Below are 57,671 nucleotides of genomic sequence, written 5' to 3'. Positions count from 1 at the left end.
CTATCGCAAAATCATACGGCAAGCATGTCGTTATTCATGAACTTCTTAATGCGTAGCCTTTCGAAGTGGGTTTGCTTAAAACCCTTAATGTTCATGCTTCCAAGTAGGTTTGCTTCACAAACCTTTGAGAAGGAGGGAATAACTATGTTGAAACTGAATCTTCAGCTTTTCGCTTCGAAGAAAGGTGTTGGTTCCACAAAGAACGGACGTGACTCGCAGTCGAAGCGCCTTGGCGCTAAACGTGCTGACGGTCAAACCGTATCCGCTGGAAGCATTTTGTTTCGCCAACGCGGAACAAAAATTCACCCAGGTACTAACGTAGGCATCGGGAAAGACGATACGCTTTATGCAAAAGTAGAAGGCGTAGTGAAGTTCGAACGTTGGGGACGCGATCGCAAAAAAGTGAGCGTATATCCAGCTGTTCAAGCTCCGGTAGCTGCAGCAGTAGAAGCTTAATACAACCTTATATATGCACCAAGACCCGGCCTGCATCGCTTGGCCGGGTCTTTTTTATGTCAAAGCTGGTGACCGTAGGACGGTGCGTGCTATACTGGATAAGCTAGGAAATACGAAGAAAGTAGGTTTAATCGATGGGACGCTTAACAATGGCGAAATATTACGCGGCGGCAACGATTTTATTGCCGAGTGCCGCAGTACTTATTTGGCCCGCTAAAGTGTGGTTAACTGCTGTCTTTCTCGTTTGGCTTATAGCTGTTGCGACTTACTTTGTACGAACGGAACGGAAAGAGCATGCGGAGCGGACTGCGCGAACGATTCAATCGCTGCAAAATTCTGCTATACGGACACTCAATCATCACCGTCATGACTGGATGAACGATTTGCAAGTCGTGTTTGGCTACATTCGGCTAAAAAAGCTGGATAAAGCGGCTGAGTATGTGGAGAAAATAAGTGAGCGGATGGTTATGGAGAGCAGCATATCCAAGCTGGGCGTACCATCCTTGATTAGTTATATTCAATCGTTTCGTACGATATCCAACTCACTGGAGCTGCAAATCGTTATTAAAGACGATATTCACTTAAACGAAATTACGGCGGATGCCGATCAAATAGCCGAAACGCTCATTCATACGATAAACGCATATCGGTTTGCGGCGAAGCCTGGCTATGGTCATGCAGCCGTTCTTACGCTGGAGCTGTCAAGGGATGAGGAAGCGCTCTATGCAGCCTTTTATTATGATGGCGAGCTAATGAACGAGCAGCAATGGAAGCAAAAAATACAACAGCAGTTGGAAGGCGCGCCATTGCAGCCGATCAACTTCGAGCAGCCTTATGCAAAGGTGCTGCTGAGGGCGGAAATGCGCGCATGAACGGGGGCACAACATGTTTGTCGACAAAGCGAAAATATTTGTAAAAGGCGGCGACGGAGGCGATGGTATCGTTTCGTTTCGCCGTGAGAAATACGTAGAGCAGGGCGGTCCAGCAGGCGGCGACGGCGGACGCGGCGGCGACTTGATTTTCCAAGTGGACGAAGGGCTCCGCACATTGATGGATTTCCGCTATCAGAAGCATTTCAAGGCTAATCGCGGAGAGCGCGGAAAAGTAAAGAGCATGCACGGAGCGGGTGCGGAGGATACGATCGTACGCATTCCGCCGGGCACGGTAATCGTTGATGATGATACACAGGAAATCATTGCAGATATGACGCGCCACGGACAGCAGATTGTCATCGCAAAAGGCGGCAGAGGCGGCAGAGGCAACATCCGCTTCGCAACGCAGAACAACCCTGCTCCGTACATTTCGGAGAACGGCGAGGAAGGGCAAGAGCGCTGGGTTGTGCTTGAGCTTAAAGTTATGGCGGATATTGGGCTAGTAGGCTTTCCTAGCGTAGGTAAGTCGACCTTGCTTTCTGTCGTTTCAGGAGCTAAGCCCAAAATTGGCGCATATCACTTCACGACGATTACGCCAAATCTCGGCGTTGTAGACGTTGGGGATGGCCGAAGCTTCGTAATGGCCGATTTGCCGGGCTTGATTGAAGGCGCGCATGAGGGTGTTGGGCTTGGGCATGAGTTTCTTCGCCACGTTGAACGGACACGGGTTATTATCCATGTTATCGATATGTCCGCTTCCGAAGGACGCGATCCTTTTGAAGACTGGGTGAAGATCAACGAAGAGCTGGTACTCTACAATGAGAAGCTTGCCGATCGTCCACAAATCATTGCTGCAAACAAAATGGACATGCCGGATTCCGAGGAGCAGCTTGAGCTGTTCAAGCAGCAGCTTGCAGAAGTGAGCGGCGACCGCAATTACGAAATTTTACCTATTTCCTCGCTCACGAAGCAGGGAATACAGGAGCTTCTGTACAAGGCGGCCGATGTGCTTGATACGGTATCCGAGCAGGTTGAGATCGAAGACGTGAAGGACGTAGCTGAGCGTAAGGTTTACACTTATGAGAAACGGGAAGAGACGACCTTCACCATCCATAAGGAAGATGAAGTTTACGTGATCGTCAGCGAAGGAATCGATAAATATATGAAGCGGATGAATTTGACCTCCTACGATGCGGTTATGCGCTTTGCACGTACGATGCGCAAAATGGGAGTCGATGCCGAGCTTCGTAAAATGGGCGCAAAAGATGGCGATATGGTACAAATCGGCGACTTCGCGTTTGAATTCTTCGAGGGCAGCGATTACAATCCAAACGGCTAGATCACAAATGCAGGAATGAAGACGGCGAAAGCCGTCTTTTCTTATTTTGCCTATTGCCCCAAACGGTATATTTCGTTATAATGTCCACTATAGGTGAACAATTGTCTTTTTGAGGAGGACGAATAGTGAGTAAACGCTATTATGTCGTTCGGGAGGACATTTTACCGGAAGCGATAATGAAGACGATACAAGTAAAAGAGATGCTTAACCGAGGCGAAGCGGCGACCGTTCATGAAGCGGTTGAGCGCGCTGGGCTTAGTCGAAGCGCTTTTTATAAGTATAAAGATGGCGTCTATGCACTCAATGAGCTGGAGCGTGAACGCATAGCGACGATCGCCATGGATTTGGAGCATCGCTCGGGCGTGCTCTCGAACGTGCTCAGCACGGTGGCAGGCTTGGAAGGCAATGTTCTGACCATGAATCAGACCATTCCGCTTCAAGGGTTGGCTAACGTCGTCATCTCAGTCGATATTTCGCAGCTTTCCGGGGAACTGTCATCGCTGGTCGAAATACTTCGCAGCCTGCCTGGCGTGCGCAAAGCGTCGGTCATCGGACAAGGATAACAGAATAGATAATGGAGGGTATATATGAAGCCGATTAGAGTTGGATTATTAGGTCTTGGAACAGTAGGTACAGGTGTCGTTCGCATCGTTGAAGGGCATCAGGAGGATTTGGCAAGCCAAGTTGGATCTCCAATCGTCATTGAAAAGGTGCTCGTTCAGAACAAGAGCAAAGTACGCAATATTTCAATCGATCCAGATAAGCTTACAGAGGATGCCTGGGATATTATCCGTCATCCCAACATTGACGTGATCGTTGAGGTTATGGGCGGAATCGGGTTAACGAAGGAATATATTTTGGAGGCGCTATCCCTTGGCAAGCATGTCGTAACGGCCAATAAGGATTTGATGGCGCTGCATGGTCCTGAAATATTGGCGAAAGCGCAAGAGAACCGCTGCGATGTGATGTATGAAGCAAGCGTTGCAGGCGGTATCCCGATTATCCGTACGCTCGTTGAAGGCTTCTCCTCAGACCGTATCAATAAAATTATGGGTATCGTGAACGGAACAACAAACTTTATTTTGACAAAAATGAGCCAAGAGGGCGCTTCTTACCTAGATGTGCTGAAGGAAGCTCAGGAGCTTGGCTATGCGGAATCCGATCCGACATCGGATGTCGAGGGTCTTGATGCGGCTCGCAAAATGACGATTCTTGCTACAATCGGCTTCCGCGCCAACGTAGCGCTTGAGGATGTTACGGTTCAAGGCATCTCTTCGATAACCAAAGAGGATATATTATATGCGAAGCGTCTTGGCTATGTAGTGAAGCTGCTTGGCATCGCAGAGCGTCAGGATGATCTTATCAGCATTAGCGTACAGCCAACGATGGTAAAACATACGCATCCGATTGCGTCGGTTAACGGCGTATTTAACGCGGTATATGTTTACGGCGAAGCGGTTGGCGAAACAATGTTTTATGGTGCAGGCGCAGGCGAGCTTCCGACAGCGACCTCTATCGTCTCCGATTTAGTTGCCGTAGTGAAGAACCTGAAGCTTGGCGTTAACGGCATGCAGGGAAGCCTTGCTTACAAAGAGAAGAAGCTGAAGACTGACGAACAAATCTCTTCTAAATATTTCTTGCTGCTTAAAGTAGCGGATCGCGCCGGCGTACTTGCGCGCATTACGCAAGTTTTCGCAGACTTTGAAGTGAGCTTGGAGTCTGTGCTGCAGCAGCCGACTCCGTCGAAGCCGGAAGTTGAAATTATTATCATTACACATGATGCGAATAAAGCAGCTATGCAGAGAGTACTTGAAACATTCGAGACGCTGGATGTCGTTCACGAAGTGAAGAGCGTCTACCGCGTAGAAGGGTAATCTAAGATGAATAATCGTAGAGTCATAGTCAAAATACCGGCAAGTACGGCCAATTTAGGACCAGGCTTCGATACGCTCGGAATGGCGCTCTCCCTGTATGCATGGGTTGAGATGAGTATCTCGAATCAAACGGAATTTCAATTTTACGGCGATCAGATGAAGGGTTTGCCGAAAGATAAATCAAATTTGGTTTATAAGGTTGCTCAGCTAGTATTCAAGGAGGCGGGCGTCCAAGTACCGGAGCTCTCGATCTCGATGTACAGCAATATTCCGCTTACGCGCGGACTCGGCAGCAGCGCGTCGGCTATTGTAGGCGCGCTGGTTGCCGCTAATGCTTTGATCGGCAGTCCGCTCACAAACGACAAGCTGTTCCAAATGGCTACGGCATTGGAGGGGCATCCTGACAATGTGGGCGCATCATTGTTCGGAGGCATCATCGCTTCCGCTTGGGATGGCGAGCGGGCTGATTACATACGCATTGAGCCGCATGAGAGCCTCTCTACGCTCGTTGCGATACCGGCCTTTCAGCTTTCGACGGAGAAAGCGCGTCATGCGCTGCCTTCGCAGGTCAGCATGGCTGACGCTGTGTTCAACGTCGGCCGCAGCTCACTGCTCGTCGCGGCGCTTGCCAGCGGGGAGCTTGGCATGATCCGTCATGCCATGAAGGATCGGCTGCACCAGCCTTACCGTGCAGCGCTCATTCCCGGCATGACGACGATTTTGGAGCGCGCAGTTGAACATGGCGCGCTTGGCGTTGCGCTGAGCGGGGCAGGACCGACGCTCATTGCCTTTGTTGACGAGAAGGCGAATAGCGAGCCGCTCGAGCAATTTTTGCTTGAAACGTTAAAGCAGGAGGGCATTGAGGCGAAGACGCTTAGGCTGCCGCCATGCGTGCAAGGTCCGCAAGTTACGGTTGAGGATATTTCGAAGCAGCCTGCTATCCCTCTTCCTGATAGAATCAAAGGAGAAATGTAGCTATGAAGACGATAGCCGTTTTACCTGCCGGCTCCGTATCGGATGAGGCAGCTAGACATTTTTTTCATGAGGAAGAAATTAATTGGAAGCATCACCGGCTTATTTCCGATGTGTTCTTATCTACGGTTAATGGCATAAGCGATTACAGCATCATTCCGATCGAGAATACCATTGAAGGCTCCGTGAGCTTGCATATGGATTGGCTCGTGCATGAGGTAGATATTCCGATTCAAGCGGAGTGGGTATACCCCTCTATTCAAAATTTGATCGGACGAGAGTCGGAGCTGCTGGGCGATAACGGAGAAATAGATTACTCGCGTATTACGAAGGTTATCAGCCACCCCGTTGCGATTGCGCAGTGTTTGCAGTTTTTGCGCACGCATTTGCCGCATGCCGTTACAGAGCATGTAAGCAGTACAGCTGAAGGCGTAAGAATCGTGCAAAATAACCCGAATGCCGGATGGGCGGCTATCGGCACCAAGACAGCGGCTGCAAATGAGAAGCTGGATGTGCTCGCGAGCGAGATTACCGACCACGATAACAATTACACTCGTTTTTTGCTGGTTGGAACGGAGCCATACACGGCTCGCCAATCCGATCAGATCAAAACGAGCATTTTAATTACGCTGCCTGAAGACTATCCGGGTGCGCTCCACCAGGTGCTTTCCGCTTTTGCATGGCGCAAAATCAACTTATCCCGCATCGAGTCGCGTCCGACGAAGAAAAAGCTCGGCAATTACTATTTCTTTATTGATATCGAAATGGCGCTTGATACGGTGCTGCTGCCTTCAGCCATTCAAGAAATCCAGGCTATCGGCTGTCAGGTACGTGTTCTGGGAAGCTATCCTAGCTTTTCGGAATTTAAGAAATGATCAGCGAAGCATAATACAGTACCTTAAAAGGGAACCATTAAGGCGCATTTGCCTCTGAGTTATAGAAAAAGCGTCTCTGTTGTCGGCATAAAAGTGCTCGATTAATCGATGGCGTTCAAGCAAGCCGAATTCACTCTTAGGGTGGGCTCGGCTTTTTTACTATTTTTTTTGTGAAAGAGGAGACACCTGCCCATGTTCTGCATAGGATGTAAGGATTGATAATAGGCATTAGTGTGCCATGTTATTCAGAACGTGACAGGAGGTTAACAGCGAGTGAAAATCCATATTGTGAAAAAGGGCGAATCCTTATACTTTATCGGCCAAAAGTATAACGTATCGCTGGAAGAGATTTTGAAGCTTAATCCGGGCATTTCGAATCCGGACGCCATTGATGTAGGCATGAAGCTGAAAATTCCGTCAAGCCATGCAGGAGGACCAGGAGGCGGAATGGACATTATGCACCAGCATATCGTAAAGCAAGGAGATACGCTTTGGAAGCTGTCAAAAGCTTGGGGAGTGCCGCTTGCAGACATGATTAAAGCGAATCCACAGCTTAAAAATCCGAATGTGCTGCTCACTGGTGAAATTGTAAACATACCTAAGGTAGGCCATTCGACGCAGGAAGTCCCTGGTCATAGCGGAGGACACGTAGCAGCGCAAAATACCGGCGGCATGAATGCTCTTCATCCAACCTCTATCATGCAGGGCGTTCAAGGCTGGGTAGGTAAGCTATCGACGGCACCTATTTTAGGGAAAACGCCTACAGGTCCAATCACGGGCAAGACGCCGACCGCTCCTATTGCACCGGTTGCTCCAGTCGCGCCGGCACCAGCAGCACCAGCGCCAGTGGCACCTGTTCAAGAGAAAAAGCCTACGGCACCTATCGTGAAGCCGGTAGCGCCAGCGCCTCTTCCTGCTCCTAAAGCGGCAGCAGTTGAACCGGCGAAAAAGGCACTCCCGATCGAGAAGCCTGTAGAGAAAAAGCTGAAACCGATCCACTCCGAATATAAGCCTAATGTTGACTTGTTCAAGCAATATGGCATTCCGGCAACTGAAGCATTGTCCTTGTATGATCTGCCTAAAGCGCCTGAGATGGTATCCCCTGCTGCGCAGCAGCCTCAATTTGGCGGTTACGGCTATAGCCAGCCCATGGTTAATTCGGCGCAAATGGGGCATGGCTACGGTCACCCAATGGTTAGTCCTGCACAGATGGGTCACGGTTACGGTCAACCAATGGTGATGGGAGAACAAACCGGACACGGCCATGGCTACGGCAACTGGCAGCAGCCTGTCCCATTTGAAAATACGGTAAGTCCGCTAAGTGAAGGCAACGATGCGCCATTTGATTGTCCACCAGGAACCGTATTTGTCGGAAGCTATCCATCGCCTTCAACGCTGCCGATGAGCGGAGGACCAGGATGGGGTTACGGTCAACCGATGGTAAGCCCTCTTCAAGAGGGTAAACATGAAAATAGCCAGATGCTCGCAGGAACTTCAGCGTCTCCAAACCAAGGCTTTGTAGCTCCGATGGCGGTTCAGCCGAACCAAGGGATAATGCCATTATCGGCACATCCGAACCAAGGAGTATCGCCTTTATCGGCACAGCCGAATCAAGGAATAATGCCTATATCGGCACAGCCAAACCAAGGGATAATGCCGTTGTCGGCACAGCCGAATCAAGGCTTAATGCCGTTTTCGGCACAGCCGAATCAAGGGATTATGCCGTTTTCGGCACAGCCGAACCAAGGGATTATGCCGTTGTCGGCACAGCCGAACCAAGGAATAATGCCGTTTTCGGCACAGCCGAACCAAGGGATAATGCCGTTGTCGGCACAGCCGAACCAAGGGATAATGCCGTTGTCGGCGCAGCCGAACCAAGGTTGGGTTTCGCCGTTAGCCTCTCAACCAAATCAAGGCTGGGTATCTCCAGCCAGCATGCAGCCGGAGTATGGCTACGGTTATGGTCATGGCGCAGTGTCGCCAGCGAATATGCAGCCTGACTACGGATATGGCTATGGAAATGCTGCGCCATATATGCAATACCCAAATTGGCCGCAAACAGCCGGTGTTGGCAATGTGAATCAAGGTGACTGCGGCTGCAAGGGAGATCGGTCAGATCAACATGCAGCAAAGCAAGCGGATACTGAAGCACCAAAAGCAGTAAAAGCGGTTGTGCCGCGGAAAAACAGCAAAAAGGCGGTAATCCGGTCAGTAGCGTCTCGCCCAAACAAAAATAAACGTGGCAATCAGCCATGGATCAATCGTTAAGATTTAGAAATGAAATTAAGCGCACCAGAAGCCGTTTAGGCTTTGGTGCGCTTTTTGCTTTTTTTGACTCAGGAGTTGGGATAGAAGGATACTTTGAATATTTAAGTAACATTGGCGCATACTATCAAAAAATATAATGAAGGGGTCTTCCCCATGATAGAATTCAGCCTTTGGAAAAACTTGAAGAAGCGTCTTCGCAACAAGCGCCGTCCGATGTGGTCGCTAGGCGCAATCCTGTTTAGTTTATTTGCAGGTTCACTTGCCTTAGATACCGAAAACGCATTAGCAGCGCCAAAACTAGCTGAGCATCAAAGCAGCATCGTTAATACACTTAAGAGTCAAGATGGGCCGATTTCTGTCAAGCTGCACCAGATTTATGTGTGCGGTGAGGAGTCGAAGCCGCTTGGCCGGATGATGAGCAAGCAAATCATAGAGCTCTTGCAGGCTCATCCGGAATGGAAAGCTGTGCTCGATAAGGAGCAAAGCACGGTTTATTTTGAACAAACTATCGAGGACATGTCTGAGTATTGCAAGGCCAACGCTTATATGGGAGTAGATAAGAAGGGCAATCTTACGCTCTTTGACGGTGTTCCCAAAAAGGAAAAAGTCGTTCGTACCTTCTTTCAGCTGGATGTTCGCTATATGGAAAGCAGTCTGCCGCAGGATAAGCTGGATCAGCTTGCGAAGGGGATTCGGATCAGCGACATGGATGAATACAACAGCGTTTTGTCCACCTACAGCGACTTTGCAATTGAGCAAAATCAAAAAGTTATGAAGCCTGCTTATTAGCAGGTTGGCCGTAAAAAGAGATCGCACGCTATTGTGCGATCTCTTTTCGATTTAAGCCTATCAGTTGAAATATCAAACGCGCGTTCTCATTCAGGCCAACTTTTGCTATAATGGATGAAGCAACTTTCAGAGAGTATGCTGATAGCAAGTTTTGCCTGCAAAACTTTTAGCTTATGCTTACGATGCAAGTTTTACTTCACAAAACTTTAAGCTTAACTTACGATGCAAGTTTTACTTCACAAAACTTTTTAGGAGATGGCCGTTTGCGCGTTCTTGGAATTGACCCTGGTTATGCAATCGTTGGATTTGGCTTCATAGATAAGATCGGACACAAGCTTACGCCCGTGCAATACGGAGCAATTCAGACGGAAGCCCATACGCCCCCCGAGCAGCGATTGCTGCAGGTTTACGAGTCCGCGGGTGCATTGATGGATAAATATAAACCAGATACCGTTGGCGTTGAGAAGTTGTTTTTTAACCGGAACGTAACGACGGCTTTTGATGTGGCGCAGGCTAGAGGCGCTATTATTTTGGCGGCTGCGCAACGGGGATTGCCAATTGGCGAATATACACCGCTTCAGGTGAAGCAGGCTGTCGTCGGGTACGGGAAAGCGGAGAAGAAGCAGGTGCAGGAAATGGTCAAAATGTTTCTGAAGCTCTCGGCGGTGCCCAAGCCGGATGACGTCGCCGATGCGCTTGCAGTAGCCATCTGCCATGCTCATTCCGTCGTACTGACCCAGAAAATTAATGAGGTGAATCGTTCGTGATCGATTTTTTAAGAGGCATTGTCGTCCATTTGGACTCCGAGTATATCGTTCTGGACGTAAGAGATACAGGCTACCGCGTATTCACACCTAATCCTTATGCATTTGCCAAAAAGGAAGAGCCAGTCACCGTTTATATTCACCATAACGTCCGCGAGGACGCTATTTTGTTGTTCGGCTTCGAGACGAGGGAGGAGCAGACCTTGTTCCGCAAGCTGCTCGAAGTATCGGGGATAGGCCCGCGCGTCGCTTTAGGCATTTTGTCGGGCGGCAGGCCGGATGCGGTCATTGCCGCGATACAGCAGGAAAATATAGCGTTCCTTATCAAGCTTCCCGGCATTGGGAAGAAAACCGCGCAGCGGATGATTCTTGATTTGAAGGACAAGCTGATCGGCGCCGGACTCGACGGCGGTTTATTGACGGCAGCAGGCGTAGCGCTGGATCTTACGTCGAGCAGACATTCGGGACAAGGTGCAGGCACCGCTTGGCAGGAGGCGCGTGAAGGCCTTGCCGCGCTCGGCTACACGGCTGCGGAGCTGGATATAGCATGGAATGGGCTTCAAAACAGCGTAACGGCGGAGGAAACGGTCGATTCCTTGATGAAGCGGGCTTTGCAGCAGTTGTTTAAAGGCTAACGGAGGGAGATGAACACAAATGGATGATAGAATCATTTCCGCCAACCTAATGATGGAAGATCAAGCGGTGGAGCTTAGTTTGCGTCCCCGCTATTTGGCCGAGTATATCGGGCAATCGAAAGCCAAGGAAAACTTGAAAATTTATATTGAAGCGGCAAAATTGCGCAAGGAATCACTTGACCACGTTCTTCTGTATGGACCGCCTGGGCTTGGCAAGACGACGCTTTCGAATATTATCGCCAACGAGCTGGGAGTCAGTCTTCGCACGACATCCGGGCCGGCAATTGAACGGCCGGGGGATTTGGCTGCGCTGCTGACGAACCTGCAGGAGGGCGACGTTCTTTTTATTGATGAGATTCATCGTCTGCATCGCACGGTAGAGGAAGTATTGTATCCGGCGATGGAAGACTTTGCGCTTGATATAATGATCGGCAAAGGTCCAAGCGCACGTTCGGTAAGACTGGATTTGCCGCCGTTCACTTTAATAGGCGCAACGACTAGAGCAGGCTTATTGTCTGCGCCGCTTCGCGATCGCTTCGGCGTTGTCAGCCGATTAGAGTTTTACACGGTGGATGAGCTTGCTTTTATCGTCGCTAGAACAGCGGAGATTTTGAATGTCAGCATCGTAGGGGAAGCTGCTTCGGAGATTGCGATGCGTTCACGCGGAACTCCGCGTATTGCCAACCGGCTGCTCAAGCGGGTGCGTGATTTTGCTCAGGTTCGCGGTGATGGTGTCATTACGTTTGACATCGCACAATCTGCTCTTGAGCTGCTGCAGGTCGATCCGATGGGCCTCGACAATATCGATTTCAAAATGCTGCAAGCCATGATGACCACTTTTGCCGGCAGGCCAGTCGGACTTGATACCATTGCAGCGACAATCGGTGAAGAAAGCCAAACGATAGAAGACGTGTACGAGCCTTATCTCATGCAAATCGGCTTTTTGCAGCGCACGCCGCGCGGACGGATTGCTACCGATAATGCTTATCGGCATTTAGGGCTTCCAATCCCCGGGAGGTAGATGTCTATGAGCCTCACCGAAAATGGCGCGCCAGAGAGGCTATATGTTATCTATGACGGACAGTGCAACCTTTGCCTTGCTTCCGTTTCGAAGCTGAAGGAGCTGAATGCCAGGGCTGATCTGCATTATGTGCAGATTCAGCAATTGGAAGCAGAAGGACAGGCGCAGCAGCTTGTCCCTCATATTGGTCCGCTCAAGTACGCGGAGCTGTACGAAAAAATACATGTTGCCGATGAGCAAGGCGAGCTGTTCGCTGGTGCGGACGGAGTCGTCCGTATTTTAAGAACGGTTAAAGGCTTGCGCTGGCTGTCTGCATTTTATCGAATACCTGGTATGAAACGAGCAGCTGATCGAATTTATCGATTTATTGCAATTAGAAGATATGAATGGTTTGGCAAAGCAGAGCAAAGCTGTACGATTAATGGGTGCGAGTTGCCGCAAAGCAGAGGGGAGAATAACAAGCATGACGATTAAACCATCCTTCAAGCGTTACATCATTATGGCTGTTGCGGTTCTTTTGCTCGCTTCAGCTTGGACGGGTTCACCTTCACAGGCGGCGGTGCCGAAGCTGGATAATATCCGCGTAGCCTTTTTTATGCAATTGCCTGGGAAATATGTCGATACGACTGCAGCAGCAACTTTTTCGTCAGTTGGCGGTATGAGAATTGGTGTAAGACAGCCGGATGGCATTCATGATTGGTTTAATGTCGATGGAGCTGCTTCGGCTCGGTTTACAGCTGACAGCTTTAAAGTAAAAGTATTTGAATCACCAAATTTCGGCTCAGCGCTAGCCGTGCACAAAAGGCTGCAAGCTTTGAAAGGAGCAGCTTTCCTGACATCGCTATCCAAAAACGGAGCTATCGTCTATCAAGTAATCGAAGGTACATATAAGACTGTGTCAGAGGCAACAACGGCTCAAACGAAATGGAATGGCGACGGTGAGCTTTCTAAGCTGACTGGTGGCTTTAAGTCACTTCTGCAAGGTCCGCTTCACCTGGAAACCGGTCCGCTAGCCAGCAAGGAGGCTGCACAGGCTGCTGCAAGCGGATTTGGGGCAGTAGGCTTGGATGCATTCGTAGCCGTTCGCTCGGCGCAGGCTGGCGCGACAAGCTACTCGGTTATGGTAGGAGCTGCCTTGAGCGATGCGGAACTGCAAATCGTGAAGGCTGCTGCTGCAAAGGCAGCAGGCGGAGGAGCATTGAAGCAAGCAGATTCACAGGTTGCATATTTGCTGGTAAGAAATGACCATTCCGTCAGCGCTCAAGCGCAGATCAGCTCAGAGCTCTATACGTTTGCAGGAAGCGATGTGAAAATATCGGTATCTCCAGCTGGCTCTGACCCGATCAAGCTGACGGAGAGAAGCAATCGCAGCTATCGAGGCGTGTTTGAGCTCAGCATCCTTAATGGAAGCATGGCTGTTATAAACGAGCTGCCCTTCGAGCAATATTTATATTCGGTTGTTGGCGTTGAAATGTACCCTACTTGGCCAGCCGAAGCTTTAAAGGCGCAAGCTGTGGCAGCACGCTCATTTGCATTAAATAAAGGCTTTGGCTTTCAAATCGCACATGTCGTAGATACGACCTTAAGCCAAGCTTACTATGGCGTAGGCTCAGAGCGTCCAACAACTATAGCAGCCGTTGATGAGACGGCAGGCGAAGTCGCGTTGTACAATGGGAAGGTCATCGAAGCGTTGTTCTCAGCGAATGGCGGAGGAATGACGGCAGATGCCAAAGAAATATGGAACAATGCGGTCCCTTACCTGCAAGCAGCGAAGAGCCCGGATACTTCGTCAGAAGCTGGCTTATATAACTGGTATAGAGTTGTGCTCCCAAGCGGAACAATTGGCTATATTCGTGAGGATTTGCTTGATGAGACCGGACAATCGACTGCTGCCGGCAGCCTCATCATGCAAGTAAATACGAATGGAACAAAGGTGCGCAAGCATCCGCTCATTCAAGACAGCATACCTGTCATTGCACAGGCTGACAGCGGAACACAGGTTGTCGTTCTGGACAAAAGCGTAGAATCCAATTCAATGACATGGGTACGCGGTCCTTACACCGCTCAAGAAATGCTGACGGTTATTAATGCGAAGGCGAAAGCCGCTGTTTCCGGTCCGCTAAAAACGTTGGAAGTGAGCCAGCGCGGCGCTTCAGGACGTGCAACGGAAGTTTTGGCAAATGGACAAAAGGTCGCTGTAACCTATCCCATTGATTTCCGGGGCGCGTTAGGCGTGCAAGGCTCGCTGCCAAGCACGCTATTCCAAATCGAGGAAACGGCTAAAGTAACTTTGCTCGGAGCAAGCTCGGCAACGCGCAATAAACCTGCGGATACTGCGCCAATCTATGCAATCAGCGCCGGCGGGAAGATGTCAGAAGCGGCAGATGCCAATTTGTTTATTCTTGATGGAAGCGGGCATATGCGGGCAGCAACGAAGGAGCCTTCCTTCCGGTTTGTAGGGTCTGGCAACGGTCATGGCGTCGGTTTATCGCAGTACGGCGCTTTAAGCCTAGCGCAGCAAGGGTATGACTATCAATATATTTTGAAATACTATTACAAAGATGTAACCATCGCTAAGGAATGATTGAATCGATATGAACGTAGAATGGTTTGATTTTGAATTGCCGGAGCGCTTAATTGCGCAGACGCCTCTATTGGACAGAACGGCCTCGAGACTGCTTGCCCTTAATAAGCAGACAGGGGAGATCACGCACAACAAATTTACCGATTTGGAAAATTATGTACAAGCGGGAGATGTGCTCGTATTAAATGATACTCGAGTTATTCCGGCACGCTTGACAGGCATAAAGAGTGACACGGGAGCTAAGATTGAGCTGCTGCTGCTGAAGCAGCTCGAAGGCGATAGCTGGGAGGCTCTTGGCAAGCCGGCTAAACGCTTAAAGTTAGGTACTGCGCTTTCCTTCGGAGACGATGGAGAAGGCAATCCGCTGCTGCGTGCTGTTATCGAGCAGGAAGGCGAGATGGGCGGAAGAACGATACGGTTCGAGTACGAAGGCATCTTCCAAGAGCTGCTGGACCGTCTGGGCGAAATGCCCTTGCCGCCTTATATTAAGGAACGGCTTGAGGAAAGAGAACGATATCAGACCGTTTACTCGAAGCATGCCGGCTCTGCTGCTGCGCCGACTGCTGGTTTGCATTTTACGGATGAATTTCTTGAGAAGCTTCAAGCTAAGGGAGTTAAGTTAGCGTATGTTACACTTCACGTAGGACTGGGCACTTTCCGTCCGATGTCTGTAGAGCTTGTTGAGGATCACGAGATGCATGCGGAGTATTATGAGCTTAATGAGCAAAATGCCGCAATAATTAATGAAGCCAAACAGCGCGGAGCACGTATTATTGCGGTAGGAACAACCTCTTCGAGAACACTCGAGACGGTAGCGGCTCGTTTTGAGGGACATCCTATTGAAGCTTGCAGCGGTTGGACGTCGATTTTTATTTTTCCGGGCTATGAGTTTAAGCTCGTTAATGCACTTCTCACCAATTTTCATTTGCCGAAGTCAACGCTTGTTATGCTCGTAAGCGCACTGGCTGGACGTGATGCTGTTATGAAAGCCTATGAGGAAGCGATAGCGCATGATTATCGTTTTTTCAGCTTTGGCGATGCTATGTTTATTTACTAATTAGGAATAGGAAGCGTGAATTGTGGCTGTAAAATATGAATTAATCAAACAATGCAAGCAATCAGGCGCTCGGCTTGGGCGGGTCCATACTCCCCATGGCATCATCGAGACGCCAACCTTTATGCCGGTAGGCACGCAAGCTACCGTCAAAACAATGAGCCCGGAAGAGCTTAAAGTGATGGATGCTCATATTATTTTGAGCAATACGTATCATTTGTTCCTGAGACCAGGTCATGAGATCGTTCGGAATGCCGGCGGACTGCATAAATTTATGAACTGGGATCGTCCAATTCTAACCGATAGCGGTGGCTTTCAGGTGTTCAGCCTAAGCGAAATGCGCAAAATTACGGAAGAGGGCGTTCATTTCCGCTCCCATCTGAACGGCGACAAGAAGTTTCTCTCGCCTGAGGTGGCAATGGAGATTCAAAACGCGCTCGGATCGGATATTATGATGGCATTTGATGAATGCCCGCCTTTCCCAGCTGAGCATGAATATGTGAAGAAGTCGCTTGAGCGGACGACAAGATGGGCAGAGCGCTGCCTCAAAGCGCATGCAAGACCTCATGATCAAGGGCTGTTCGCAATCGTTCAAGGGGGGATGTACAAAGATTTGCGCATTCAAAGCGCTAACGATTTGACTTCCATGGATTTCCCGGGGTATGCTATTGGTGGACTGAGTGTAGGCGAGCCTAAGCATCTTATGTATGATGTACTCGATTATACGGTTCCCATTTTGCCAGCGAATAAACCGCGTTATCTAATGGGAGTCGGCTCACCGGACGCACTAATTGAAGGCGCTATCCGCGGCATCGATATGTTCGATTGCGTTCTGCCTACTCGAATTGCCCGGAATGGGACAACGATGACGAGCCGAGGCAGACTTGTCATTCGAAATGCGAAATACGCCGAAGATTTTGGTCCATTAGATCCCGAGTGCTCCTGCTATACATGCACGAACTACTCGCGGGCTTATATCCGGCATTTAATTAAAGCCGATGAGACCTTCGGCATGAGGCTGACCACGTATCACAATTTGCATTTCTTGCTACAACTCATGCGGGACGTTCGGCAAGCGATTATGGAAGACCGGCTGCTTGATTTCCGGGATTCCTTCTTCACGAGCTATGGCCTGTTCGATAATGAGAAAGGGTTTTGAAAGGGGGGATTTCGATGGTAGCAGCAGATGCAGCAGGTTCAAGTAATATTCTAGGAATGATTTGGCCGTTTGTGCTTATGTTTGCGGTGTTTTATTTCTTACTTATCCGTCCGCAGCAGAAGAAACAGAAGCAACGTACTTCCATGCTTAACCAATTGAAAAAAGGCGATAAAATTTCAACAATTGGTGGTTTGCACGGTACGGTTGTGGAGCTCAGCGATGATACGGTTGTACTTCGTGTAAACGATACAACAAAAATGACGTTTGAGCGCAGCGCAATCAACACGATCATTAACTCAGCACCAGCAGTAACGGAGTAATATACTTCACCAAAGAACGGCTGACATGCATGCATGTCAGCCGTTCTTTGTATTATTTTCGTAAACAAGCGCTGTTCCCTATTTCTTCATATTAACTCCGATCATACCGCCAAAAGCGCCTGCTAGGAGAGTTGCCCCTAAGAGAAGTGCGCTATGGAGCGACAACGAAGCATTTGAGGCAAGAAAACTAACAATGATGACGATAGCGCCGTACAATAAGCCAAGCAATGCGCCGTTGTACCAGCCCTTGCTCTCAGATCGCCGGCCAGAGGTAAAGCCGCCCGCAAGCGATGCAAAGCCATGAACAATTAATGCATTTGTAGGCAAGCTGCTTTCTTTCAAACCGGTAAAATGCAAAAGCAGCGAGAGCAGCAAAGCGCCAACTGCTAACCAAATAATGGAGAAAAGCACTCCGGCAAGTAAAGGTGAAGCAATTAATGGCGGTTTAGGAGCTTGTTTAACCGAACTCATCAAAATCCCCCCAACAAAAGGTACGTATTACTTAACCATATGGTCAAGCTTAGTGGAATAGTACAACTAATACGCGGACTTATAACTATTTATTGGGAATGGGCTAGCCATTGCCATATATTCGTGTAAGCTGACTCAGTATGATGTCTATAGGCGTAGGTCAGAATAGCTGTACGGACAAACGCAGCTGACATCAGCTCGTATGACAAAATCGAGGAGGCGGTTTCCGGTGGAATTTTGGAGCCTGTTGATCCGGACGGTGATCATCTATTTCGTCGTGTTTTTGATCATGCGGTTTATGGGAAAACGAGAAATCGGAAAGCTATCGGTATTCGATCTGGTTATTTCAGTTATGATCGCGGAAATTGCCGTCATCGTAATCGAGGATATGGAACGTTCGATGTGGAGTGGCATTATGCCAATGGTTGTCTTGCTGCTCATTCAAGTGATCAGTGCATTCATGACGATGAAAAGCAGGAAGCTTAGGCTGTTGTTTGATGGCAAGCCAAGCGTCATTATTGACAAGGGCAAATTAAATAGCGACGTTATGCGAAAGCAGCGCTACAATCTGGATGATCTAATGCTTCAACTGAGGGAGAACAAAATCAGTGCTGTATCGGATGTCGAATTCGCCATCTTGGAAACAAGCGGCAAGCTGTCTGTCATTCCGAGAGAAAATTCCGATGTTTCTGAAGACAATAATAATGACGATCATGATGAAGATAAATTGGATCAAAAGCTGGTAAGTTTCAATCAAAAGAGCATCATTCCACCGAAATATCGATTCGAAATTTTGCCCGTGCCGCTAATTATGGATGGCAAAGTACAAGACGGAAATTTAGAAAAGCTGGAGAAAACAAGATTTTGGCTGAAAAATGTGCTGCAGGAGAAAGGCGTTACCGATTTCAAGGACGTATTCTTTTGCACGATTGACCATAAGGGGAAGTTGTTTGTCGATAGGTATGATCAAAAAAAGCGCTAAAGAGAGGGCTGCCCTTTCTTTAACGCTTTTTTCAGCATAACCTTGCTTATTTAAACCAATCTCCGAATAAAGGAATACGCTTCATGTCATGGCGATCAATGATTTTCATCAATACCATAAGCAGCAAATACACAATTACGCTTGCTGCGCATGCAAGAATCAGATTGATCCACTCTGCTGGCAGCGGCTGCCAATTCATCGTAAACCGTGCTGCTGCCCCCATGATGACCATCGCAGCGCCTACCTTTACAAAATCTATAATTTTCATGTGAAAGCCGATAAATCGGAGAACGCTAATGCCATGCAAAACCGTGACGAGCACGATGTTCACATTTATGGCGATTAATGCTCCGTATATGCCGAAGTCGGGATCTGATGCGAGCTGCACGATAAGAACCAGCTTGACGACGGCACCGATCAACGTGTTGATTAAGGCAGTACCTGGTTTGTTGAGCGCTTGAAGCGCGGCTTGGAGGGGCGCTTGTAAATAAATAAATATGCCGACTGGAGCTATGAGCTGAAGCATCGGCGCAATTTCCGTGTGATTATAAAGAATGCGGCAGATCGGCTCAGCGAATAATGTCATGATGACAACGAAGGGAGCGCCCGAAACAAGGGCAAGCCTCAACGATTGGTGAAGCCTCTTATGAATCAGGGCGTTATCGCCATTTGCTGCAGCCTCCGAAAGAGAAGGGACCAGCGATACGGCAAGGGAGTAAGTTAAAGCAGTCGGCAAAAGCAGGAGCGGTACGATCATCCCCTGTAGAGCGCCGTATTGCGCGGTGGCGATGCCTGTAGCGATACCGGCAGCTGCCAAGCTTCGCGCGGTAAGAATAGATTCAAGCAAATAGGAGAAGGAGCCAACCATACGGCTTCCCGTTACCGGAATCGACAAGCCAAGCAGCCTGCGCAGTACGGGCTCTTTTTTGGCTGTGGATGGATTAAGGTGGTTTGAAGCTTCATTCATTCGTGATTTGTCGCGGTAATATTTCCAGAGAAGCACGGCTAAGCCGCCGATCTCTCCGACAACAGCGCCCAGCATAGCGCCCGCAGCCGCCCATTCGAGTCCAAGAGGAAGCAGCATATAAGCAAAAGAGAGCGATGCGATGATGCGAAGGATCGTTTCAACCGTTTGGGATACCGCGGTAGGTATCATGTTTTGTTTGCCTTGAAAGTATCCACGGTAAACCGAGGAAATGCCTATAATAAGCAGAAGAGGAGTCATAACCATATATGTACGGTATACGCGGGCATCCGGCAGTACATGCTTCATGATCCACGGGGCGCATAGCAGCATTACGGCTGTCATCAAAATACCAAGCGTGGTAACAAGTGCCATCGCCGTTCGGAAAATGTATTTTACGCGTGCGGAGTCGCCCTGTGATTCGGCTTCCGCAATCCATTTCGCAACGGCTAGCGGTATGCCGCCCGTAATGATTGTGAGCATAACGGTCAGAAACGGATAGCTGAGCTGGTATAAGCCGACGCCTTCTGCTCCAATTATGCGTGGAAGCGCGATGCGCGGCACGAAGCCAAGCAGGCGGTTAATAATGCCAGCGGCAAGCAAAATCATGGCTCCCTTAATAAAGGTTTGTTTGGTTTGCTTCGTCATAATAAGATTACCCTCTTCTCTATCGTGGAATAGCTGGTTAGCTTCTGCCTCGGCTTAAGACGAAGCTATGAGACAGGCCGGTACTATCATCTTTATGCGCGGCATGTCCGATTCGATGTCATTCATTTTGCCAATTACGATATATTCGGGCAGGAATATGGCAAAGACGCAGCGAATAAATGGGTTAGACAAGCTTTTAGGAGGCGCAGCATGGCAGACGAAGAGTTAAGCCGTATGATCGAGGAGCTATGCAACAGCAAGGCGGAGGAATTTCAATTGATTGGCTATGAGCATGTGACAGGCCAAGAGGTTTGGGAATGCGTTAGCGAGAAATACAATAAAACGGGACAACCCGAGCTTCACGAATTAGTGAATGATATTTTATCTCTTAAGGTTATGAAATTCATGAATTTCATGACGATAAGCGCATACAAAGGGACCCAATTTTAAAACATAGGTTTCTTTTTTTTTTGACTCGATTTTGCCGCGTCTGTATAATAGGCATATTGAGATCATAAGGGGGATTTAGACGTATGTTCGGGAAGAGAATTATTGCCTTCCTTGCGATCGTAGTCATTATGTTTGGCGTTATCGCTTGGACAAGCCCATCGCTAGTAAAAGACGTAAGGCTAGGCCTTGATTTAAAAGGTGGATTTGAGGTTTTGTACGAAGCTTCGCCACTTGAAGGCGGACAGGCGGTTACGCCTGAGTCACTGAAAGAAACAGCAAGAAGTCTGGAAAAAAGGATTGACGAGCTTGGTATTGTCGAGCCTGAAATTACGACTGAAGGCACCAACCGCATTCGTCTGAGACTAGCAGGAGTTGAGAATGAAAGCGAAGTAAGAGATATTCTTGCTAAGCCTATCAACCTGACGTTCCGTGGTCCTGACAACAAAATCGAGCTTGATGGCAGTGATTTTAAGCCAAACGGCGCGGGGATCGGTTACGATAACTTAAGCAAGCCGTTCGTTACGATCGAGCTTAAGGATGCCCAAAAATTCGAAGAAATTACGACTCGCTTGTCGGGCCAATATTTAGCTATTTACCTCGATGACAAAGAGCTGTCCAGACCGAACGTTAATTTTCCGATTTCCGGCGGATCTGCTCAGATCTCTGGTGATTACACGATAGATAAAGCAAATGAGCTTGCTGATATGATCAACCTGGGCTCATTGCCGCTCAAGCTAACTGAAAAATATACCCAATCCGTAGGCGCCAAGCTTGGCCTTGCGTCCTTGAAGGATACAGTTGTAGCGGGCATTATCGGTACGGTCATTATTTTGGTATTCCTAATCATCCTGTTCCGTATTCCAGGCGTTGTTGCCGGCATTACGGTCATTACGTATACGTGGCTCTTGATCGTTGTATTCAATCTAATGAATGCTACCTTGACCTTGCCTGGTATAGCGGCCTTTGTACTTGGTATCGGTATGGCGGTCGATGCGAATATCATTATGTACGAGCGGATAAAAGAAGAGATTCGCAGCGGCAAAAGCTTGCTGTCCTCGCTTAAGTCAGGCTCGAAAAGCTCGTTCCGTACGATTATGGATGCCAACATTACGAATATTATCGCGAGTGCTGTCCTTTACTTCATCGGCAATGGCGCGATTCGCGGCTTTGCTCTGACGATGATCTTCAGTATTCTAGTAAGTATGCTCACGAATATTTTCTTGTCGAGATTGTTGATTATGCTGCTCATTAAGAGCAATCTGTTTACAAAACCAAGCTATTACGGCGTGAAGGAGGCAGAAATCCGTGAACTTTAATACAAAAATACGTTATGACTTTATTGGGAACCGCAACAAGTTCTTTCTGTTCTCAATCACGTTAACGGTGCTAGGCATTTTGTCATTGCTTTTCTTTAGTCTCAATTTCGGCGTTGATTTCAAGGCTGGAACGAATATGGATATATTGGTAGGCAAGGAAATTACGCAACAGGATGCCAAAGAAATTATTGTGAAAGCAGGAATCGAGGGCATTACGCCTACGGTTGGCGGTACAGGAAACGAACGTGTTTCCGCTCGTTTTGACGAGGTGCTTACACAAGCCAAAATCGTTGAAATTCAAGAAGGCTTTAAAGCGAAATACGGCGACCAAGTATCAGCAGAGGTTAACGTCGTATCGCCAGATATGGCACAGGAGCTTGGAATCAAAACGATTTGGGCGATTCTTATCGCAAGCGTAGCGATCATGATCTATGTCATGTTCCGCTTTGAATGGCGGTTTGCCCTGGCTGCGAACATCGCGATTTTGTATGATGCGTTTGTCGTAGTCGCACTATTTTCGATTTTCCGACTGGAAGTGGATCTTCCGTTTATCGCGGCGGTGCTGACGACGATCGGTTACTCCATCAATGATAAAATCGTTATTTTTGACCGGATTCGCGAAAATCTTCGCTTCGGTCAGTTCAAAAACCGCGATCAGCTTGCAGAGATGGTTAACGCAAGTATTTGGCAAACGATGGCGCGTAATATTTATACGGTATTAGCGGTGCTGGTCGTAGCGGTTTGCTTGTTCATTTTCGGAAGCGAATCAATCAAGCTGTTCGCGCTTGCGAAAATTATCGGTCTTACAAGCGGAGCATACTCATCGATTTGTATCGCGAGCCCGCTGTGGCTTCTTCTTAAAGGGAAGCAAAAGCCGAAGGTCGCTGTTAAACCGACAGTGTAATAGGAGAGCATTCCATGCTTACGAAGTAGGTTTGCATTCGCAAACCTAAGCACACGCTTACGAAGTGGTTTTGCTAACGCAAAACCTTTAGGAGGTACAAATGTCAACCACACAGCGATATGCAAAAGCAGAGTCCGCAAGCTGGGCCAGCTTATGGGGAAACATGCTGCTGGCACTATTTAAAGGCGTAATAGGTTGGTTGTCAGGAAGCAAGGCACTGCTTGCGGATGCATTTCGAACGGCAGCCGAGGTTGCCGCGGGTGTTATTGCAATATCAGGTTTACGAGCAAGCCGGCAGCGCAAAATGGAAAAGCCAAATGCGCCATCGGAAGCTGAGGATACGAGGGGAGAAGCCGCGACTACGATTTTGCTGTCAGTCGTGCTGCTCATCATTGGGCTCGAAATCGGTATATCCGCAATCCGGGATATTTCCAATGGCGTGACAAGCGCGCCTCACTGGGGCGCGGTCGCGGCGATTGCTCTGTCTTTAATTGTTCAGCAGCTGTTTTTCCCTCCAAAGGAGCGCTTGACCGGCCTTTATTGCTCGGCGGCTGCTTTGGTAGGAACAAGCGGTGCCATCATCGGCAAAATGCTGTCGATTCCGGTTCTATACTATTTTGATCCAGCTGCTGCGATCGTCATTGCTGTCATCGTCTTAATCAACGGTTATAGAATGGCTACCGTCTTCATTCGCAAGGACGGCAATGGCAGCGTCTCGGATGAAAATCCTGATGAGCTGATGCAGCTGGTCCAGCGCGTTGAAGGAGTCGTCACCGTTCAATCGATGCGAGCGAGAGAACATGGACATTATGTCATAGCAGAAATGGTCATAAGCGTTAATCCGCGTATTTCTGTTCTTGAGGGTCATGAGATTGCGAAACGGGTAAAGCAGCTCGTTATGAAACGTTTTATACATGTAACGGATGTTTCGATTTATGTTGAGCCTTATGATCCTGGTTATCCGTACAAGTCCAATCATGATCCGAATCAGGAGCAGATGCCGACACTGCTGCAATAAGAACTGCCAACAGCAGGAGAGGGGAAGCAACATGATTCAAAGGAAAACAAGATGGGCTGTAGCGCCATGGTCTTTAACCGATGAGGATAAAGCGAAAAGTTTAGCTTCTAGTCTTCGCGTGCCGCCGCTTGTTGCAAGGCTGCTCGTGCAGCGCGGCTACGAAGACGTCGAAGCAGCGGAACGTTTTTTGCGAGGCGGGCTGGAGCACTTCCATGATCCTTATTTATTGCTAGGAATGAAGGCTGCTGTCGAACGGATTAAAAGGGCAGCTGTGAGCAATGAGAAAATTCGGATTTATGGCGATTATGATGCGGACGGCGTCTCAAGCACTTCATTACTGGTACATTTATTTCGCTCTCTGCAATATAATTTTGACTACTATATTCCTCATCGTGCGTTGGAAGGTTATGGACTGAACAAAAAAGCGATCGAGCTTGCGGCTGAGGAAGGAATCGGTTTAATCGTTACGGTCGATACAGGCATAAGCGCTGTTCAAGAAATTGAATATGCGAAGCAGCTTGGCATCGACGTCGTCGTAACCGATCACCATGAGCCTCCAGAGGAAATCCCGCAAGCGAGCGCAGTCGTTAATCCGAAGCAGGAGGGATGCGGTTACCCGTTTAAAGGGCTTGCAGGCGTTGGCGTCGCATTCAAATTGGCGCATGCCTTGCTTGAGCGGCCGCCGCTGGAGTGGGCTGACATCGTCTGCCTCGGAACGATTGCCGATTTAATGCCGCTTAAGGACGAGAATCGAATTCTAGTGAGGTATGGTCTTGAGAGGCTGCGCAGCCATACAAGAGTAGGCTTCCGGGCTTTAGCGGAGGCAGGCGGCATCGAGCTGGAAGGTCTAACCGCAACAAGCGTAGCTTTCGGAATGGCGCCTCGCGTCAATGCCGCCGGCAGGCTGGATCATGCGAAGCGGGCAGTTGAGCTGCTCACGACCGAGGATTACGACAATGCGATTTTGGCTGCAATCGGGCTGGACAGCTTAAATAAGGAACGACAGCGCGTTGTAGAGAGTATCGTGAAGGAAGCGGAGCAGCAGTGGCAGACAAAGGTTGCGGAGGCTGAAGCGGCTGGGACTGATTCGCCGTCCGTTATCGTGCTGGCAGGCGAAGGCTGGAATGTGGGCGTCATCGGTATCGTAGCTTCGAAACTGCTTGAACGAAATTATAAGCCGGTTATTATTCTTGGCATAGATGAGCAGACAGGGATGTGTAAAGGCTCTGCGCGTTCTATAGAGGGCTATGACCTTCATGCGGCGCTTACAGCCTGCGATGAGCTGCTCGATCATTACGGCGGTCATCAGGCTGCTGCGGGCATGAGCCTCCATCGCGATCGATTGGCTGCGCTCGAAGAACGGCTTGGCGCACTCGCTTCCGAATGGCTAAGCGCTGATGATTGGATTCCAAAAACATCGGTTGATCTCGTATGCTCGGTAAACGAAGCAACGCTTGAGACGATTACTGAGCTTTCGCAGCTGGAGCCTTTCGGGATGGGCAATCCTTCCCCTAGGCTGTTATTCCATCGGACTGAGCTTGCAGATCGGCGTACAATTGGCAAGGAATCGAAGCACTTGAAGCTGTCGCTAGGCAGCGGACGCCGCGCATTGGATGGTATTGGCTTCAGCATGGGCATGCTGGCGGATCAATTAAAGCCGGGCAGCAAAATCGATGTGGTCGGCGAGCTGTCCGTCAACGTTTGGAATGGACAGCGCAAGCCGCAGCTTCAACTGCATGATGTCCACTTTGATCCGGCAGCGGCGGATTTCCCGGAGCGCGAGCATTTCGGGAAAGTCTATCAGCTGCTAAAGAAGCTTGGGCAGGCGCCGCTGGAAGGATTAAACGCTCGCTTATCGGAGCAATGCGGTTTATCCTTAGAGACGGTGGAGCTCATGCTGGGTGTGTTCGAGGAGCTGCAGTTCATTGAACGCGAGAATGGACAAATGATTGCAGCCGCGTCGCCGCAAAAACGAGATTTATCAGCTTCAGCCAGGTATAGAGAGGCTAAACAGCAATTTGAAGCTTCACAACTATCTGTATAGCGTATAAAATTTAAAACAAATTAGTTGAAATGGAAAGGGTTGACCTCTTGTGTCCAACACGCAATATAACTTCAAAGATTACATCCGGGTAATTCCAGATTTCCCGCTTCCAGGAATCCGATTCAAAGATATTACAACGCTTCTGAAAGACGGCGGAGCTTACCGCGCTGCCATCGAAGAAATGCGCGTCGCTGTTCAGGACATGAAAATCGACATCATTGCTGGACCTGAAGCGCGCGGCTTTGTAGTTGGCGCTCCGCTGGCATTAGCTCTTGGCGTAGGCTTTGCTCCAATCCGCAAGAGCGGCAAGCTTCCAGGCGAGACGATTACGGCTGCTTACGATTTGGAATATGGCAAGGATCAGCTCGCAATGCATAAGGATGCTATAACGCCAGGCCAACGCGTATTGATTGCTGATGATTTGCTGGCAACTGGCGGTACGATTGCTACTTCGATTAATTTGATTCGCCAGCTTGGCGGCGAAGTGGTTGGTGCGGCATTCCTAATCGAGCTTTCGTATCTTACGGGTCGCGAGAAGCTAGAGGGAATCGACGTATTCTCGCTAATGACTTACTAAGAAAATGAAGCGGTAAAAACCATCTCTAAATACGCCGCCTGTTCCCTCAATCGCGAGGGCAGGCGGTTTTATTTTATTACAGAAACTCTCCAGTAGTTGACGTGGTGCTGCTATAACAGGCATAATATTATAAAAACTCGGAAAACGCATGAATGGGATCCGCCAGGAGTGTAAACAGAAAGGGACGTTTCATGGGCATTGAGCATTTACTCGAGAAGGCATCCGCCTATATGAAAGAGCAGGACCTTATACGCATCCAGGAAGCCTATGACTTTGCGGAACAAGCCCATCACGGACAAGTGAGGAAATCGGGAGAGCCTTATATCCTGCACCCCGTAGCGGTTGCAGATATACTTGTTGATATGCAAATGGACGTGCTGTCGATTATTGCGGCATTGCTTCATGATGTCGTTGAGGATACGACAGTGGATTTGCAGACGGTGCGCGCGAAATTTGGCGAAACCTGTGCGATGCTGGTAGACGGTCTAACAAAGCTCGAAAAAATTCAATTTCGTTCCAAAGAAGAGCAGCAAAACGAAAATTACCGTAAAATGTTTGTCGCGATGGCTCAGGACATTCGCGTTATTCTCATTAAATTAGCGGATCGCCTGCATAATATGCGCACGCTCAAGTTTCAATCGGAGGAAGCGCAGCGGCGTATCGCATACGAGACATTGGAAATATTTTGCCCCATTGCGCATCGTCTTGGTATATCGGCGATCAAGTGGGAAATGGAAGATATAGCGCTTCGTTTTTTGAATCCTCAGCAATATTATCGCATTGCCAATCTGATGAAGAAGAAGCGCGCGGAACGCGAGCAATTTATTGATGATGTCATCTCCCGTATAACGGAGAAGCTTGATGAAATGGGCATCGAAGGAGATATTTCCGGACGCCCTAAGCATTTGTACAGCATTTACAAAAAAATGACCGACCGGAACAAGCAATTTACGGAAATTTATGATCTGCTTGCGATTCGTATTATCGTCGACAACATCAAAGATTGCTATGCGACGCTGGGCATTATTCATACGCTATGGAAACCGATGCCAGGTCGTTTTAAAGACTATATCGCGATGCCGAAGGCGAACATGTATCAATCGCTGCATACGACCGTTATAGGGCCGAATGGAGAGCCTACCGAGGTGCAGATTCGAACTTGGGAAATGCACCGGACGTCGGAATACGGAATCGCGGCTCATTGGGCCTACAAAGAAGGGTCTCTTGTACCTGGAGGCAACTTTGAGGACAAAATGTCATGGTTCCGCGAAATATTGGAGCTTCAGCATGAAGCGCGCGACGCATCTGAATTTATGGAATCGCTCAAAATGGACTTTTTTGCCGATCTCGTATTTGTATTTACGCCTAGCGGTGAAGTGATTGAGCTGCCTGCAGGCTCCGTGCCGCTTGATTTCGCATATCGCATTCACACGGAGGTCGGAAACCGGACGATTGGCGCAAAGCTGAACGGGCGGATCGTTCCGCTTGATCATAAGCTGAAAACCGGAGACATCGTCGAGATTTTAACGTCGAAGCATTCGTATGGACCAAGTCAGGATTGGGTGAAAATCGCACAGTCCTCGCATGCCCGCAGCAAGATCAGGCAATGGTTCAAGAAGGAGCGGCGCGAGGAAAATGTAGCGAAGGGCAAGGATCTGCTTGAGCGCGAGCTGAAGCGGCTTGGTCTTGAGCCGTCTGCTTGGCTGCAGGACGATAAGCTGCAGGAGGCTGCGGCGAAGTTTGCTTTTAACGACATTGAAGATATGATGTCGGCCATCGGCTTTGGCGGCATTACAGCAGCGCAAATTTGCACGAAGCTTACCGAGAAGATGCGCAAGGAGGCCGAGCTGGCAAGCCAGCTGGAGCTGACGAGCGAAGTGAAGGAGATTAAGTCTCCGGGCAATCGGAAGTCTAGGCCTAACCAAGGCGTGACGGTAAGAGGGATCGACAATTTGCTTGTCAGGTTCGCTCGCTGCTGCAACCCTGTTCCAGGCGATTCGATTATTGGCTACATTACGCGCGGCCGCGGAGTCTCCGTCCACAGGATGGATTGTCAGAACATTCCGTTCGGTGATCAAGGCGAAGAGGGAGATCGCGTCATAGAGGTCGAGTGGGAAGAATCCATTGAGGCCAATTACAGCGTTGATATCGAGATTACCGGCAGCGATCGCAGAGGGCTTCTGAATGAAGTGCTTCAGGCGGTGTCGGAGAGCAAAACGAACATTTCAGCCGTAACCGGTCGGACGGTTAAAAATAAAATGGCGCTTATTCATATAACGGTGCTTATCAGCAACATTGAGCATCTCAATGCCGTCGTGGAGAAAATAAAACGCGTTCAGGAGATCTATTCTGTTCAGCGTATTATGCAATAATCGTTTGGCCCATGCTGTGAATGGGCAGAGCAAATATCGGAGGTTTAAGCGGTGAAGGTTGTTTTACAGCGCAGCAAGCAGGCAAAGGTCGTCATTGAGGGCGAAGCAGTCGGCGCAATTGATTTTGGGCTCGTTCTGCTGGTCGGCTTGACGCATGAGGATACGGAGGCAGACGTCAAGTGGATGGCGGACAAGGTTGCTAATCTTCGTATTTTCGAGGACGAGTCAGGCAAAATGAACCATTCGGTTACGGATATCGGCGGACAGGTGCTGTCGGTTTCGCAGTTTACGCTTTATGGCGATTGCCGCAAAGGCAGGCGGCCGAACTTTATGGCGGCAGCAAGGCCTGAGCAAGCGGAACAGCTGTACGATGCGTTCAACGAAAACCTGCGTTCTTTGGGCCTCGTCGTTGCGACAGGCCGCTTCGGTGCGATGATGGACGTGGAGCTTGTCAACTCAGGCCCTGTTACGATTATTTTGGAGAGCGGCGCTTAAGAATTCAATCGTGGGAAACAATAGACATGAGGCTTTGCGGAAGGAGCAATTCAACCCATCGCGAGCAGAATGCCCTATTGGAGGAATCCCACTTATGCATCAATCACGCAAGGAGCAAGGCATCGAGAGAATCTCCCGGAGGCTCCTGCATCCGGACCGAAGAGAAGCCAAGGTGTTTGCCGAGCTAGAGGATGATATTGAAGCGGCAGAAGAATGGGCTGGCTTCCCGCAGCAGCCGCGCCGCGATCATTCGGGCCTTTTATAGATGGATTAGATAGCCGTCCGAGCTAACTGCTAGGGCGGTTTTCTATGCTGACCGTAAAAACGCTTTCGAAATTGTAATATTTCTGTAATCAATCTCTAACTTCTTTTTAACATCATTAACCTATACTAGAACTCGACCCCCTTTTTAAAAATATATTTTACTTTTGGACCTACAAACACGTTTTGTAGGTTTTTTTCTGCCCATTTGTATTTGGGCTGCGTTCGATAGAGATCGATCTTGACTTTAATCGCTCTCAGAGGTAATATTAATTTTTAGTATGACTAGCATGAACGGCTGAATCCATCCGAACAGGATGTGCACGTTTAGCGGTTGAACATAACGATTCAAGGATGGGACAAAGTAATTCTACGCGCTATACCCAGAGAGGGATGTCACTTGGCTGCAAGCATCCTTATAACGGCAGAATGAACAGACTTCCCGGAGAACAGACGGTGAACGGCAGATAGGAGCAGGCAATGGCCTGTGACAGAAGCAAAGTAGCTGGCCTGCGGATGACGGACGTTAACCGTCTTGGAGCGAGCCGAACGCATGTGATGCAGGCTCGAAATGTGGGTGGTACCACGGGAGATTCACTCTCGTCCCTTTTGGCGCAAGCTATGAGGAACGGGAGTTTTTTTGTGTTTTCCGAACTTTAAACGGATGTATAAGCGGGCAGGAGGGGTTATTCAATGGCATTTCAGAAAATGCCGGGCACGCAGGATATTTTGCCTGGCGCAGTAGAGAGATGGCAGTATGTCGAGCAGAAAGCTCGCGATATTTGCCAGCGTTACAACTTTCGCGAAATTCGTACGCCGATCTTTGAATCGACGGAGCTGTTTCAGCGCGGTGTAGGTGAAACGACCGATATCGTGGAGAAAGAGATGTACACCTTCACAGACCGCGGCAACCGCAGCCTAACGCTGCGCCCGGAAGGGACCGCAGGCGTTGTGAGGTCGTATGTGGAAAACAAGCTGTACGGCGAGCCAGATGTGTCTAAGCTGTATTACATCGGTCCGATGTTCCGGTATGAGCGTCCGCAGGCAGGTCGCTACCGCCAGCTGCACCAATTTGGCGTAGAGGCAATCGGCTCGGTTGATCCTGCTATCGACGCAGAGGTTATCGCGCTTGGTTATACGTTCTACACGGAGGTAGGCCTGAAGGGCGTACGCGTTGAGATCAATTCGGTTGGTACGCCAGCTGTCCGCGCGGTATTCCGCGAGCGGCTGCTTGGTTTTCTTGAGCCAAAGCGCGAGCTGCTATGCAAGGATTGCCAGTCGCGCATGGACCGCAATCCGCTGCGCGTGCTCGACTGCAAGGTTGATCAGGAGCATTTTACTGACGCGCCGTCGATTTTGGACAGCTTGGATGAGGAATGCCAGATTCATTTTGACAAAGTTAAAATGTATTTAAGCGATATGGGCATCCCATATGAGCTCAATCACAGGCTCGTTCGCGGACTCGACTACTATACCCATACGGCCTTCGAATACAAGGCTGAGGGCATCGGTACGATCGATACCGTCGGCGGCGGCGGCAGGTATAACGGTCTTGTATCGGATATCGGCGGACCGGATCAGCCGGGAGTCGGTCTTGGCCTTGGCCTTGAGAGAACGATCCTGCTGCTTCAGCACCAGGAAACGGAGCTTCCGGCTTTCAATCAGGTCGATGTTTATGTCGTTGCGCTTGGCGAAGCGGCAGAGCGTGAGGTGACGAAGCTTGTTTACCAGCTTAGACAGCGCGGCATTCGTGCAGAACGCGATTATCTAGGCCGCAAGATGAAGGCGCAGATGAAGTCGGCAGATCGCCTTCAGGCGCGTTACACAGCTATTCTCGGCGATGATGAGCTTGAGCGCAGAGAAATTTCACTTAAAGATATGGCCAAAGGCGAGCAGCGAGTCGTAGCATTAGATAAGCTAGCTGATGAAATTAGCGGTTAAGCTTCACCAAATAACAATCTAACTAAATGAGGAGCATGATTATTATGTTGTTAAAAACACATCACTGCGGCCGTTTAACGAAAGCGGACGTTGGTCAAACTGTCATTCTGAACGGCTGGGTACAGCGTCGTCGCGACCTTGGCGGCGTACTATTTATCGATTTGCGCGACCGTTCGGGCATCGTTCAAACGGTTTTCAATCCGGATTTCTCTGGCGATGCATTGGCGATTGCTGACCGTGCCCGCAACGAATTCGTTCTTGCGATTCAAGGTACAGTCGTTGAGCGCGATGCAGAAACGTACAACGCGAACCTTGCAACTGGTGAAATTGAAGTGCGCGTTACCAAAATCGAAGTGATGAACGCTGCAAAAACGCCTCCATTCCCAATTGAAGACGGCGTAGAAGTAGATGAGTCGCTTCGTTTGAAATATCGTTACCTGGATCTGCGTCGTCCAGAAATGCAAAAAACATTGTTCCTGCGCTCGAAAGCGGCTAAAGTTTTCCGCGACTTCCTAGACGGAGAAGGCTTCATCGATGTAGAAACGCCGATTCTTACAAAAAGCACGCCGGAAGGCGCGCGTGATTACTTGGTGCCGAGCCGCGTACACGAAGGCGAGTTTTTTGCCTTGCCGCAATCGCCGCAAATTTTCAAGCAGCTCTTGATGGTTGGCGGTATCGAGCGTTACTACCAAATCGCACGCTGCTTCCGCGATGAGGATCTTCGTGCCGACCGTCAACCGGAATTCACGCAAGTCGACATCGAGACTTCCTTCCTGTCGCAGGATCAATTGCTTGCCATGATGGAAGAGCTAATGGCTAAGCTTCTAAAAGAAACGGTTGGCGTAGAGCTTGAGCTTCCATTCCAACGCATCACCTATGCAGATGCGATGAACAAATACGGCTCCGACAAACCGGATCTGCGTTTCGGCCTGGAAATTGAAGATATCACTGATATCGTATCAAGCAGCGATGTAAAAGTATTCGCGAGCGTAGCAGCTGGCGGCGGCGTTGTAAAAGCGTTGAACGCTAAAGGGTGTGCAAGCTGGAGCCGCAAGGAGCTTGACGACTTGCAGCCATTCGCTGCCCGTTACGGCGGTAAAGGCCTTGCATGGATTACGGTTAAGGAAGGCGAATGGCGCGGTCCGATCGTGAAATTCCTTAAACCGGAAGAGATTGCCGCTCTTACAGAGCGCCTGCAAGTAGAAGAGGGCGATTTGCTGACTTTCTCTGCGGACAAGAAAAAAGTAGTTGCAGACGTGCTTGGCAACCTTCGCTCGAAGCTGGGCAAAGATCTTGGTCTTATCGACGAATCGAAATTTAAATTTGCATGGGTAGTTGATTTCCCGCTTCTCGGCTGGGATGAGGATGCGAAGCGTTATGTTGCCGAACATCATCCGTTCACGCGTCCGAATGAAGACGATCTGCATTTATTCGATACAGATCCGGGACAAATCCGTGCGCAAGCGTACGATCTTGTTCTGAACGGCTACGAGGTAGGCGGCGGCTCCATGCGTATCTACAAGCGTGAAGTACAGGAGCAAATGTTCAAAGCGCTTGGCTTCAGCATGGAAGAGGCGCAAGAGAAATTCGGCTTCCTGCTTGATGCATTCGAATACGGTACGCCTCCACATGGCGGTATTGCTTTCGGCTTTGACCGTCTGGTTATGCTTCTTACCGGTCGCACGAACCTGCGTGAAACGATTGCATTCCCGAAAACGGCAAGCGCGACCGATTTGCTTTGCGATGCGCCGTCCGAGGTCGAGCTTTCACAGCTTGAACAGCTTCATATCCGCACGGTGCTTAAACCGAAGCAGCCGGTTGCCGCAGCAGCTGCAGCTTCTACGGAAACAAACGAAAAATAAGCGAATTGCGCTAAGGAGGCGGCAGCCGGATGCTTCATCAATTTTCACGGACAGAGCTGGCGATTGGGCCAGAGGGGCTTGCGCTTATGAAGGGGAGCACGGTTGCCGTGCTCGGCATCGGCGGCGTTGGCGGCATAGCTGCTGAGGCGCTTGCGCGGACAGGAGTAGGCCGCATAATTCTCGTAGATAAGGACGTTGTAGATATTACGAACGTCAATCGTCAGATTCATGCGCTCACGACTACCGTTGGTCAGCCAAAAGCGGAGCTTATGCGCGACCGGATTAAGCTTATTAATCCCGAATGCGACGTCGTAGCTTTGCGGATGTTCTATACGGAAGAAACGTTTGAGCAGTTTTTCGAATATCCGCTCGACTATGTCGTCGATGCATCCGATACGATTTCGTATAAGATACATTTGATCAAGCAATGCTTGGAACGCAAAATCCCGATCATTTCGAGCATGGGTGCAGCAAATAAAATGGACCCGACAAAGTTCCAGGTTGTTGACATTTCGAAGACGCATACCGACCCGTTGGCTCGTGTGATCCGCACGAAGCTTCGCAAGGAAGGCATCAAGCGCGGGGTTAAGGTCGTATTCTCGACCGAAACTCCGATGAAGCCGCGTGAGGATGTCACGAAGAAGATCGTTCCTGAGAATGCGCCTGAGATTCGCAAGGCTAAGCAGCCGCCGGCAAGCAATGCGTTTGTTCCGCCGGTTGCTGGTCTGATCATGGTCAGCGTCGTCGTAAACGACCTGCTTGTTGCAGGCGGAGTTGAGCTGTGAATGAAGCGCTTGTCAAAAAGCTGAGATTAACGCCGGAGATGAAGGCGCTTGTGCATAAGGCGCCTTCTGAACATTACTTGACTGAGCTAGGATTGAATGCAGATGCTACAGTTGCCGAGACGGATACCCAGTATGATTTTGTCCTTTCTTTGTGAAGTGGATCACCGATGCGAAGCGCGAGGAAACGCGTGCGAACCGAGTAGCCGCAACAATCGATAAGCTTGCGAGAGGGTTAAAATCTCCATCCGACAAATAAGGTACAACAAGCAGCCGTGCTGCAGAAAAAGCTTATGCGCTTTTTCTGTGGTACGGCTATTTGGCGCAGTCTAGTTGCAGCCTGCAAAAGCGCGTATCTGGCGAACAAATGTGCTTGTATGCTATGATCGTTATAACAGATGGCAGAAGGTTGGGAAGCGAAAATGGATTTATTTTCTTATCAACAGGAGGCTGAAATGCCGCGTGCAAGGCTGCTGGCAGACCGCATGCGGCCTCAGACGCTGGACGAATATATTGGACAAGAGCATATTGTAGGAACGGGCAAGCTGCTGCGCAGAGCCATTGAAGGCGACCAGGTATCGTCTATTTTGCTATATGGTCCTCCAGGCTGCGGAAAAACGACGCTGGCTCATATTATATCGCTGCGTACGGCAGGCGATTTCGTGAAGCTGAACGCGGTCGATGCTTCGGTTAAGGATGTCCGCGAGGTCATTGATCAGGCTCGCACGAATAAAGCGATGTACGGCAAGAAGACGATTCTTTTCTTGGATGAGGTGCACCGCTTCAATACAGCGAGGCAGGATGCTTTGCTGCCGGCTGTCGAGCAGGGCATTATAATCTTTATAGGCGCGACGACGGAAAATCCGTTCCACCATGTAAATGGCGCCTTGCTGTCCCGCTCGACCTTATTTCAATTGGAACCGCTTGGCGAGGCGCATGCCTATGAAGCGATGCGAAGGGCGCTTTCCGATCGGGAGCGTGGACTCGGATTTATGGATCTGCGAGCCGATGAGGATGCCCTGCACCATATTGCTGCTATGTCGGGAGGCGACATTCGCCGCGCGCTCAACGCGCTTGAGCTGGCAGCGGTCACAACGCCATCGGAGCAGGACGGCTCCGTTCACTTGACGCTTGAGGTTGCGCAGGAATCGATTCGCAAGCCATCGATCCGCGCCGACCTGTCGACGCAATATGATGTGCTTTCGGCCTTTCATAAGTGCGTTCGCGGCTCAAGCGACGCGGCGCTCTTTTGGTTTCTGTACGCAGTCGAGAAGCTGGGCATGGACCCGATGACCTTTATCCGCAGGCTGATCGTCGCTTGCAGCGAGGATATTGGGCTCGCGAATCCGCAAGCGATGATTCAAGCGGTAACCGCGATGGATGCCTATCACAAGATTGGCTGGCCAGAGGCGAAGTACAACATTTCACAGGCGATTCTATTTGCGGTAGAGAGTCCTAAATCGAACGCAACGGCTATTGCAATCAGCAATGCGGAGGCGGCTATTGAGCGGGCAGGAGGAGCGGAGGTGCCGCTTCATCTGCGGGATACGCATTATAAGGGAGCGCAGCAGCTTGGTCATGAGGGCTACAAGTATCCGCATGACTATCCGAATCATTATGTAGCGCAGCAGTATTTGCCTGACAGGCTTGGTGGAATGACCTTTTACAAGGCTACGGAGCAAGGGATGGAAGATAAAATCAAGCAAAACCAGCAAAAGCGCAAAGGCAAGTGATCGGGTTTCTGGAGCAATTAACTCTCATCGGGATACACAAAAAAGGGACATTCCTAAAAAAATAGGAAGTGTCCCTTTTTACATGCCATATGAGATTTAAGCAATTGAAAACATAAGTCCGAAATAACCGAATACAGCTGTCAAAATACCCATCAAGAAAGCAGGGATAAGCTTATTCGTGCGATACATCCAGACTAAGCCTCCAGCCATCAGCGCAGCAGCGGCGAGCATGAGTATGCTCTCGAAATGCAGCGTAAATTTTAAAGCGATGTCAGGGCTGAAGCTGCCTTTGTAGATCGATGTGAATAACGGTGACGGCGAGACGGTTTGCAGCGTCTCTTTCACCTTATGAGGCGGCGTTTGCTGTCCTAGGATGCCAGTTGCCGCGAGTACGAGCAGCGCGATGATGCTTTCCGCTTTTAGCCATCTGCTTGGGTTGAAGCCAGCGTCGCTTTTTGCTATTTTTTTGTACCCGAAGCCGTTCGTGTAGGCAAATAGCAGCAACGGCACAATCAATAAATGCTTGATTAGGAGCATTTGCCCATAGGGCAGCATCCAAGCGTTCACATACTCGGGAGTCGTGAATGACATGAGCACGATGCCCGCTAGAAGCGTTACAAGAACACTGATAATCGCGACCGGCGAAAACCAGCGCAGAAACGCATGCCAATTCGCATTATCCGTGGAAAACCAGCTTATGACGAATAAGATGCCGATCCATACGCTTACGGCAAGGAAGTGGGCGGAATGGGTAACTAATCCTCTAAAGCCGTAAAGCGAAGATGCATGACCTGCATACCCTAACCATACGATTAGCAAAAAAGTGACAAACAAAGCAACCTTAGGCATATGCTTGTCTCCCCGAAACGCCTTGAGCCCGAGCAGAAACGCTAGTCCCACAGAACCGATCGCTGTCCACACCCATGCCTTGCCGGTATTGATATCGAGCAAAATGCTTTTGAGAATCGAGCCGTATGTCATATCAAAGTCTTTGGCAAAAACGAGTGCGAGCTTATGGATGGGAACATATGACAAAATGGGAATCGCTATCGCGCATGCGAGCAGCAATCCGTTCGGTACCTGAAGGGAGGGCCTTCTGTCCTCCGGCACAAGCCGCAGCACCAGGGTTCCCGTCAGAATAGCGAAGCAAATGTATAGAAGGCCTTCGCTGATATAAATCATTATTTGCGCCTCCGCATGAACAATACGAGTGCGGCAACCACTATTATCGCTCCAATAATGATAGCGGGCGTATAATTAGTACCTTCGTTATCCGTTGTTGGCTCTCTTGAATTCACGGCATTGTCTGCATCTGGAGAAGCAGTCGGCGCAGCCGTCTGAGCAGGCGCTTCGGCCGTAGCTCCCAGTTCAGCTGCAGGCTCCTCCGTCACGACTTGCTCTTCGACAGTAAACGCGTAATCGCCTTCCACAGAGTGGCCGTCTGCCCCGATGATGGTCCATTTTACGGTATAGATGCCGTTTGGCAGAGAGGCTGGCAAAGCACCGCTCATCGTCACTCCGCTGACTTCGACCTTATCTTTCTCCATTTCCTCGCCAGCGGCATTCACTATTTTAAAATTGCTTAGTTTCTCGATCTTGGTGTTGAAGGTAAGCTTTATAAGCTCTGGAGAGATGTTAACCGTCGCACCCTGCGCAGGCACCGCGGTTTCTAGTTTGGAATGGGCAAGAGCAACGCCGGGGACAAGCCACAGAGCTGCCAGGCATATAAGCAAAATCCGTTTCATTTGTAATCCTCCTACAGGTTTTTTATCTAATTTGTTACTCAAGCTTTTTGCATTATAACAGATACGGCGAAGCGTTAGCTTAACATTAAATGAGCATTTCGTAGCGGCTTTATGAACATTTGTTGAAGTCTGCTATGCCGGCTGATTAAATAACACGAGTCGAGACGAGAATCCGCGTATTAAGGCTAGCCTATGGCGAATACATATAATTACAGTCAGTAGAACGGATTAACCTTGCGGTATTACCGTTTGACGCGGCGGCTTGGCAACTTGGAGAGCTCTTACATTACACAAAGATCGCCGTATCTTTGTTCCAAAGGGAGGTGTACCTGTCATCGCATGGCAATTGCCCCTAATGCGAAGGACAGGATATCGTTGAATGGACCCATTACCGGTTAGTTTGTCCCTGGCGCTAATTTTGTTTTTGGTTTTTCTGAACGGTTTTTTTGTAGCGGCCGAGTTTGCAATGGTGAAGGTGCGAGGGAGCCGAATTGATACGCTCGCTTCCGAAGGGCATTCGCGGGCCAAGCATGCCTCACTTTTGACGGGTAATTTGGATGCCTATTTGTCCGCCTGTCAGCTTGGCATTACGCTTGCATCGCTTGGGCTTGGATGGATTGGCGAGCCGGCCGCAGCCAAACTAATCGTGCCGTTTTTTAGCTATATCGGCATACGCAATGAGGTATTTATTCATACATTCTCCTTCATCCTCGCTTTTTCCTTCATTACAATGCTGCACATCGTATTAGGGGAGTTGGCGCCTAAGACGGTAGCTATCCGCAAAGCTGAAAGGATTACGCTGTTAACGGCGACTCCGCTCATCTACTTCTACAAGATCATGTACCCGTGCATTTGGGTGCTTAACGGCATGGCCAATCAGCTTCTGAAGCGAATTGGCATAGAACCGGCGACCGAGAAGGATGCCGCGCATACCGAGGATGAAATTCGTATTTTGATGAAGGAAAGCCACAAGAATGGACTCATTGACAATACGGAGCTTACGCTCGTAGATAATATTTTCGATTTTACCGAAACGAATGCACGCGAAATTATGATCCCCCGCACGGAAATGATTTGCTTAAATACGAGTCATTCGCTTGAAGAGAACAAGAGGCTTGCACTGGAGCAAATGCTGACCCGGTACCCGGTTTGCGAGAATGACAAGGATAATATTATTGGCTTCGTTCATATCAAGGACCTGCTCAAGGATACGACGCATAGCCTGCAAGATATAAAACAAATTACGAGGCCGATTACGACCGTGCCCGAGTCGATGCAAATTAGCATGCTGCTGAAGCTGATGCAAAAGCGAAAGTCTCAAATCGCGATATTGATCGACGAGTATGGCGGCACTTCAGGCTTGGTAACACTAGAGGACATCATGGAGGAAATCGTTGGCGAAATCCAAGACGAATTTGACGAGGAACGCGAGCATCTTGAAAAAAAGGACGATGGCACTTACTCGGTCAGCGGACTCATGCTTATCGAAGAGGTGAACAGCTTCTTCGGCCTTGATATCGAAACGGATGATTACGACACAATCGGCGGCTGGATCTATTCGAAGATTGAAATACCTCCAGTCAATAACCAACGCGTGAAGTATGCGGAGGAATGCGAGTTCATCATAGAAGAGACAGATCACCTGCGTATTTCACGGCTTATCATTCGCAAGATCGGTGAACGAGCGGGAGGGCTGAATGATCAGCATTTTGGTTAAAAGTTTTGAAAAAAAACAGACTGCTCAGACGCATCGAAAATCTTGCGTTTGAGCAGCCTTGTTTTGTAAAAAGATTGTTATGCCTGCTTAGCGAGTGCTGAAGCGGCGTCAATCTTTTGAACGGTTTCAATCGTACCGCCGCCAAGACAAACCTGACCGTCATAGAGGACGACTGCTTGACCTGGTGTGACCGCTTTCTGCGGCTTATCGAATACGATATTTGCCGTGCCATCCAAATTGTACGTTACGCTGACACCCTGATCCGGCTGGCGATAGCGGAATTTGGCTGTGCAGCGGATCGTTCCGGCTTCGGTTACCGGTACAATCCAGTTCATGCCGCTAGCCGTCAGGCTCTCGGAGTAGAGACTTGGATGCTGCTCGCCCTGTACGACGTATAAAATGTTGCTCTCCAAATCCTTGTCGGCTACGAACCATGGCTCGCCGTTGCCTGAGCCGCCGATGCCGAGTCCTTGGCGCTGTCCAAGCGTGTAATACATGAGGCCGTCGTGACGGCCCTTCTTCTCGCCGCTTTGGATATCGATCATATCGCCTGCTTGCGCGGGCAAATAGCCGCTGAGGAACGTCTTGAAGTTGCGCTCCCCGATAAAGCATACGCCGGTGCTGTCTTTCTTCTTAGCGGTATATAGACCAGCCTCCTCGGCAATGCGGCGTACCTCAGGCTTCGGAATATGACCGATCGGGAACATCGCTTTCGCCAGCTGCTTCTGATTAAGGGCGCTTAGGAAATAGGTTTGATCCTTGTTCGAATCCACCCCGCGAAGCAGCCTCGTAACGCCGTCTTCCGTACGCTCCACTTGTGCATAATGGCCTGTTGCCAAATAATCGGCGCCAAGCTCCATGGCACGCTGCAGGAAGTCGCCAAACTTGATTTCACGATTGCACATGACATCTGGATTTGGCGTACGGCCGCGCTTGTATTCATCCAAAAAATAAGTGAATACTTTATCAAAATATTGCCGTTCAAAGTTAACGGTATAGTAGGGTATGCCGATTTGTTCACATACGCGGCGAACGTCTTCCGAATCCTCTTCCGCCGTGCAGTGGCCGAATTCATCAGTATCGTCCCAGTTTTTCATAAAGATGCCGACAACGTCATAGCCTTGCTGCTTCAGCAGCAGCGCTGTGACGGAGGAATCGACGCCGCCTGACATGCCGACGACCACTCTTGTCGAATCTTTTGGTTTTTCCATCGTAAACACCACCTTGCTTGAATCAAACATATTCTATTGTAACATAGGCAGAAAACTTTTTCATGAAGATGTCAACCTTTTTTCACACGATGGTCGTTTGATATGTTAACATATAAGGGAACTGGGAATACAATGATTTAAGAGCCTACTGATCAGACACATTCATTAACAGCCCATAAAACAAATAAAAGAGGTGCCATTTTGAAAATATCGACGAAAGGCCGTTATGGCTTAACCATTATGATGGAGCTTGCGGCTAAATTTGGTGAAGGCCCGACTTCGCTCAAGAGCATTGCAGAGAGAAATCAGCTTTCCGAGCACTATTTGGAGCAGTTAGTAGCACCTTTGCGTAATGCAGGACTTGTGAAAAGCATACGAGGCGCTTATGGCGGCTATATTTTATCCAAAGATCCAGAGACGATTACTTCAGGGGATATCATCCGTATTCTTGAAGGGCCGATCTCGCCTGTAGACTTTACCGAAGAGGATGATCCGGCTAAACGTCAATTATGGCTGCGCATTCGCGACAGCATTGCAGAGGTGCTTGATTCGACGACGCTTGCTGATCTGATCAACTTTGAAGATGAAGGCAAGCCTGACAGCTATATGTTCTATATTTAAAATGATGCGAAGGAAGGGCGGTCTGATCGCCCTTTCCATCCCACTCTAGCAATAGCTGTTTGGATATAGTCCTCCGATTATTTAACAGCATAAGTCCACTGAAGTGGACCCTTCAACCTATCCCCTGAGGATGCACTTGCTTCGTTTCTTACTACCTTCTTTAATGCGTGTCAATAGCGGTTGTGCTATACTCTAGTACATGAAAACACATACTTGTTCAATATTTAAAGGAAGATGACCTATGAAAATACATTATTTTGATCACGCCGCCACGACGCCTATGCATCCAAGCGTCGCAAGCATCATGCTTGAGCTCATGCAGGGACCTGGAGGCAATTCATCCAGCATGCATGCTCTCGGACGAGCTGCGAAACAGCAGCTTAACCGCGCGCGCGATTCCATTTCTGCTGCCCTTGGCTGCAAGCCGGCGGAGCTATTGTTTACTTCCGGTGGAACGGAAAGCGACAATGCTGCTTTGATCGGCGCCGCAAGAGCGCAGCGCAAGCGCGGCAAATCACATATTATAACTTCAGCGGGCGAGCATCACGCCGTTCTTCATACATGCGAATGGCTTGCCAAAGAAGAAGGCTTCTCATTAACAGTATTGCCTTTAGACCGCGATGGACGTACATCTCCAGAGCTCGTTCAAGCGGCTATCACGCCGGAAACGGGACTTATCAGCATTATGCATGGAAATAACGAGGTGGGCACCTTGCAGCCTATCGAAGAAATCGGGCAAATCGCGAAGGCGAGCGGCGCGATTTTTCATGTTGATGCCATTCAATCGTTGGGCACGATTAAATACAATCTAAATGAGCTGCCAGTCGATTTGATGAGCTTCTCCGCGCATAAGATCAATGGTCCGCAAGGTGTCGGAGCGCTTTATGTCGCAAATGGGACGCTGCTCGAAGCGATTCAGCATGGCGGATCACAAGAGAGAAAGCGCCGTGCAGGCACTGAAAATATCGCCGGAATCGCTGGTTTTGCAGCAGCTATTGACATTTGTGTGAACGAGCGGGAAAATAAGCAACCTTTTATGGACAAGCTTCGTAAGAGATGGATAGAACTGCTGCAAACGCATGTAGAAGCACCAATCGTGATAAATGGCAGCGAGCATCATTATTTGCCGCATATCGTCAATATCAGCTTTATCGGCGTCGATACAGAAACGATGCTGATGAATTTGGATATGGAAGGCATCGCTGCAGCAAGCGGTTCAGCTTGCACATCCGGCGCGCTTGAGCGCTCGCATGTTCTTCGGGCTATGGATTTGCCGGAGGAACAAATTCAATCTGCTGTAAGATTTAGCTTCGGTTTGGGGAATACTTTAGAGGAATTAGAAGATGCCGCACAAAAAGTTGGAACAATCGTGAGGCGTATTCGTAATAACTACTAGGAGGACTCCGACTAAGCGTGATTAAACTTCAACAGCTTATTGGGCTTCCCGTTATCGTTATCCATTCCGGCAAGCTGGTCGGCACCGTCAAGGATGCTTGGTTCGATGAGCATTGGCAGTTGAAGGGGCTAATCCTCGATTGTGCCAAGTGGTTTGCTTCATCTGTGAAAGTAGTGGAGTGGTCACACGTATTATCCTGTGGGGATGACACCGTTATTATTTCAAGTGAAGCTGCGATCACGAGGATGAAGTCGAAGCAATTGCTGCGTTCATTTTACACAGGATTAGTGAAATTAAAGGATTTGCCAGTTGTTACTGTTCAAGGTTTGCAGCTTGGCCGTGTATCGGATGTTTATTTTTACCCAAATCAGGGTACACAAATAGTAGGCTACGAGCTTACGGACGGTTTTGTTTCGGATCTGATGGAAGGGCGCAAATGGCTGAAGGTGCCGAGTGATCCGGATTGTGTGTTGCTCGGGGAAGACGCGATTATTGTTCCTGCTGTCAGTGAAGCGGAATTGGAGCCTGTCGCAGCTTCCAATTTCAGAGGATAGGGAGAAATGAAAGATGATGAGATGTCCGAATTGCAATTCGAAAGATATCGGAAAGATTGGTTCCCACCAGTTCTATTGCTGGGGGTGCTTCATTGAATTGACGGTTAACGGCGACAAAATGTCGGTTTACCAAGTGGAAGAGGATGGCACGTTAAGCTCGCTCGACGACTTGTTCTTTGAAGAGGAAATACCGCAAATTCACGTCAACTGATGTGCTTTGTCATAAAAATAAAAATATAAAGAGACGGTCTTCGGCCGTCTTTTTTTTGCTATTCAAGGATGATTTTCACCCCATGTACATATACTGAATTAGTTCCGCTTGTCCAGCCTATGGAGAGCCGGAATAAGAATGCTCGGGGGTGAGGACGGTGGAGCGTTTCACAAAGAGCCGTCTGTTTGTATGGCTTATATATCTGATTTTAGGCTTGATCGCCATTTTTCTCTTGCTGCTTATAAAGCCGCTCATCGTGAGCGTATACATTTTTTTGAAGGCTGTCCTTGCGCCATTCATTATCGCGATGATCATTTCCTATGTGCTGAACCCGATCGTTACGATGCTGCATGATCGAAAGGTGCCTAGAACGATCGCCGTATTGCTGATCTATGCAGTCTTCTGTGCGGTCATTACCGTGCTGCTTGTTAATTTGATACCGATGTTTATCGAGCAGGTGCAGGAGTTGAACCGTCATGTGCCGGAGCTGTCGATGCGTGCCCAAAACATCGTTACAGACATAAACAATACTTCTTTTTTACCGGAAAGCATTCGCAGCGGTGTCAATAAATCGCTCATTAACATCGAGAAGAAGCTGTCGGAGAGCTTGTTTAATTTTGTGAACAATATCGGCTCGATGGTCAATGCGCTGTTCATTGCGTTCATCATACCGTTTCTCGCTTTCTATATTTTAAAGGACTTCGACGTATTTGAACGAACGGTCATTACGTACGTACCGAAGTCGCATCGCAAAAACACAGTCAGGCTGCTGAAAGATATCGATACCGCTCTTGGCAGCTATATCCGCGGTCAGTTTTTGGTTTGTGTTATTGTTGGCGTTCTTGCGTATCTCGGTTATATGTTAGTGGGGATGCCGTATGCTTTGCTGCTTGCGAGTATTGTCGCCATAACGAATGTCATTCCTTATTTGGGACCATTCTTTGGAGCAGCACCCGCTATTCTGATGGCATCAACCGTTTCACTCAAGCTGGTTATACTTGTGGCGATCATTAACACGTTATGCCAAATTCTCGAAGGGAATGTCATTTCGCCGCAGGTTGTCGGCCGAACGCTCCATATGCATCCCTTGTCGATTATTTTTGCTTTGCTCGTCGGAGGAGAAATTGCGGGTATTGTCGGGATGATTTTAGCCGTTCCTATATTCGCAGCCTGCAAAGTGATCATTCAGCATATGTTCGCGTATTATGTGCGAAGAAAGATTATTTGACAGGCGGAAAGCGTGTGGCTATAATTTTAAAATAATCGTGTCATTTATATGTGGATAAAGCGTTGACGAATTGAAGTAAGCCAATGCCCGTTAACCAGAGAGAAAGCTTCTTCGCTATTGCTTCTAGATGAAGCTTGTGGCGATGGTTGAGAGAGCTTTTATAACGAAGGGTGGCCGAAAGCTCTTTTCGGAGTGTGAATGAACTTCACCGGTTGGACCCGTTAATGTCTAATGAAGGCGATTGCTTATGCTGCATGCAGCAGAGCAATAACCAGGGTGGTACCGCGAATCTATTCGTCCCTGTCTATGACAGGGGCGTTTTTGTGTTTTATCATTTAAAGGGGGCTCATACTAATGAAAGCTAGTGAAATCCGGGCAAAATGGCTTGCTTTTTTTGAAAGCAAAGGCCATAAAATCGAACCAAGCGCATCGCTCGTACCGCATAACGATCCGTCCTTGCTTTGGATCAATGCAGGCATGGCACCGCTGAAAGCATATTTCGACGGTCGCATCATACCTGAAAACCCGCGGATTACGAATTCGCAAAAATGTATCCGCACAAACGATATTGAGAACGTGGGGAAAACACGCCGTCACCACACCTTTTTTGAAATGCTGGGCAACTTCTCAATCGGAGACTATTTCAAGGAAGAAGCGATTACTTGGGCTTGGGAGTTTCTGACCGAGCCGCAATGGATCGGCTTTGATCCGAACCGCTTGTCGGTAACAGTGTATCCAGAGGACGAAGAAGCTTTCGCATTCTGGAACACAAAAATCGGCCTTCCTGCAGAACGTATCTACAAGCTGGAGGAAAACTTTTGGGATATCGGCGAGGGCCCTTGCGGACCTTGTACGGAAATCTTTTATGACCGCGGCGACAAGTATGGCGATCTGTCTGATCCTGAGTGCTGGCCAGGCGGGGAAAATGAGCGTTTCCTAGAAGTATGGAACGTCGTGTTCTCGCAATTTAACCATAACAAGGACGGCAGCTATACGCCGCTTCCAATCAAAAACATTGATACAGGCGCGGGACTTGAGCGTTTTGCTTCGATTTTGCAGGATGTGGATTCAAACTTCGATACGGATTTGTTCCGCCCGATCATCGACCGTACCTGCCAGATTGCAAAGGTAAGATATAAAGCGAACGAAGACCATGATATTGCGCTTAAGGTCATCGCTGACCATATTCGTACCGTTGCTTTCGCAGTAGGCGATGGCGTAATGCCGTCTAACGAAGGCCGCGGCTACATTATTCGCCGATTGCTTCGCCGTGCTGTTCGTTATGGAAAAACGATCGGCATCGACCGTCCTTTCCTGCATGAGCTTACTTCTGTCGTCGGCGAGGTAATGGGCGTATACTATCCGGAGGTAGTGGCTAAACGCGAATTCATCGAGCGCGTAATTCGCACGGAGGAAGAGCGATTCCATGAGACATTATCTGACGGTTTGACTATGCTGTCCGAGCTGGTAGCAGCTGCTACAAAAGCAGGCAACAAAGAAATCAATGGCGACGATGCATTCCGCCTATATGATACGTACGGCTTCCCGTTTGATTTGACGGAAGACTTTGCTTCGGAGAACGGTATGACGGTTGACCGTGCCGGCTTCGATGCAGCGATGGAAGCTCAGCGCGAGCGCGCTCGCTCAGCTCGTCAAGATACGGGCAGCATGAAGGTTCAAGGCGGCCCGCTTGGCGATTTTACGGTTAAAAGTGATTTTGTTGGCTATAATGTACTGGTAACTGAGTCTCAAATCCTTGCAATCGTACAAGATGATGTGCTCGTTGATGCCGCAGCTGAAGGCAGTAAAGTAGTCGTCATTCTTGATCGCACGCCTTTCTATGCGGAAAGCGGCGGACAGATCGGTGACAAAGGAACAATTACAGGCAATGGCTTTGCCCTTCAGGTCGAAGATGTGACAAAGGCGCCTCATGGCCAGAACGTACACCATGCAATCGTAACGTCAGGCACCGTGCGCACTGGCGAAACAGCAAAGGCGACCGTTACAAGCGCAGTGCGTGATGATGTTATTAAAAACCATACCGCTACGCATTTGCTTCATAAGGCGCTCAAAGAGGTGCTTGGCGATCACGTCAACCAAGCGGGCTCCCTTGTAGAGGCAGATCGGCTTCGTTTCGACTTCTCGCATTTTGGCAGCATAACAGCCGAAGAGCTGGTTGAGATCGAGCGCCGTGTCAATGAGCAAATCTGGCTGGGCATTGCTGTATCGATCGAACTGAAATCGTTGAATGAAGCAAAAGAAATGGGCGCTATGGCATTGTTTGGCGAGAAGTACGGCGATGTCGTACGCGTCGTACAGGTTGGCAGCTACAGCTTAGAGCTATGCGGCGGCTGTCACGTAGGCAATACTTCGCAAATTGGACTATTCAAGCTGCTCAGCGAGAGCGGCATTGGTTCTGGCGTGCGAAGAATTGAAGCGGTAACGGGCAAACATGGGTATAATTATTTGGAAGGACAGCTCGAGCTGCTTAAGCAATCGGCTTCACTTCTGAAATCGAACACTAACGATGTTCCTAAACGGATCGAAGCTTTGTTCGGGCAAGTGAAAGAACTCTCTCGTGACAACGAATCGCTGCAAGCGAAGCTAAGCCGAATCGAAGCGGGCTCGCTCGAGCAAACTGCAAAAACAGTCGATGGCATTACAGTGTTGTGCGCGAAAGTAAATGCTCCTTCCATGGACGCGCTTCGCGGCATCGTCGATGAGCTGAAGCTGAAACTTCCGTCAAGCGTAATTGTTCTGGGAGCTATTGCGGATGACAAGGTGAATCTGGCAGCTGCGGTTTCGGCGGACCTTATTAAGAAAGGTTTCCATGCTGGAAAAATCGTAAAAGAAGCTGCTGTACACTGCGGCGGCAGCGGCGGCGGACGCCCGGATATGGCGCAAGCAGGCGGAAAAGATACTTCCAAGCTGGATGAAGCATTGAATCTTGCGGAAGAACTAGTTCTTAATCAAACAAATGTGATATGATATAAATGTATATCCGATTAGAAAGCGGTTTGGAAAGCGAGGTGCTGGCGATGAGTTCCATGGACAATACAATGAAATTTAACGTGAAGGCGGAGGGGGTTGAATCTTCTCAAGACATTCTGCTATCGGTGCATGAAGCGCTTCTAGAGAAAGAGTATAATCCGATTAACCAGATCGTTGGGTACTTGCTGTCCGGAGATCCCGCGTATATTCCGCGGCATAACAACGCCAGAAGTTTAATTCGCAAGAAAGAACGAGACGAATTAATTGAAGAGCTTGTCCGGTTTTATCTAAACCACAAGAAACAATAACAAATTAGGCAGGAGCCGGACAAGACATGAGATTGATGGGATTGGATTACGGTGACCGCAACATTGGAGTTGCAGTCAGCGACGCCTTTCGTTGGACCGCTCAGGGGACCGGTGTCATAGAACGCAGACGCGATGGAAGCGAATTTGACCGCATTGCCGACCTGGTTAAGGAGCATGAGGTTAGTGAGATCGTTGTCGGTCTGCCAAAAAATATGAACGGTACCATCGGTCCACGTGGCGAAATTTGTATGGAATTCGCAGAACAGATTAAGCAGAAACTAAACATACCTGTTCACCTTTGGGATGAAAGGCTGACAACGGTAGCTGCCGAACGAACGCTAATAGAAGCGGACGTCAGCCGGAAGAAGCGAAAGCTTGTAATAGACAAAATGGCGGCAACGCTTATTTTGCAAAATTATCTCGATTCTAAAGCGAAAAGGTGAGGGTAAACATGACAAAAGAAGATCTGGAATTCGAAGAGCCGGAAATTATTTATATCCCGGATGAAGAAGGCAATGAAGAGGAATTCGAAGTCATCATGAAGTTTGAAGTTGATGGTTCCGATCAGAAATATATGATGGTTGTGCCTCTTGCAGGTGAAAATGACGAGGAAGATGAAGTATACGCTTTCCGTTATGAAGAAGAAGGCGATGACCTGAAGCTTTACACCATCGAAGACGAAGAAGAATGGAACATGGTCGAGGAAACGTTCAATACTCTCCTTGGCGAGATGGAGGAAGAGAACTAATGTCTGGCACAGAGCAGGAAGGGCCAAAGAAGCTCAATAGCTTGAGAACTGCTTTTGGCAATGAAATAGAATTGGAAGCAGATGACGGCAGCGTAGAAGTCTACGATATCAAAGCTGAATTTCAGCTGGGAGATCGTATTTATGCAGCCCTGCAATCGGATCCGATGCGTGGCGAGGAAGATGTAGAGCTTTTCCGCGTTATCCAAGTTGACGGTGAGCCGCAGCTGGAGAACATCGAGGATGATGAAGAGTGGGAAGCAGCTTCAGAGGCGTATGACGATTTGTTGTTTGCCACTGACGAGCGTCCTTAAGGATCAGAAGCATATATGCTTGAAGCAAGAGAGCGGCTTATAACCGCTCTTTTGTTCCATGTTCAGGGACTATTGTAAAAGAACGGCATTGAGCAATCTTTTTTTGGTTAGGAAGCTGAGCCGCCAGCGTATGGTCTCAGCATTTTTGCCTGCGCATCACTAATTAGGAAAATTTAGGAATATAAAGAGGGGGTTCAAGGTTGGACAAGTCATCACAGCAGCTTGAGCATCGTGACCAGCAATCATCATCCGGTCCGAAGCGCAGCCGCATAACGTTATGGGTTATTTTAAGCTTGCTTGGCATTATTATTATTGGTGCGGGCAGCGCTGCTTTCTACGTATGGAACAGCTTGCAGCCAACGAAGGATGGCGATGTGCAGAAGCTGGAAATTCCGAAAGGAACGTCAGCGAATGAGGTTGCAGAATTGCTTGAACAGCAAGGGATCATCAAGAACTCATTTATTTTTAAATATTACTTGAAGCTGAATGACCAGGGAGCTCGCTTTCAAGCGGGTGTATATGAGCTTAACCCGGGAATGGACAACGATGCGATCATCGCGAAGCTGAATGCCGGTGAGACGGTAGCTGCGGAAACGATTCGCTTCACGATACCTGAAGGCTTTACCGTGCTGCAAATTGCTGACAAGCTTGCGGCGGAGAAGCTGATTGATAAGGAAAAGTTTATGGGGCTTATTGCCTCGCAAAAAACGTGGGGAGATGCGGAAGCAGTTCGCTCTATCCCAGAATCAGATAAGCTCCACAAGCGTTTAGAAGGGTATCTTTTCCCTGAGACGTATGAAATGAAGAAGGAAAGCAAGGAAGAGGACATTATCAAGCGGATGATATCGGAGCTTGACAGGAAGCTGGGCGAGCTTCCAGAAGGCTGGATGGATGTGCTTGAAGAGAAAAAAATGTCATTCCATGAGCTTTTGACTATTGCCTCGTTAGTGGAACGCGAGGTAGTTGTTGATGAGGAAAGAGCACTCGTGGCGGGCGTTATCTATAACCGCATCGCAGATGGCATGAAGCTCCAAATCGATGCGACAGTACAATATTCACTTGATAAGCCGAAGGAAAGACTTTATGAGAAGGATTTGCTTGTAGAGAGTCCTTATAATACGTATAAAGTGGAAGGGCTGCCGCCGGGGCCTATCGCGAGCCCAAGCCTTGATTCGATTCAAGCGGCGCTGTACCCGGAGGAAACGGAATATTTCTTTTACGTGACGAAAAAAGACGGAACCCAATCTCATTTGTTCGCAAAAACATACAAGGAGCATTTGAGAAATATCGAGAAGAGCAATCAAACGGCTGGGTAGGACAACTATATAAGCTGGACAGCTAATTACAGTTCTAGAGGAGGATTACAGCAATGACGTACAAGCCGGAATTGTTAGCTACCGCCGCATCGTTAGAGGAGCTTGAGAGGCTCATTGCAGCAGGTGCGGATGCTTTTGTCGTCGGCGAAGCACGTTACGGTATGCGTTTGGCAGGTGAGTTCGATACGGAAATGATTGCTCAAGCGGTAAAGATAGCGAAGCCTCATGGCGTTCGGATTTATGCGGCTCTTAATAATCTGATCGATAATGATGTGGCGGACAATTTAAATTCGTATGTGTCTTCGATTGCCGAAGCAGGGGTTGATGCCATTGTGTTCGGCGATCCCGCTGTTCTGATGGCGGCACGAGTCCATGCGCCGGGAATAGCTTTGCACTGGAATGCGGAGATGACTTCAACCAACTATGTTACCGCTAATTATTGGGGTCGCAGAGGCGCTGCAAGGTATGTGCTGGCACGGGAGCTGAATATGGAGCAGGTTATCGAGACGGCTTCAAGCACGGACCTCGAAGTACAGGTTCAGGCGCATGGCATGACGAACATCTATCATTCCAAGCGCTCGCTGGTAGGCAGCTATATGGATCATCAGTCGGAATCGGATCGGCTGCCTGTGAAGGATAAGGATCGCGGTCTGTACGTAATGGAAGCAGAACGGCAGGATGAACGGTATCCGATCTATGAAGATGCCAACGGGACTCACATTATGAGCTCTGATGATATTTGCATGGTTGAGAATCTGCATGAGCTGCTTGAGGCTGGAGTGAGCAGCTTGAAAATAGAAGGCTTAATGAAGTCAATCGAATACAATGAAATTGTCGTGCGAGCATATCGGCAGGCGATTGATGCTTATATGGCTGACCCGGCAGGTTATGTGTTTCAAGAAGAGTGGTTGGATGCGATTAAACAGGCTCAAGACCCGAATCGCGAGCTGAGCTATGGCTTCTTTTACAAAGAGCAAGTGTACTAATAGATATTAAAGAGCTTACGAAGAGAGTTTTGCTTCGCAAAACTAAGTGAATGCTTACGAAGAGAGTTTTGCTTCGCAAAACTAAGTGAATGCTTACGAAGAGAGTTTTGCTTCGCAAAACTTTAGGAGGTGCACATAAATGACGACAATCGAGAAGACGACGCCGCGCTACCAAGGAAAGCGGAATCGGCTGGACAAGCCGGAGCTGCTCGCTCCAGCGGGCAATTTGGAGAAGCTGAAATTCGCCATCCATTATGGAGCTGACGCGGTATACATCGGCGGGCAAAAGTACGGCTTGCGTTCCAATGCGGATAACTTTAGCTTCGAGGAAATGAAGGAAGGCGTAGAATTCGCGAATCGTTATGGCGCAAAGGTATTTGTCGCAACCAATATTTATGCACATAATGAGGATGTTGAAGGACTAGAGGATTATTTGCGAGCGCTGGAAGAAGCCGGTATATCGGCTATCATTGCTGCTGATCCTGCTATCATTGAAACGGCGCAGCGCGTAGCGCCTAAGCTTGAGGTCCATTTGAGCACGCAGCAATCGACCCTCAATTGGCAGGCCGTGCAATTTTGGAAGGATGAAGGCTTGCCGCGCGTCGTGCTTGCCCGTGAAACAAGCTTTAAAGATATCGCTGAAATCAAGAAGCATGTTGATATTGAAATCGAAGCTTTCATCCATGGGGCGATGTGCTCATCGTTCTCAGGACGGTGCGTGCTTTCGAACCATTTTACGGATCGAGACTCTAACCGTGGGGGCTGCTGCCAGTCTTGCCGCTGGAAATATGATCTGTTTGTTGATGATATGCCGATGTACTCCGAGGATGAAGATAAGTTTACGATGGGCTCAAAGGATCTATGCATGATCGAATATTTGCCGGAGCTCATTGAGGTTGGCGTCGACAGCTTCAAGATCGAAGGCAGAATGAAAAGCATTCATTATGTTGCGACGGTCGTTAACGTGTACCGACAAGCGATAGATGCTTATTTTGCCGATCCGGAGCATTTTGAGTTGAAGCGGGAATGGGTAGAAGAGATCAATAAGGCTGCGAATCGACCGCTTAATACAGGATTTTTCCTTGATACACCAGGAGCAGAGGATCATATCTATGAGCCGGAGGAAAAAGCGGCCCCTTACGATTTTGCTGGTGTTGTGCTAGATTACGATGCGAAAACGGGAATTGCTACTGTTCAGCAGCGCAATCATTTTAAGCTAGGCCAAGAAATCGAGTTCGTTGGTCCAGGCGGTACTTTCTTCAAGCAAACGATAACCGAAATTACCGATGCCGATGGTTCAGCACTTGAAGCGGCGAGGCATCCTTTGCAGCATATTCGAATACGTACGCTTAAGCCGGTTAAGACGATGGATATGATGCGGAAGAAAATTGTTAAAAAGTAAGAAACATGAAAAACGGAGAGTCTTATTTTACCATTAAAATAAGATTCTTTTTTTTTTATTTTATTATTATAAAACGGCAGGATGCTGTCGATATAAATAATATATTGTAAATACATATTCCGGCAAGATTAGCTACCAACAAATGAACTATTTATTCCATTTCCATACTCTCAATTCTTAAGGTGGTGTCTTTTCAAATGAAAAATGAAGAAGAACAAAAAGAGAAGAAGTTCATGAAGAAAAAGATCAAAGCAGACCAAACTAGCTCAAATCAGACAAAAACAGATAAAGCATTGAAAGCGCAATCAGGAATAAAGGCGATCTCTCAAGCAGCGAAGTTGGCATCAAGTTCTTTGAAGGGAACAAAATTGTCAAATCCGCTTAAATCAGTCGGCACGACGCTATTTTTAATTATTTTTTGCAGCATTATTGCTTGCGTCTTGACTGTAGGTCTAATGGCTTATTCCAAGTCGAAATCGATCATTGAGAATAAGGTATCGGACGCAAGCTTTGAAACGATCAAGCAAGTATCGAATAATTTGGACGTTATTTATACGACATATGAGGATTTATCGCTGCAGATCTTAATCGATAAGAGCTTTCATGAGTTTGTTCGGAAAATGACTGATAGTACGGAAGGATATGCAAAATTTGAAGCTTCGCGTAATTTAGGCGACAAAATGCAAAGTTATTTAATGGGCAACAGCACAATTGTTTCGATGATGCTTTTGCCAGTCAATCCGAAGCTGGATGTCATAACCGCTGGTGCGGCCAACAACAGCAACGCAGATAGATTGATGAAGACAGCTTGGTTCATGGAAACGGTAAAAAAAGCGGGTAAAGCGCATTGGATTCCGCCTCAGCCAGAAGGACTGGCAAACGCTACCGGCGTTCCTACCATCGGGATAAGCCGTCTCATTAAGGATACGACGACTAGTGAAGCCTCTTACGTATTGCTGATGGAAATACCGGTAGAATCCATTTCGGATCGTTACAGCGATGTCATCCTGGGCAAGGACAGCCAAATTGAGATTCTAGACGCGAACAACAATTATATTACGAATGCAGATCCAGGCATGATCGGCAAGGCGGTTAACATCACGCTTCCGAAAGAAGGTGACAAGGCGCATGAAGACTCCGTGAAAATGACGAATACTAATGGAGTGGATGTGCTTGCTGCTTACAAAACCTTTGAATCGATGGATTGGAAGATTGTCGGTACAGTACCGGTCAAAGAGCTTGTAAAAGATGCTAAAGCGATTCAGAATTTGACTTGGATTACAGTGTTCGTCGCTGCGCTGATTGCTATTGCGATCGGAATTCTCGTTATTTTGACGGTGGCTAAGCCGCTTGTGAAGCTTCGCAACTTGATGACTGAGGGTGCTAGCGGCAACCTGACCGTTCGTTCGGATATAAACAATCGTCAGGATGAGATCGGTGAGCTTGGCAAAAGCTTTAACCTGATGATGACGCAAATTACAGCATTAGCCGTTCAAACGACGCGTTCTGCAGAGGAAGTGTTATTGACAGCAACGGAGCTAAGCGACGCTTCTAGAAAAACCGCCCTTTCCGCCAAGGAAATTGCGGTCGCTACGGAGGAGATTGCAGGCGGAGCTACAAGCCTTGCAGTTGAAGCCGAGAGGGGCACGGATTTGACTGGAAACATCGACGTGCAGATGAAAAAAGTAATTGATGCCAATGAGCAGATGGTCCGCTCCGCGCAAGAGGTCGGGAAGGCGAGTGAGCAAGGAACGGCTTATATGGGCGTTCTCATCCAGAAAACTGGCATGACAGAAGAAATGACGCGATCCATGGTTGAGAAGGTTGATGCATTGAAGGAAAGCACGGGCTCCATCGTCAAAATTTTGGACGTGCTCAACAACTTAACGAAGCAAACGAATATTTTGTCGCTCAACGCTACAATTGAAGCCGCTCGCGCAGGTGCTGCGGGCAAAGGCTTCATGGTCGTGGCCGATGAGATTCGCAAGCTTGCCGATCAATCCCGTCAGTCAATCGATGTAGTCGGACAAATTACCGAGAAAATCAGAGGCGAGATCGATGAGACTGTACATGTCTTGTCAGATGCATATCCATTGTTCCAAGAGCAGATTGGTTCAGTAAAAGAAGCTAATCAAATTTTCTTAACGGTATCTGGTCAAATGGGGCAGCTCGCTCAGAAGCTGGAGCTCGTTACAGATTCAATCGGCCAGCTGGACGAGACGCAAGCGGTTTTGTCGGAAGCCATGACAAACGTAAGCGCGGTAGCAGAGGAGTCGTCCGCAACCTCCGAGGAAGTGGCTTCTCTCAGCACAGAGCAGCTAAGTATAAGCGATGGCATGGTACGTCTATCCGAGAAGCTGGATACGGTATCGCGTGAGCTCAAGGATTCCCTTGCTCAGTTTAAGATCGAATAGCAAGAGATTACCTTAAACGGAAGAAGAGTCGTTCAGGCATTTACTGCTGAACGACTCTTTTTTCATACAGAAATTGTGCTTGACGTTTGGAGGGAGGTGCATGAAGGAAATAATAAGTTTATATCGCATGCAGCAGCCTATGGGCTTACGCTGCGAACAAAAGGAGATCCGTCATTATGGTGAATGGTGATGTTTAAACGCATATGGCTGGCTGCATGCTTGATCAGCGTTATCATGCTTATTTATATGGGGCGTCTTGCTTGGCTGCAGCTCATGCCGGGAAGCTCTTCAGCGGCTGTTCTTTCGCCGCAGGCTAGCCGTGGCGGGTGGCAGAGGCTTTCGGTTCTGCAGCGTCAACGCAATTTGGTGCTTGATACTGGTCGAGGTGATTTCTATGACCGCCATGGAGCGCCAATAACAGGAGAAACATATTCCGCTGTCGCTTTATTCCCCGTGAGGAAAGATTTGCGAGGACAGCCGAAGGACTTAAGCGAGCTCAGCCGTTTATTAGGTGTGAGCGAACAGCTATTGCAGCAAAAGTGGGATGCAGTGCGGGAGCCTGTGTTTTGGGAAGAAGAAGGGCAGCCAATGCGTCTATCGGCTGCCCAAACAAAGCGGATTAAAGAGCTTAGCCTAAATGGCATACGCGTGCTTCCCTATCGGAATCGATATTTGCCGCAGTTTGATGCTAAGCATGTAATTGGCTTTACGAGCCAGCATCCGGAGTGGCTGCAAGCGGAGCATGCAAAGGAGCTTGCGAGCGGGAAAAGAAAGCTGGCGGAGCAGGTTGGCGGCTCTGGGCTCGAGAAATCGTTAGACAAGCTGCTCCACGGCGTGGGAGCGACGTCTGTCTCTTATTTTATAGACGGGCAAAACGCGCCTATGCACGGGCTTGATATGCGCATTACGCAGCCGGGCAACCAATACTATCCGCTGAAGGCGATAACGACGATCGATTTGAAGCTGCAAAATGAGATAGAGGACTATGTGGATGAACAGGGTATGAAGGAGGGGGCGATCGTGGTGCTAGATGCGAACAACGCGGATATAGTCGCCATGGTATCACGCCCGCAGCTAAAGCCTGGACAGTTCCAAAGCTCGGATGGCTCTGAGTGGTCTAATCATGCGCTTAAGGCTGTAGCACCCGGCTCCGTATTCAAGCTCGTTACAGAGGCAGCTGCCTTGGAGGCAGGCGTGGCGACGCAGCATGAAACGTTTACTTGCAACGGGGAATACGGTAAATACGGCTTGTCCTGCTGGAAGGAGGGCGGCCATGGACGCCTGACCCTTCAAGAGGGGCTGGCACAATCATGCAATATTGCGTTTGCTACAATTGCAGAACGGCTTAAGGCGTCCGAGCTGCAACAAGTCGCAGATGCGCTGGGTGTTGGCAGGCAGGCGGGCTGGCATCGTGACAAAGCGTTTGGACCCTTCTCAGGTCCCCTGCGCCTGCTGGAGGAAGAAGAGCGCGGACAGCTGTTTGCAACTGCGGGGAGCACCGTGAATGTTGAGGGTGAAAGGGAAGGACTGGTTGGGGAGCAGTACGGGAAGAGCGGGAGTGATGTGAGCGGGTACAGCGCGAAGACCGAGAAAAGCGGGTACCGCTTGGGGAGTGAGGTGAGCGGGAAGAGCGGGAACCGCTTGGGGAGTGAGAAGAGTGAGAAGAGCGAGAAGAGTGAGAAGCGAAGCGGGAAGATGGAAGCTGCGCAGAAGGCGCGGGAACAGGCCGCGATGCTTGCGGCTGTCGATGGCGGCGTGCTCGCGCAGAGCGGAATTGGGCAGCGTGATGTAAGGATGTCGCCGCTTCAGGCGGCAAATCTGATTGTAACGCTGCTGAACGATGGGCGCGTGATGGAGCCGCGCCTCGTAAGTGAAATCCGCTATGCCAACGGCCAGCGGATGGTAAAGCTGCCCGCGCAGCGTGCGCAAGCCATACGTGGCCGGATCAAGCCGGCCACTGCATATGCGCTGCGGCGCGGCATGGAGGCGGTCGTCGACCACGGAACCGGTCGCTCGATCCGCCAAGGGCTGTGGGCGGTAGCCGGGAAATCCGGCACCGCCGAAACGACTCGGGCCGGAATCGCCCGCAACCACCAGTGGTTTGCAGGCTACGGCCCGGTCAAAAAGCCTCGCTACGCAATAGCCGTGCTCGTCGAAAACAAGCCGCCTGGCAGCTCGCATCAGGCGACAAAGCTTTTCCGCGGCGTCATGGATATCGCCGCCCGTATTTCCAGCCAAGAAGGAAGCTAGTTCGGAGTACCGTTCTAGCTTCCTTGCTCGGCTACATTGCAGTTAATACAACTGAAACTGACATGACTTTGCTATTTGTTGATTAGAGTGCAGTTATGCAATAGAAATCAATCAAAATCTCCTCAGAAGAGATGAATAAGTCGATTCTGTTGTACTAACTGCAGTGTAAAAAGTCAACCGAGTCGAATCAGTCCATTCCATTGCAGAAACTGCAACGTAGACAGAGAAGTGAAGCTCAATGAACTGTTCCAGTGCTGAAGCAGCTCTGTAAAAAGTCAACCGAATCAAATCAGTCTAATCCATTGAAGACCGGAAGTGCCGCACAAACCCACACAAACCACCGAGTCGCATCAATGGTTTGTAGCAAGCAATCTGCAACAAAAAAGCCAAGCTCATCAGCGGTCATTTACGCGCTGAAACAGCTTGGCTCTTTAGATAAATAATCGTTCATCTCGATGCA

The 57,671-nt window shown here is 49.0% G+C and carries 56 protein-coding genes (1 of these 56 only partly in view); 50 read left to right on the top strand and 6 right to left on the bottom strand.

The window, feature by feature from the left end:
- The 18 genes from AC2TDN_RS09760 to yajC all read left to right on the top strand — a co-directional run.
- On the top strand, positions 1 to 56 hold the end of the coding sequence (locus AC2TDN_RS09760) for a ribosomal-processing cysteine protease Prp (protein WP_308998526.1). 283 nt of this gene lie to the left of the window's left edge; 56 of the gene's 339 nt are visible here — the last part of the coding sequence; the start codon falls outside the window, past its left edge; it ends in the stop codon at positions 54 to 56.
- A gap of 88 nt (positions 57 to 144) precedes the next feature.
- Positions 145 to 456 (top strand): 50S ribosomal protein L27, encoded by a 312-nt coding sequence (gene rpmA, locus AC2TDN_RS09755; RefSeq protein WP_056629028.1) that lies wholly within the window; start codon positions 145 to 147, stop codon positions 454 to 456.
- Positions 457 to 590: 134 nt separating this feature from the next.
- Complete coding sequence (locus tag AC2TDN_RS09750; RefSeq protein ID WP_484687816.1) at positions 591 to 1,328, top strand: Spo0B domain-containing protein; 738 nt, start codon at positions 591 to 593, stop codon at positions 1,326 to 1,328.
- Positions 1,329 to 1,341: 13 nt separating this feature from the next.
- On the top strand, positions 1,342 to 2,667 hold the full coding sequence (gene obgE, locus AC2TDN_RS09745) for a GTPase ObgE (RefSeq protein WP_482066451.1): 1,326 nt from the start codon (positions 1,342 to 1,344) through the stop codon (positions 2,665 to 2,667).
- Positions 2,668 to 2,792: 125 nt separating this feature from the next.
- Complete coding sequence (locus tag AC2TDN_RS09740) at positions 2,793 to 3,230, top strand: ACT domain-containing protein (protein WP_482066452.1); 438 nt, start codon at positions 2,793 to 2,795, stop codon at positions 3,228 to 3,230.
- Between the two features lie 24 nt (positions 3,231 to 3,254).
- Positions 3,255 to 4,541 (top strand): homoserine dehydrogenase, encoded by a 1,287-nt coding sequence (locus tag AC2TDN_RS09735; protein ID WP_484687815.1) that lies wholly within the window; start codon positions 3,255 to 3,257, stop codon positions 4,539 to 4,541.
- Positions 4,542 to 4,547: 6 nt separating this feature from the next.
- Positions 4,548 to 5,516 carry a homoserine kinase gene (gene thrB / locus AC2TDN_RS09730; RefSeq protein ID WP_484687814.1) on the top strand — a complete coding sequence of 323 codons (969 nt, stop codon included), beginning with the start codon at positions 4,548 to 4,550 and terminating at the stop codon, positions 5,514 to 5,516.
- 2 nt (positions 5,517 to 5,518) lie between these two features.
- Positions 5,519 to 6,388, top strand: a complete 870-nt coding sequence (gene pheA / locus AC2TDN_RS09725) for a prephenate dehydratase (protein WP_484687813.1) — start codon at positions 5,519 to 5,521, stop codon at positions 6,386 to 6,388.
- A gap of 273 nt (positions 6,389 to 6,661) precedes the next feature.
- A complete protein-coding gene (locus AC2TDN_RS09720; RefSeq protein ID WP_484687812.1) occupies positions 6,662 to 8,656 on the top strand; it encodes a LysM peptidoglycan-binding domain-containing protein in 1,995 nt (664 codons plus the stop codon).
- Between the two features lie 153 nt (positions 8,657 to 8,809).
- Entirely contained in the window at positions 8,810 to 9,445 is a 636-nt protein-coding gene (locus tag AC2TDN_RS09715) for a BofC C-terminal domain-containing protein (RefSeq protein WP_482066457.1), read from the top strand.
- Between the two features lie 263 nt (positions 9,446 to 9,708).
- Positions 9,709 to 10,212, top strand: a complete 504-nt coding sequence (ruvC, locus tag AC2TDN_RS09710) for a crossover junction endodeoxyribonuclease RuvC (protein ID WP_482066458.1) — start codon at positions 9,709 to 9,711, stop codon at positions 10,210 to 10,212.
- A complete protein-coding gene (ruvA, locus tag AC2TDN_RS09705; protein ID WP_482066459.1) occupies positions 10,209 to 10,844 on the top strand; it encodes a Holliday junction branch migration protein RuvA in 636 nt (211 codons plus the stop codon). Before ruvC ends, ruvA begins: the two co-directional genes overlap by 4 nt.
- A gap of 19 nt (positions 10,845 to 10,863) precedes the next feature.
- Positions 10,864 to 11,865 carry a Holliday junction branch migration DNA helicase RuvB gene (gene ruvB, locus AC2TDN_RS09700; RefSeq protein WP_484687811.1) on the top strand — a complete coding sequence of 334 codons (1,002 nt, stop codon included), beginning with the start codon at positions 10,864 to 10,866 and terminating at the stop codon, positions 11,863 to 11,865.
- 6 nt (positions 11,866 to 11,871) lie between these two features.
- Positions 11,872 to 12,339, top strand: coding sequence for a thiol-disulfide oxidoreductase DCC family protein (locus AC2TDN_RS09695; RefSeq protein WP_484687810.1), 468 nt, complete (start codon positions 11,872 to 11,874; stop codon positions 12,337 to 12,339).
- Entirely contained in the window at positions 12,329 to 14,449 is a 2,121-nt protein-coding gene (locus AC2TDN_RS09690; RefSeq protein WP_484687809.1) for a SpoIID/LytB domain-containing protein, read from the top strand. The genes AC2TDN_RS09695 and AC2TDN_RS09690 overlap by 11 nt, the downstream gene beginning before the upstream one ends.
- A 10-nt stretch (positions 14,450 to 14,459) precedes the next feature.
- The gene (gene queA, locus AC2TDN_RS09685) at positions 14,460 to 15,506 is read left to right on the top strand and encodes a tRNA preQ1(34) S-adenosylmethionine ribosyltransferase-isomerase QueA (RefSeq protein ID WP_484687808.1); all 1,047 of its coding nucleotides are present in this window, start codon (positions 14,460 to 14,462) and stop codon (positions 15,504 to 15,506) included.
- A 22-nt stretch (positions 15,507 to 15,528) separates the two neighbouring features.
- Positions 15,529 to 16,662, top strand: a complete 1,134-nt coding sequence (tgt, locus tag AC2TDN_RS09680; RefSeq protein WP_484687807.1) for a tRNA guanosine(34) transglycosylase Tgt — start codon at positions 15,529 to 15,531, stop codon at positions 16,660 to 16,662.
- A gap of 14 nt (positions 16,663 to 16,676) precedes the next feature.
- The gene (gene yajC, locus AC2TDN_RS09675) at positions 16,677 to 16,982 is read left to right on the top strand and encodes a preprotein translocase subunit YajC (RefSeq protein WP_482066465.1); all 306 of its coding nucleotides are present in this window, start codon (positions 16,677 to 16,679) and stop codon (positions 16,980 to 16,982) included.
- Positions 16,983 to 17,060: 78 nt separating this feature from the next.
- On the opposite strand, the gene AC2TDN_RS09670 is transcribed toward yajC, so the two are convergent.
- Positions 17,061 to 17,453, bottom strand: coding sequence for a TIGR04086 family membrane protein (locus tag AC2TDN_RS09670; RefSeq protein WP_482066466.1), 393 nt, complete (start codon positions 17,451 to 17,453; stop codon positions 17,061 to 17,063).
- A gap of 229 nt (positions 17,454 to 17,682) precedes the next feature.
- Between AC2TDN_RS09670 and AC2TDN_RS09665 the strand changes: the two genes are divergently transcribed.
- Positions 17,683 to 18,435, top strand: coding sequence for a YetF domain-containing protein (locus AC2TDN_RS09665; protein ID WP_484687806.1), 753 nt, complete (start codon positions 17,683 to 17,685; stop codon positions 18,433 to 18,435).
- A gap of 46 nt (positions 18,436 to 18,481) precedes the next feature.
- Here AC2TDN_RS09665 and spoVB read toward each other — a convergent pair whose 3' ends face one another.
- Complete coding sequence (gene spoVB, locus AC2TDN_RS09660) at positions 18,482 to 20,047, bottom strand: stage V sporulation protein B (protein WP_484687805.1); 1,566 nt, start codon at positions 20,045 to 20,047, stop codon at positions 18,482 to 18,484.
- Positions 20,048 to 20,257: 210 nt separating this feature from the next.
- Here spoVB and AC2TDN_RS09655 point away from each other — a divergent pair, with 210 nt between their 5' ends.
- From AC2TDN_RS09655 to AC2TDN_RS09615, 9 genes are all read left to right on the top strand, one after another.
- Complete coding sequence (locus AC2TDN_RS09655) at positions 20,258 to 20,497, top strand: post-transcriptional regulator (RefSeq protein WP_169082722.1); 240 nt, start codon at positions 20,258 to 20,260, stop codon at positions 20,495 to 20,497.
- A gap of 83 nt (positions 20,498 to 20,580) precedes the next feature.
- On the top strand, positions 20,581 to 21,813 hold the full coding sequence (secD, locus tag AC2TDN_RS09650; RefSeq protein ID WP_484687804.1) for a protein translocase subunit SecD: 1,233 nt from the start codon (positions 20,581 to 20,583) through the stop codon (positions 21,811 to 21,813).
- Positions 21,803 to 22,717, top strand: a complete 915-nt coding sequence (gene secF / locus AC2TDN_RS09645; RefSeq protein ID WP_482066470.1) for a protein translocase subunit SecF — start codon at positions 21,803 to 21,805, stop codon at positions 22,715 to 22,717. The genes secD and secF overlap by 11 nt, the downstream gene beginning before the upstream one ends.
- Positions 22,718 to 22,817: 100 nt before the next feature.
- The gene (locus AC2TDN_RS09640) at positions 22,818 to 23,735 is read left to right on the top strand and encodes a cation diffusion facilitator family transporter (protein ID WP_484687803.1); all 918 of its coding nucleotides are present in this window, start codon (positions 22,818 to 22,820) and stop codon (positions 23,733 to 23,735) included.
- Between the two features lie 31 nt (positions 23,736 to 23,766).
- A complete protein-coding gene (gene recJ, locus AC2TDN_RS09635; protein ID WP_484687802.1) occupies positions 23,767 to 25,779 on the top strand; it encodes a single-stranded-DNA-specific exonuclease RecJ in 2,013 nt (670 codons plus the stop codon).
- Between the two features lie 49 nt (positions 25,780 to 25,828).
- Positions 25,829 to 26,356, top strand: a complete 528-nt coding sequence (locus tag AC2TDN_RS09630) for an adenine phosphoribosyltransferase (RefSeq protein ID WP_482066473.1) — start codon at positions 25,829 to 25,831, stop codon at positions 26,354 to 26,356.
- A gap of 191 nt (positions 26,357 to 26,547) precedes the next feature.
- Positions 26,548 to 28,728 (top strand): RelA/SpoT family protein, encoded by a 2,181-nt coding sequence (locus tag AC2TDN_RS09625; RefSeq protein ID WP_484687801.1) that lies wholly within the window; start codon positions 26,548 to 26,550, stop codon positions 28,726 to 28,728.
- A 51-nt stretch (positions 28,729 to 28,779) separates the two neighbouring features.
- Positions 28,780 to 29,223 carry a D-aminoacyl-tRNA deacylase gene (gene dtd, locus AC2TDN_RS09620; protein ID WP_484687800.1) on the top strand — a complete coding sequence of 148 codons (444 nt, stop codon included), beginning with the start codon at positions 28,780 to 28,782 and terminating at the stop codon, positions 29,221 to 29,223.
- Between the two features lie 94 nt (positions 29,224 to 29,317).
- Positions 29,318 to 29,488 (top strand): hypothetical protein, encoded by a 171-nt coding sequence (locus AC2TDN_RS09615; protein WP_482066476.1) that lies wholly within the window; start codon positions 29,318 to 29,320, stop codon positions 29,486 to 29,488.
- Positions 29,489 to 29,880: 392 nt separating this feature from the next.
- Here AC2TDN_RS09615 and AC2TDN_RS09610 read toward each other — a convergent pair whose 3' ends face one another.
- The gene (locus AC2TDN_RS09610; RefSeq protein ID WP_484687799.1) at positions 29,881 to 30,039 is read right to left on the bottom strand and encodes a hypothetical protein; all 159 of its coding nucleotides are present in this window, start codon (positions 30,037 to 30,039) and stop codon (positions 29,881 to 29,883) included.
- 138 nt (positions 30,040 to 30,177) lie between these two features.
- Here AC2TDN_RS09610 and hisS point away from each other — a divergent pair, with 138 nt between their 5' ends.
- The 6 genes from hisS (at position 30,178) to AC2TDN_RS09580 (ending at position 35,802) form a co-directional block, all read left to right on the top strand.
- Positions 30,178 to 31,425, top strand: a complete 1,248-nt coding sequence (gene hisS / locus AC2TDN_RS09605; RefSeq protein WP_484687798.1) for a histidine--tRNA ligase — start codon at positions 30,178 to 30,180, stop codon at positions 31,423 to 31,425.
- 44 nt (positions 31,426 to 31,469) lie between these two features.
- Positions 31,470 to 33,287 (top strand): aspartate--tRNA ligase, encoded by a 1,818-nt coding sequence (gene aspS, locus AC2TDN_RS09600; protein ID WP_484687797.1) that lies wholly within the window; start codon positions 31,470 to 31,472, stop codon positions 33,285 to 33,287.
- 29 nt (positions 33,288 to 33,316) lie between these two features.
- Positions 33,317 to 34,072, top strand: coding sequence for a tRNA threonylcarbamoyladenosine dehydratase (locus AC2TDN_RS09595; protein ID WP_482066479.1), 756 nt, complete (start codon positions 33,317 to 33,319; stop codon positions 34,070 to 34,072).
- Positions 34,069 to 34,227, top strand: a complete 159-nt coding sequence (locus tag AC2TDN_RS09590; protein ID WP_484687796.1) for a hypothetical protein — start codon at positions 34,069 to 34,071, stop codon at positions 34,225 to 34,227. Before AC2TDN_RS09595 ends, AC2TDN_RS09590 begins: the two co-directional genes overlap by 4 nt.
- Complete coding sequence (locus AC2TDN_RS09585; protein ID WP_484687795.1) at positions 34,224 to 34,328, top strand: YdeI/OmpD-associated family protein; 105 nt, start codon at positions 34,224 to 34,226, stop codon at positions 34,326 to 34,328. Before AC2TDN_RS09590 ends, AC2TDN_RS09585 begins: the two co-directional genes overlap by 4 nt.
- A gap of 163 nt (positions 34,329 to 34,491) precedes the next feature.
- On the top strand, positions 34,492 to 35,802 hold the full coding sequence (locus AC2TDN_RS09580) for a replication-associated recombination protein A (RefSeq protein WP_484687906.1): 1,311 nt from the start codon (positions 34,492 to 34,494) through the stop codon (positions 35,800 to 35,802).
- Between the two features lie 96 nt (positions 35,803 to 35,898).
- Here AC2TDN_RS09580 and AC2TDN_RS09575 read toward each other — a convergent pair whose 3' ends face one another.
- Positions 35,899 to 36,984 (bottom strand): copper resistance D family protein, encoded by a 1,086-nt coding sequence (locus tag AC2TDN_RS09575; RefSeq protein WP_484687794.1) that lies wholly within the window; start codon positions 36,982 to 36,984, stop codon positions 35,899 to 35,901.
- Complete coding sequence (locus tag AC2TDN_RS09570; protein WP_484687793.1) at positions 36,984 to 37,547, bottom strand: copper resistance CopC family protein; 564 nt, start codon at positions 37,545 to 37,547, stop codon at positions 36,984 to 36,986. Before AC2TDN_RS09570 ends, AC2TDN_RS09575 begins: the two co-directional genes overlap by 1 nt.
- A 379-nt stretch (positions 37,548 to 37,926) precedes the next feature.
- Here AC2TDN_RS09570 and AC2TDN_RS09565 point away from each other — a divergent pair, with 379 nt between their 5' ends.
- Complete coding sequence (locus tag AC2TDN_RS09565; RefSeq protein WP_484687792.1) at positions 37,927 to 39,264, top strand: hemolysin family protein; 1,338 nt, start codon at positions 37,927 to 37,929, stop codon at positions 39,262 to 39,264.
- A 77-nt stretch (positions 39,265 to 39,341) separates the two neighbouring features.
- Here AC2TDN_RS09565 and mnmA read toward each other — a convergent pair whose 3' ends face one another.
- Positions 39,342 to 40,475: a tRNA 2-thiouridine(34) synthase MnmA gene (gene mnmA / locus AC2TDN_RS09560; protein ID WP_484687791.1), complete on the bottom strand. Its 1,134-nt coding sequence runs from the start codon at positions 40,473 to 40,475 to the stop codon at positions 39,342 to 39,344.
- A 201-nt stretch (positions 40,476 to 40,676) separates the two neighbouring features.
- Here mnmA and cymR point away from each other — a divergent pair, with 201 nt between their 5' ends.
- The 15 genes from cymR (at position 40,677) to AC2TDN_RS09485 (ending at position 57,211) form a co-directional block, all read left to right on the top strand.
- The gene (cymR, locus tag AC2TDN_RS09555) at positions 40,677 to 41,096 is read left to right on the top strand and encodes a cysteine metabolism transcriptional regulator CymR (protein WP_053374835.1); all 420 of its coding nucleotides are present in this window, start codon (positions 40,677 to 40,679) and stop codon (positions 41,094 to 41,096) included.
- Positions 41,097 to 41,337: 241 nt separating this feature from the next.
- Entirely contained in the window at positions 41,338 to 42,492 is a 1,155-nt protein-coding gene (locus AC2TDN_RS09550) for a cysteine desulfurase family protein (protein ID WP_482066487.1), read from the top strand.
- Between the two features lie 17 nt (positions 42,493 to 42,509).
- Positions 42,510 to 43,046, top strand: a complete 537-nt coding sequence (locus tag AC2TDN_RS09545; protein WP_484687790.1) for a PRC-barrel domain-containing protein — start codon at positions 42,510 to 42,512, stop codon at positions 43,044 to 43,046.
- 13 nt (positions 43,047 to 43,059) lie between these two features.
- Positions 43,060 to 43,257: a hypothetical protein gene (locus AC2TDN_RS09540; protein ID WP_053374838.1), complete on the top strand. Its 198-nt coding sequence runs from the start codon at positions 43,060 to 43,062 to the stop codon at positions 43,255 to 43,257.
- 157 nt (positions 43,258 to 43,414) lie between these two features.
- Complete coding sequence (locus tag AC2TDN_RS09535) at positions 43,415 to 44,485, top strand: AI-2E family transporter (protein WP_482066489.1); 1,071 nt, start codon at positions 43,415 to 43,417, stop codon at positions 44,483 to 44,485.
- A gap of 354 nt (positions 44,486 to 44,839) precedes the next feature.
- Positions 44,840 to 47,473: an alanine--tRNA ligase gene (alaS, locus tag AC2TDN_RS09530; RefSeq protein ID WP_484687789.1), complete on the top strand. Its 2,634-nt coding sequence runs from the start codon at positions 44,840 to 44,842 to the stop codon at positions 47,471 to 47,473.
- Between the two features lie 50 nt (positions 47,474 to 47,523).
- Positions 47,524 to 47,784: an IreB family regulatory phosphoprotein gene (locus AC2TDN_RS09525; protein WP_053377682.1), complete on the top strand. Its 261-nt coding sequence runs from the start codon at positions 47,524 to 47,526 to the stop codon at positions 47,782 to 47,784.
- A gap of 26 nt (positions 47,785 to 47,810) precedes the next feature.
- Positions 47,811 to 48,227 (top strand): Holliday junction resolvase RuvX, encoded by a 417-nt coding sequence (gene ruvX / locus AC2TDN_RS09520; protein WP_139990931.1) that lies wholly within the window; start codon positions 47,811 to 47,813, stop codon positions 48,225 to 48,227.
- Positions 48,228 to 48,235: 8 nt separating this feature from the next.
- Entirely contained in the window at positions 48,236 to 48,532 is a 297-nt protein-coding gene (locus tag AC2TDN_RS09515; protein ID WP_169082700.1) for a DUF1292 domain-containing protein, read from the top strand.
- On the top strand, positions 48,532 to 48,843 hold the full coding sequence (locus AC2TDN_RS09510; RefSeq protein ID WP_484687788.1) for a DUF1292 domain-containing protein: 312 nt from the start codon (positions 48,532 to 48,534) through the stop codon (positions 48,841 to 48,843). The genes AC2TDN_RS09515 and AC2TDN_RS09510 overlap by 1 nt, the downstream gene beginning before the upstream one ends.
- 200 nt (positions 48,844 to 49,043) lie before the next feature.
- Complete coding sequence (mltG, locus tag AC2TDN_RS09505) at positions 49,044 to 50,159, top strand: endolytic transglycosylase MltG (protein ID WP_484687787.1); 1,116 nt, start codon at positions 49,044 to 49,046, stop codon at positions 50,157 to 50,159.
- Between the two features lie 53 nt (positions 50,160 to 50,212).
- A complete protein-coding gene (locus AC2TDN_RS09500) occupies positions 50,213 to 51,145 on the top strand; it encodes a peptidase U32 family protein (RefSeq protein WP_484687786.1) in 933 nt (310 codons plus the stop codon).
- A gap of 139 nt (positions 51,146 to 51,284) precedes the next feature.
- Entirely contained in the window at positions 51,285 to 52,547 is a 1,263-nt protein-coding gene (locus tag AC2TDN_RS09495; RefSeq protein WP_484687785.1) for a peptidase U32 family protein, read from the top strand.
- A gap of 197 nt (positions 52,548 to 52,744) precedes the next feature.
- Positions 52,745 to 54,961 carry a methyl-accepting chemotaxis protein gene (locus tag AC2TDN_RS09490; RefSeq protein WP_482066495.1) on the top strand — a complete coding sequence of 739 codons (2,217 nt, stop codon included), beginning with the start codon at positions 52,745 to 52,747 and terminating at the stop codon, positions 54,959 to 54,961.
- A gap of 189 nt (positions 54,962 to 55,150) precedes the next feature.
- A complete protein-coding gene (locus AC2TDN_RS09485; RefSeq protein ID WP_484687784.1) occupies positions 55,151 to 57,211 on the top strand; it encodes a peptidoglycan D,D-transpeptidase FtsI family protein in 2,061 nt (686 codons plus the stop codon).
- Positions 57,212 to 57,671 lie beyond the last annotated feature (460 nt).

This window comes from Paenibacillus sp. Y660 (assembly GCF_057221575.1).
This window is presented reverse-complemented; position numbering and strand designations above follow the sequence as displayed.

Coding starts and splice junctions, on each gene's coding strand:
- queA (WP_484687808.1), top strand. CDS start 14,460: ATGAACGTAGAATGGTTTGATTTTGAATTGCCGGAGCGCTTAATTGCG.
- recJ (WP_484687802.1), top strand. CDS start 23,767: ATGATTCAAAGGAAAACAAGATGGGCTGTAGCGCCATGGTCTTTAACC.
- obgE (WP_482066451.1), top strand. CDS start 1,342: ATGTTTGTCGACAAAGCGAAAATATTTGTAAAAGGCGGCGACGGAGGC.
- AC2TDN_RS09715 (WP_482066457.1), top strand. CDS start 8,810: ATGATAGAATTCAGCCTTTGGAAAAACTTGAAGAAGCGTCTTCGCAAC.
- AC2TDN_RS09490 (WP_482066495.1), top strand. CDS start 52,745: ATGAAAAATGAAGAAGAACAAAAAGAGAAGAAGTTCATGAAGAAAAAG.
- secD (WP_484687804.1), top strand. CDS start 20,581: ATGTTCGGGAAGAGAATTATTGCCTTCCTTGCGATCGTAGTCATTATG.
- AC2TDN_RS09640 (WP_484687803.1), top strand. CDS start 22,818: ATGTCAACCACACAGCGATATGCAAAAGCAGAGTCCGCAAGCTGGGCC.
- AC2TDN_RS09575 (WP_484687794.1), bottom strand. CDS start 36,984: ATGATTTATATCAGCGAAGGCCTTCTATACATTTGCTTCGCTATTCTG.
- AC2TDN_RS09750 (WP_484687816.1), top strand. CDS start 591: ATGGGACGCTTAACAATGGCGAAATATTACGCGGCGGCAACGATTTTA.
- rpmA (WP_056629028.1), top strand. CDS start 145: ATGTTGAAACTGAATCTTCAGCTTTTCGCTTCGAAGAAAGGTGTTGGT.
- AC2TDN_RS09495 (WP_484687785.1), top strand. CDS start 51,285: ATGACGACAATCGAGAAGACGACGCCGCGCTACCAAGGAAAGCGGAAT.
- aspS (WP_484687797.1), top strand. CDS start 31,470: ATGTTGTTAAAAACACATCACTGCGGCCGTTTAACGAAAGCGGACGTT.
- mnmA (WP_484687791.1), bottom strand. CDS start 40,475: ATGGAAAAACCAAAAGATTCGACAAGAGTGGTCGTCGGCATGTCAGGC.
- AC2TDN_RS09540 (WP_053374838.1), top strand. CDS start 43,060: ATGATGAGATGTCCGAATTGCAATTCGAAAGATATCGGAAAGATTGGT.
- AC2TDN_RS09625 (WP_484687801.1), top strand. CDS start 26,548: ATGGGCATTGAGCATTTACTCGAGAAGGCATCCGCCTATATGAAAGAG.
- ruvX (WP_139990931.1), top strand. CDS start 47,811: ATGAGATTGATGGGATTGGATTACGGTGACCGCAACATTGGAGTTGCA.
- AC2TDN_RS09595 (WP_482066479.1), top strand. CDS start 33,317: ATGCTTCATCAATTTTCACGGACAGAGCTGGCGATTGGGCCAGAGGGG.
- AC2TDN_RS09690 (WP_484687809.1), top strand. CDS start 12,329: ATGACGATTAAACCATCCTTCAAGCGTTACATCATTATGGCTGTTGCG.
- AC2TDN_RS09570 (WP_484687793.1), bottom strand. CDS start 37,547: ATGAAACGGATTTTGCTTATATGCCTGGCAGCTCTGTGGCTTGTCCCC.
- thrB (WP_484687814.1), top strand. CDS start 4,548: ATGAATAATCGTAGAGTCATAGTCAAAATACCGGCAAGTACGGCCAAT.
- ruvB (WP_484687811.1), top strand. CDS start 10,864: ATGGATGATAGAATCATTTCCGCCAACCTAATGATGGAAGATCAAGCG.
- AC2TDN_RS09565 (WP_484687792.1), top strand. CDS start 37,927: ATGGACCCATTACCGGTTAGTTTGTCCCTGGCGCTAATTTTGTTTTTG.
- AC2TDN_RS09515 (WP_169082700.1), top strand. CDS start 48,236: ATGACAAAAGAAGATCTGGAATTCGAAGAGCCGGAAATTATTTATATC.
- AC2TDN_RS09735 (WP_484687815.1), top strand. CDS start 3,255: ATGAAGCCGATTAGAGTTGGATTATTAGGTCTTGGAACAGTAGGTACA.
- alaS (WP_484687789.1), top strand. CDS start 44,840: ATGAAAGCTAGTGAAATCCGGGCAAAATGGCTTGCTTTTTTTGAAAGC.
- AC2TDN_RS09695 (WP_484687810.1), top strand. CDS start 11,872: ATGAGCCTCACCGAAAATGGCGCGCCAGAGAGGCTATATGTTATCTAT.
- AC2TDN_RS09525 (WP_053377682.1), top strand. CDS start 47,524: ATGAGTTCCATGGACAATACAATGAAATTTAACGTGAAGGCGGAGGGG.
- hisS (WP_484687798.1), top strand. CDS start 30,178: ATGGCATTTCAGAAAATGCCGGGCACGCAGGATATTTTGCCTGGCGCA.
- pheA (WP_484687813.1), top strand. CDS start 5,519: ATGAAGACGATAGCCGTTTTACCTGCCGGCTCCGTATCGGATGAGGCA.
- AC2TDN_RS09615 (WP_482066476.1), top strand. CDS start 29,318: ATGCATCAATCACGCAAGGAGCAAGGCATCGAGAGAATCTCCCGGAGG.
- AC2TDN_RS09500 (WP_484687786.1), top strand. CDS start 50,213: ATGACGTACAAGCCGGAATTGTTAGCTACCGCCGCATCGTTAGAGGAG.
- yajC (WP_482066465.1), top strand. CDS start 16,677: ATGGTAGCAGCAGATGCAGCAGGTTCAAGTAATATTCTAGGAATGATT.
- AC2TDN_RS09485 (WP_484687784.1), top strand. CDS start 55,151: ATGTTTAAACGCATATGGCTGGCTGCATGCTTGATCAGCGTTATCATG.
- AC2TDN_RS09610 (WP_484687799.1), bottom strand. CDS start 30,039: ATGCGTTCGGCTCGCTCCAAGACGGTTAACGTCCGTCATCCGCAGGCC.
- spoVB (WP_484687805.1), bottom strand. CDS start 20,047: ATGACGAAGCAAACCAAACAAACCTTTATTAAGGGAGCCATGATTTTG.
- AC2TDN_RS09510 (WP_484687788.1), top strand. CDS start 48,532: ATGTCTGGCACAGAGCAGGAAGGGCCAAAGAAGCTCAATAGCTTGAGA.
- AC2TDN_RS09655 (WP_169082722.1), top strand. CDS start 20,258: ATGGCAGACGAAGAGTTAAGCCGTATGATCGAGGAGCTATGCAACAGC.
- AC2TDN_RS09670 (WP_482066466.1), bottom strand. CDS start 17,453: ATGAGTTCGGTTAAACAAGCTCCTAAACCGCCATTAATTGCTTCACCT.
- AC2TDN_RS09580 (WP_484687906.1), top strand. CDS start 34,492: ATGGATTTATTTTCTTATCAACAGGAGGCTGAAATGCCGCGTGCAAGG.
- AC2TDN_RS09550 (WP_482066487.1), top strand. CDS start 41,338: ATGAAAATACATTATTTTGATCACGCCGCCACGACGCCTATGCATCCA.